Below are 45,655 nucleotides of genomic sequence, written 5' to 3'. Positions count from 1 at the left end.
CTGGTGTGTGGGGAGGGGGTGACGGTTCTCAGTCAGACGCCGTCGGCGTTCGCGCAGTTGGTGGCGGTGCGTGGGGTGAGGGCGTTGCCGCATGCGTTGCGGTATGTGGTGTTGGGGGGTGAGGCGCTGGAGCCTGGGGTGTTGCGGCCGTGGTTTGCGTGTGAGCCGGGTGTGACGGTGTTGAACATGTACGGGATCACGGAGGCGACGGTGCATGTGACGGTGCGGCGGGTCACTGAGGCGGATGTGGGTTTGCCGGTGAGTCCGATCGGGGTGCCGTTGGGGGATATGCGGGCGTATGTGCTGGACGGGCGGATGCGGCCGGTGCCGGTGGGTGTGGTGGGGGAGTTGTATGTGGGGGGTGCGGGGGTCGCGCGCGGGTATCTGGGGCGGCCTGAGCTGACCGCGGAGCGGTTCCTTGAGGATCCGTTCGTGCCGGGTGGTCGGGTGTATCGCACGGGGGATCTCGTGCGGTGTTCGGTGTCGGGTGAGCTGGAGTATGTGGGCCGTAATGACGCCCAGGTGAAGGTGCGTGGTTACCGGATCGAGCCGGGTGAGGTCGAGGCCGCGCTGCTGGAGTGCCCGGGCGTCCGCGAAGCCGCCGTCATCGCCCGGGACGACACACTGATCGCCTATCTCGTGGGCGAGGAGATTCACACCGAGGCCATACGGGCCGCCTTGATGTCACGACTGCCGTCGTATCTGGTGCCGTCGGCGTATGTGCGTCTGGACGCCTTCCCGCTGACGGTGAACGGCAAGCTCGACCGGGCCGCTCTGCCCGCCCCCGACGACACCTCCTACGCCCGCGGCGCCTACGAAGAGCCCCGGGACGGAATCGAGCGTGTGCTGGCGGAGATCTGGAGCGACCTGCTCGGTGTCGAACGCATCGGCCGGGGCGACAGCTTCTTCGACCTCGGCGGACACTCCCTCCTCGCGGTCGCCCTGCTGGAGCGGCTACGGCGCAGGGACCTCCGGGTCGACGTGAGGGCGGTCTTCCAGGCGCCCGTCCTGCGGGACTTCGCCGCGCGGGTGGAGTCGGGCGCCGGGCTGGCCGAGGTGCCGCCGAACCCGATCCAGCCCGGCTGCACGCGCATCACCCCGGACATGCTGCCCCTGGTCGAGCTGACCCAGGAGGAGATCGACGGCATCGTCGCCGGCGTCGACGGGGGCGCCGCGAACGTCCAGGACATCTACCCGCTCGCCCCGCTCCAGGAGGGCATTCTCTTCCACCACCTGATCAACACCGACCAGGACCCCTTCCTCCTGCACAGCGTGCTCACCATGGAGAGCCGCGCACACGTGGACCGGTACCTCGACGCGGTACGCGCCGTCACCGCGCGCCACGACCTGCTGCGCACGGCGTTCGTCTGGGAAGGACTCGACACGCCCGTGCAAGTGGTGTGGCGCACGGCGCCGATCCCCGTGGACGAGATCGAACTCGACCCGGTGGACGGGGACATCGCCGAGCAGATCCAGGAGCGCTACACCGCCGAGAACACCCGTATCGACGTCACCCGCGCGCCGTTGATGCGGTTCGTCGTCGCACCGGACCCGGTGAACGACCGCTGGGTGGTGGCGAGTTTCGCGCACCACCTCACCGACGACTACACGACGTACCGCCTGATGCTCTCCGAGATCGCCGCCCACATCATGGGCCGCGAGGACGAGCTGCCGCAGCCCCTGCCCTTCCGCAACTTCATCGCCCAGGCCCGCGGCGCGGTGTCCGCCGAGGAGCACGAGGCGTTCTTCCGCAGGATGCTCGGCGACGTGACCGAGCCCACCGTTCCCTTCGGGCTGCGCGAGGTGCGCGGACACGGCGGTGACACCGACGTGGCCCACCTTCCGGTGGACGAGGAACTGGCCCGGCGGCTGCGGGAGCGGGCACGACACTTCGGAGTCAACCCCGCCAGCCTCTTCCACCTGGCCTGGGCCCAGGTGCTCGCCAGGTTCGCCGGACAGGACGACGTGGTCTTCTGCACGATCCTCTTCGGCCGGATGGCCGGAGGAGCGGGCGCCGACCGGACCATGGGCGTGTTCATCAACACGCTGCCGGTCAGGATCGGTATCGACGAGCGCGGTGTCGCCGACAGCGTCCGGGACACGTACGGCCTGCTCACCGAACTCCTCGGACACGAGCACGCGCCGCTCGCACTGGCCCAGCGGTGCAGCCAGGTCCCGCCCGGCGAACCGCTGTTCTCCGCACTGCTCAACTACCGGTACAGCGTCAGCCTGCCCCGACAGCAGAGCACGCCGTACGCGCAGGCCGGCGACGGCATCGAGATGGTCCACGCCCGCGAACGCAGCAACTATCCGCTGATGCTCGCCGTCGACGATCGCGGCGACGGCTTCGAACTCACCGGCCACGTCCAGCGACCCATCGACCCCGAGCGGGTGGTCACCTTCATGCACCGGGCGCTGGAGGTGCTGGCGGACGCCCTCGAACAGACCCCCGACCGGCCCGTGCGCGACCTGGACGTGATGCCCGCCGCAGAACGGGAACGGCTGCTGGGCACCTGGGCCGGGCACGAGCAGCCGTACCCGCGGGACCGGTGCGTACACGAACTGTTCGAGGAGCAGACCCGGCTCACCCCCGACGCCCCCGCCCTGCGGCACCTCGACCGCGCATGGAGCTACGCCGAACTCGACGCCCGGGCCACCTCCTTGGCCGACCGGCTTCGACTGCGCCCCGAGGACCGGGTGGCCGTGTGCGCCGACCGCAGTCCCGAACAGGTCATCGCCCTGCTGGCGATCCTCAAGGCCGGAGGCGCGTACGTGCCCCTCGACCCCGCGCACCCCAGGGAACGGCTCGCGCTCATGCTGTCCGACAGCGCGCCGGTCATGGTGCTCGCCGACGAGCGGGGCCGAACCGCCCTCGCCCCCCTGACCCTGCCCTGCCACGACCTGGCCGAAGGCCCGGTCGCCGCCCCGACCACACCCGCCCCCATACCGGTCGCGGCCCTGGCGGCACCCGCCCCCGTACCGGCCGGCGCCCCGGCGACCACCGCCCCCGCCCCGGCCGCAGTTCCCCCGCACCCCGACCGGCTCGCCTACGTCGTCTACACCTCCGGCTCCACCGGCGTACCGAAGGGAGTCGCGGGGGAGCACCGGGCGCTGGTCAACCGACTGCACTGGGCCCGGACCGCGCTGCCCGCCTCGGCGGTGCACGCACAGAAGACATCGATCGGCTTCATCGACGCCCTCACCGAGACACTGACCCCCCTGGTCAGCGGAGCCGTGCTCGACATCGTGCCGCCCGAGGACGCGGTGGACCCCGCGCGCCTCGCCGCCCACCTGGCGGACCGCGGCATCGACCGGGTGACGCTCGTACCGTCCCTGCTGTCCGCACTCCTGGACACGACGGCCGACCCGCTCGGCGTCGAACTGGTCGTCTGCTCGGGAGAACCCCTGCCCCCGGCCCTGGTGGCCCGGCTGCGCGCGCACAGCCCGGCGGTGACCCTGGTCAACCAGTACGGGTCGTCGGAAGTGGCCGGAGACGTCACCTTCCGGGGCCACCCGGCCCAGGACACCCCCTCCGAAGCCCCACAGGCGGCTGACTCCGCCGCCTCCGTGGGCGTACCCATCGCCAACGCCCGCGTCTACGTCCTGGACGCCCGCGGTCGCCCCGCGCCCGCCCAGGTCACCGGCGAGGTCCACGTCGGCGGAACACCCGTGGCGCGCGGATATCTCGGCGCTGCGGACGACCGGTCCTTCACCGGCGACCCGTACGGGCAGGGCCGCCTCTACCGCACCGGTGACCTGGCCCATTGGACCGAGGACGGCACGCTCGTCCTGAGGGGCCGCGCCGACCGGCAGGTGAAGATCCGGGGCTTCCGCGTCGAACTCGGCGAGATCGAGACCAGGTTGCGGGAGCACGTCCGCGACGCCGTGGTCCTGGCCGACGGTGACCGGCTGGTGGCCTACTACACGGCCGAAGACCCCGCCCCTTCCGCACGGTTGAGGGCCCGCCTGGGCGCCGTACTGCCCGCGCACATGGTGCCCGCCGCCTTCGTGCACCTCAGCGCCTTCCCGCTGACCCCCAGTGGCAAGCTCGATCCGAAGGCGTTGCCCGCCCCCGACGCCACCTCGTTCTCGACCGGGACGTACGTCGCACCCGTGGGCGCCGTGGAGACGGTGATCGCCGGTGTGTGGGCCGACCTGCTCGGCCATGAACGGGTGGGCCGCAACGACCGGTTCCTCGATCTCGGCGGACACTCCCTGATGGCCGCCCGCGCGGGGCTCAGACTGCGCGCGGCCGGAGTGCACCTGACGGCCGCGGAGCTGTTCGGCAACCACAGCGTGGCCGCGCTCGCCGCCCGGCTGCTGGAGCGCGACCCCCGGCTCACCGGCCGTGACGCGCTGCCGCTGCGCCCGGGCAAGGGGACCGACACCCCGCTGTTCCTCGTCCACGACGGCGCCGCCAGCCTGCTGTACGCCCCCGCGCTCGCCGAGGAACTCGCGCCGGACCTGCCGGTGTACGGCCTTCCGCCCGCGCCGCTCGGGGACGCGCAGCCCGTCACCATCGAGGGCATGGCCTCGCGCATGGTCGGGATGATCCGCGCTGTGCAGCCGTCGGGTCCCTACCGGATCGCCGGGTGGTGCACCGGCGGCGCCCTGGCCTACGAGATCGCCGCCCAGCTCCTCGGCGCCGACGAGGAGGTGTCGTTCGTCGGCATGCTCAACACCACCTGGTCGCCGCCCGGACGGACCGTCGTGCCGGAACCCGATCCGCGCGCGGAGGTGCTCTCCTGGCTCGGCGCCGAGGACCGTGGCGAGCCGCTGGCCGAACTGGTGGCACGGGCCGTGGCCGCCGACGTACTCCCGACGGCGGTGGCCGACGTCCCCGAAGAGTTCATCGAGGCCGCCATCCTGCGCAAGCACACCGTGGAGGCCGCGGCCGCCGGCTACACCCCGGCTCCCGTGCCGGTGCCGGTGCACTACTTCAGCGCCGTCGAACACGACCCCTCCCAGCCGCTCGGCGGCTGGGACCGCGCCCTGCCGGACGTGGAGTTCCGACGCGTCCCGGTCCCCGGCACCCATCAGTCGATGCTGCGCCCACCGCACCTCGGCACGACCGCCGCGGCCCTGACCGGGGCACTCGCCGACGCCCGGCCCGTCTCGGTTCCCCCCTTCACCGCCCTGACCACCCTGCGCACCGGACGGCCCGGCGTCGCACCCCTGATCTGCCTGCCCGGCGCCGGAGCGACCGTGGTGAGCTTCCAGCCTCTGGTGGGTGTCCTCGGCGACGAGCGACCCGTGTACGGGCTTCAGCCGCGTGGACTCGACGGCGCGGACCTCGCCCACACCAGCGTGGAAGCCGCCGTCGCTGCCCACCTCGCGGAGCTGGACGCGCTCACCGGCACCGGGCCCGTGCACCTGCTCGGCCACTCCTTCGGCGCCTGGACCGCCTTCGAGACGGCCTGCGCGCTCACCGCGGGCGAAGGGCGGGGCGACCGGGTCGCCTCTCTGACCCTCCTGGACGGCGAGCCCCCCGCGCCCGTCGCCACCGTCCCCGAACTCGACGACGTGACCGCCCTCTTGCACCTGGTGGCCGTCTACGAGGATCTCGCGGGCGCACCCCTCGGGCTGACCGCCGACCAGTTGGCTCCCCTCGACGAGCCGGGCCGCCTGCGACTCCTGCACGAGCGGGCCGCCGCCCTCGGCCTCGTGCCGCGCGGCTCTGCCCCCGAGGTGCTGGCCGGCCCCGTCCGCACCTTCATCCGCTGCCTGCGCACCCCGTACACCCCGCGCCGCACCTACGACGGGCCCGTCACGCTGGTGCTGGCGGCCGGCCCGGACCGGGACGACACGGCCGCACGCGCCCACCGAGCCGATGTGCTGCACGCCTGGCGGCGGTACGCCCCGCGGGCGGTCCTGCGCGTCAGTCCCGGCACCCACATGACCATGCTCACCGAACCCCATGTCGCCGCCTTGACCGAGCACCTCGTACCCGCCCGGGAGGACCAGCGGTGACCACGCAGCCCCTGCCCGACGCCCCGGCTGCGCGCCTCCACGAGGCCGTCGCCGCCCGAGCCGCCCGCGAACCGGACCGCCCCGCCGTCGAGGACGGCGACACCCTCCTGACCTACCGCGACCTGGACACGCTGGCCCGGGCCTACGCGGGAACCCTGGACTGTCCGCCCGGATCGCTCGTCGCGGTCGCCATGCCCCGCGGCGCCGCGTACGTGGCGGCGGTGCTGGGCGTGCTGAAGGCCGGCTGCACATTCCTGCCGACCGACCTGTCCGTCCCCGCCGCCCGCCAGGAGACGATCCTGGCCGACGCCCGGCCCTCGGCCGTCCTGACCGGCCCGCCGGACGCCGACCCGGCCGCTCGCCCGCACCACCCCGCCCCCGACGCGGGCGACACCACGGACACCCCCGCCTACTGCATCTACACCTCCGGCTCCACCGGCACCCCCAAGGGCGCGCTGCTGACCCACGACGGCCTGCGTGTGGTCGCCGAGGCCCAGCGCACCGTCCTCGGCGCCGAACCCGGCGACCGTGTCGCCCAGTTCGCGTCACCCGGATTCGACGCCTTCGTCTTCGAACTGACGATGGCCCTGGCCCACGCCGGCACCCTCGTCCTCGTCCCCGACGTGATCCGTGCCGAACCGCAGGCCCTGGCCGGGTTCCTCCGCGCACGTGCCGTGACCTTCGCCGTCCTGCCCTCCCTCGTGACGGCCGGGCTGGGCGCCGCGGAGCCGGTACCCGGTCTGCGTGCCGTGGCCTCCGCCGGTGACGTCCTGCCCCCGCACGTCGTACGGAACTGGCCGCACCCCGGCCCGCTGTACAACCTCTACGGCCCCACCGAAGCCACCATCTGGTCCACGGTCCACCGCTGCGACCCGGCCGACCCGGCGCCCACCGTCCCCATCGGCACGCCGGTACCGGGAGTCGGCGTCCACCTGGTCGACGGCGAGATCCTGATCAGCGGCCCCACCCTCGCCCAGGGCTACCTCAACCGGCCCGAACTCACCGCCGAGCGCTTCCCCGTCGTCGACGGTGTCCGTATGTACCGCACCGGCGACCTCGGCCGGCTGCGGGCGGACGGCGCCATCGAGTTCCTCGGCCGACGCGACCACCAGGTCAAGGTGCGCGGCTTCCGCGTCGAACTGGGCGACGTCGAGGCCGCCCTGCGCACCCATCCCGAAGTCACCGACGCGGTGGTGCTGTCGAAGGACGACCACCTGGTCGCCTACACCGTGCCCGAGACCGGCGCCGACCTGCGGGCCCACCTCGCCGCCCGGCTGCCCGGCCACATGGTCCCGGCCCGCGTCCACACCCTGGCCGCCTTCCCGCTCAACTCCAGCGGCAAGGCCGACCGCGCCGCACTCGCCGCCCTCCGGCATACGCGGACGTCCCCTCTGCCCAGGACCGAGGCGGAGCGTGCGGTGGGCCGCGTGTGGTGCGAGACACTCGGGCTGACCGAGTGCGCGGTCCACGAGCACTTCCAGGACTGCGGCGGCCACTCCCTCTCCGCCGTCCGGCTCGCCAACCGGCTGAACCGCCGACTGGGCACGCGGCTCACCGCCCTGGACGTCCTGGAGGACGGCACCATCGCCCGCCTGGCCCGGCACGTCGACGACCTCGCACTCCAGCCGCCCGACCCCGTCCCGCAGGCCGCCCCCGCCCCCGCCCACGGCCCCCGTCCCGCCTCCGCCGCCCAGCAGCAGGTCGCCTACGCCATCGAGGCGGAGGGCGCAGCACGCGCCTACCTGGCCCGCTCCCGGCTCACCCTGCGCGGCCCGCTGGACGTCCCCGCCCTCGGCGCGGCCCTCCAGGAGATCACCCGGCGCCACGAGATCCTCCGCACCCGCTTCGTCCTCCAGGACGGAGCCCTCATCCAGCTCACCGAGGAATCCACCGAGGTGACCCTGGAGGTCCACGAGGGCCCCGAGGAACCCGTCTGGGACACGCTCGTCGAGGACGTCCTCGACCCCACCGTCCTGCCCCTGACCCGATGGGCACTGATCCGCCGTGCCCCCGACGAACACCTGCTGCTGCACGCCGAGCACCACTACGTGCACGACGGCTGGTCCCACCAGGTCTTCCTGGCGGAGCTGTCGGCCCTCTACTCGGGCCGGCGCCCGCACGACCCGGTCCAGTTCGCCGAGTTCACGCAGTGGCAGCAGGAATGGCTCGGCTCCCCGGAGGCCGCCGCCCAGGAGAAGCACTGGCAGCAGGTTCTGCGCGACGCCCCACCACCCCCGGCTCTCGCCTCCCTCGGCCCCGGCACGGGCACCGCGCGCGGCCGACTGCTGCGCCACCGCCTGCCCGCGACCCTCGTCCGCCATGTCGCCGGCCTCGCAACGGAGTTGCGACTCACCCCCTTCCAGGTGATGTTCGGCGCCTTCGCCCTGCTGCTGTCCCGACAGACCCGCACCACCGACCTGCTCCTGGGCACCACCGTCGCCAACCGTACCGACACCGCGTGGGAGCGGGTCATCGGAATGATCGTCAACACCGTCCCCGTACGCGTCCGCTCACCGCACGCCGAAACAGCCGGCGACTACCTCCGCGAGGCCCGCGACGGGCTCCTCGCCTCCCTGCGCGCCGCCGAACTCCCGCTCTCCCGTATCGTCGCCGCCACCCACACACCCCCGCCCACCGTCCTGTTCAGCCAGCACTCCGCCGCCGACGACGACACGCTCGACTTCCGGGATCTGACCGTCGAGGCGGAAGTGGCGCTCGCCAACGACACCGCGAAGTTCCCCCTCAGCGTGACCGTCGTCCCGCACGCCGGGGACGGTGCCGACGTCCTCTTCGAATACGCCCCCCACCGCTGGGACGACACGAAGACCGAACGACTCGCCGCCGCCTACATCGACCTGCTGACGTCCCTGAGCCCCGGACTGAGCCTCCAGGAGACCGACACCTTCCTCCCCGACCTCGGCCCCGGCGCACCGGGCAACACCTACGGAACCCCCTGGCACGGAGGCATCCCGGCCCGCTTCGCCGCCCACGCGGCCCGCCACCCCGACCGTACGGCGGTGGTCGGCGCAGACCACCGCTGGACCTACGCCGCCCTGCTGCGCCGCTCCGGCGACTACGCCGCCCACCTCACCGCCGCCGGAGTCGGCCCCGGCGACCTGGTCGGCATCCGGCTCGACCGCGGACCCGAACTGCCCGCGGCCATGCTGGGAGTACTGCGCACCGGCGCCGCCTACGTCCCCCTCGACCCGGACCAGCCCACCGCCCGCACCGACGCCCTCGCCGAACAGGCCCGCACGGCCTGCCTCATCGACACCCCGGTACCGGCCGGCACCCCGGGCCCGGACGAGCCCCTGACCCCCGAGACCCCCGTCTACTGCAGCTTCACCTCCGGCTCGACCGGCCGCCCCAAGGGCGTACTGGTCCCGCACGCCGCTCTGGAGAACGTCCTCGACTTCTTCCACGACCAGGCCCCGGACCGGTTCACCCGCGTGCTCGCCGTGACCCCGGCCGCGTTCGACATCGCCAACCTCGAACTGCTCCTGCCGCTGTGCCACGGCGGCACCGTGATCGTCGCCGACCGCGACCAGGCCCGCGACGGCGAGGCACTCCTCGCCCTGGCCTCCCGTGAACGCGTCACCGTCATCCAGGCCACGCCCTCCACCTGGCGCCTGCTCACCGCGGCCCCCTCCTGGGCCGCCGGCCCCGCCCGGCCGCTGCTCGCCCTCAGCGGCGGGGAGGCCCTGCCCAGCGCTCTCGCCGCGGCGATCCGAACGCGGGCGGACGAACTGTGGAACGTCTACGGCCCCACGGAGACCACCATCTGGTCGACCTGGCACCGCAGCACGGGCACCGCACCCGGCCCCCACGAGCCCATCGGCACCCCTGTCGCCCACACGGCCGTCCACCTGCTCGGCCCCGACGGGACGCCCGTGCGGGACGGCGAGATCGGCGAGATCCACATCGGCGGCGCGGGCGTCGCCCTCGGCTACCTCCACGAGCCCGAACTCACCGAACGGGCCTTCCTGCCCGACCCGTTCGCGCCCACACCCGCCCGCATGTACCGAACCGGCGACCTGGCCCGGCGGGGCCCGGACGGGCTGGAGTTCCTCGGCCGCACCGACGACCAGGTCAAGATCAACGGGCATCGGGTGGAACCCGGAGAGACCGAGTCCGCCCTGCGCGCCGAGCCCGGCATCCGCGACGCGGTGGTCGTCGCCCGCACCAACTCCCTCGGCGAATCCGACCTCCTCGCCGTCGTCACCACCCACGACCCTGACCTGGACACCACCGCCCTCCGGGCCCGGCTGGCCGACCGCCTGCCCGGATATCTCGTCCCGGCCACGATCCGCCGTGTCGACGCCTTCCCACTGACCCCCAACGGCAAGCTCGACCGCCGGGCCCTGCTGGCCGGAGCGGGACCCGAATCGGCAGACCGCCCGAAGACCGCTGCCGAAGCCCGGCTCACCCGCGTCATCCACCGGGTCGACCCCGCCTGCCCCGACGACCCGCAGGCCACCTTCACCGCACTGGGCCTGCACTCCCTCGCCCTGCTGCGGCTCACCGTGCTCTGCCGCGACGAGTACGGTGTCCCCCTCACCGTGAGCGAGGTCCGCGAACGCGCCACCCCGGCCGCCCTCGCCCGGCTGCTCGCCGACCGGTCGGCCACGACAGCCCCGTACGACGACCGCCGGACACCGGACGAAGACCTCCACCGGGCCGCTCCCGAGGCCGCACCCGCCCTCTCCCGCGCCCAGGAGGGCCTGTGGACCCTGTGCCAGGCCCCGGAGGCCGGCGCCGCCTATCACGTGCCCGTCGGGGTCCGCCTGAGCGGAGACCTCGACACCGACGCCCTGCGGGCCGCCCTGGAACGCGTCGTGGAGCGCCACGAGGTCCTGCGCACCACCTTCCGCGCCGGCCCGGACCTCCTCCCACAGTCCCACGTCGGCCCCGTCCGCCTCGGCCCCGACGACGGCACCCCCTTCGACCTGGCGAACGGCCCCCTCGTCCGGGCCTCCCTCACCCGTGAAGGGGACCGCACGCACCGGCTCACGCTCACCCTCCATCACCTTGTCGCCGACGCCTGGTCCCTGGAGATCCTCTGGCGCGAACTCGGTGTGCTGTACCAGACGTTCAGCCGGGGCGAACCCGACCCGCTGCCCGCCCTGCCCGTGCAGTACGCCGACTACGCGGTCTGGGAGCGCGGCAGATCCGCTCACCAGGACAAGCAGGAGCGGTTCTGGCTCGACACCCTGGCCGGCGCTCCGACCGTGCTCACCCTGCCCACGGACCGCACCCGGCCACCGCGCCAGGACCACCGCGGGGGGCTCGTCACACGCACCCTGGACCCGGACCTGACCCGTGCCCTCGCCCGATTCGGCGAACGCCATGACACCACCGCCTTTGAGACGCTCGCCGCGAGCTGGGCCGCCCTGCTCTCCCGGCTGTCGGACCAGACCGACCTCGTCGTCGGCACCCCCGTCACCCGCCGTGAACACACGGCCGTCCAGGACCTCATCGGCTACTTCGTCAACACCGTGGCCCTGCGCTTCGACACCTCCGGCAACCCGACCACCGCCGAGTTCGCCGCCCGGGTACGCGGGACCGTCCGGGCCGCTCTCGCCCATGCCGACGTGCCCTTCGACCGGGTGGTCGACCTGGTGGCCCCACCCCGCACCCCCGCCCACAGTCCGCTCTTCCAGTGCCTCCTCGCCTGGCAGGAGCGTTCGACCCCCCTCAGCCTGCCCGGCCTCACCACGGAACCCCTGCCCCGCGCGGGGCACACCACGGCCAAGTTCGACCTGGCCCTCCAGCTCACCGACCTCGAAGACCACATCGAGGCCGAACTGGAGTACGCGAGCGCCCTGTTCGACGAGGAGACCGCCACCCGCCACCTGGAGAGCTGGCTGGTCCTGCTGAAGGCCATGCTCGACGACGACCAGCAGCACCTGGACGACCTGCCCTTCCTCTCCCCGCAGGCGGCACACCACCAACTGCGCGCGTTCAACGGCCCCGTGACGGACATCCCCGCCCACTGCCTGCACACGCTCGTCGAGGAGCAGGCCGCCCGCGTGCCCCACCGCACCGCCGTACGCCACCAAACGGACACCCTCACCTACCGGCAGCTCGACCAGCGCGCCAACCGCCTCGCGCACCGCCTGAAAGACCTGGGCATCGGCCCCGGCGACCGGGTCGCGATCTGCCTCGACCGGGGCACCACCCTCGTCGTCGCCGTCCTCGCCGCCCTGAAGTCCGGCGCGGCGTACGTCCCCCTGGAACCGGACCGGACCACGGCCCGGACCCGGCTGATGCTCGCCGACTGCGCGCCCGCGGCCCTCATCGCCGACCCGGCCCACGCGGCCGCGCTCCTCACCGAAACCGACACTTCACCGAGCCCGCAAGCAGCGGACCACACCCCCGCCCGCCTGCCCGTGGTCGACCCCTGCGGCCCCCTCCCCGAAGCCACGGAACCCGTGCCGCCCTCGGCCACACCCGAAGACCTCGCGTACGTCATCTACACCTCGGGCTCCACCGGCGTACCGAAGGGCGTGCAGGTCGAACACCGCAATGTGGTCGCCCTGCTGACCCACTGGCGCGCCCAACTCCCGCAGCAGGACGGGTTCACCGCCTCGATGTGGAGCGGCGTCGGCTTCGACGTCAGCGTCCTGGAACTCTTCGCGGCCCTCACGACCGGCGCCACCCTGCACCTGATCCCCGAGACCGTCCGCCTCGACACCGACGCCGTGACCGCCTGGCTTGGCGAGCACGGCATCCAACACGCCTACCTGCCGCCCTTCCTGGTGCGCAGACTCCGCCCGGGTGACCTGACAGGCATGCAGACCCTCCTGGTCGGCGTGGAACCCCTCCACGAGGCCTCCCTGCATCAACTGGCCGCCACTACACCAGGCTTGCGGATCGTCAACGCGTACGGGCCCACCGAGGCGACCGTGCTGTGCACGACCTACCACACCCTCGGCGACCACGACCGGAACGCCCCCATCGGCCTGCCCGTCCCGAACACCCGCGCCTACGTCCTCGACCGCCACCTCAGACCCGTACCGCAGGGGATGCCCGGCGAACTGTGCGTCTCCGGCGCCCAGGTGGCACGCGGCTACCTGAACCACGACAGCCCCGCCTTCACCGACGACCCCTTCCACGGCGGCCGGATGTACCGCACGGGGGACCTGGTGCGCCGACTCGCCGACGGCACCCTGGAGTTCCTGGGCCGCCACGACGACCAGATCAAGATCCGCGGCTATCGGGTGGAACCGGGCGAGGTGGCCGCCACAGCCACCGCCCACGAGCAAGTGACCGAGGCGCGCGCCCTGTTCACCGACGGCACGCTCACGCTCTACTACGCGGGTACCGCCGAGCCCGCCGACCTGCGCGCCCATCTCCGTGCCCGGCTGCCCGGCCCCATGGTCCCCGCCCAGTGCGTACGGCTGCCCGCCCTGCCCCTGCTGCCCAGCGGCAAGCTCGACCGGACCGCACTCCCGGCACCCGACAAGAGCCGGCCGGTGAACAGCCCTGCGCAGGGGGAGACAGAGGTCGCCCTCGCCGGCCTCTGGACGGAACTCCTCGGCACCGCCGAGCCCTTCCGCGAGGACGACTTCTTCGCGCTCGGCGGCCACTCCCTTGCCGCGGTGCGCCTCACGGCGATGGTCAGGGTCCGGTTCGACGTGGACCTCACCCTCGCCGACGTGTTCGACCACCCGACCCTCGCCGCCATGGCCCTGCGCATCGTCGACCTGGGGCTGGCCGCATTCGACCCCGAGGACCTCGCCGTCCTCCTCGACGAACTCGGACAGGAGCCGTCATGAAGGAGACACTGACCATCGAGGGCGGGCCGCTCGTCCTCACCCCCTCCGACACCCGTGACCTGCCAAAGGCACTGACCGACCACCGCGAGGAGGTCGATACCCGGCTGACGGAACAGGGAGCGGTACTCTTCCGCGGCTTCGACATGACCACCCCGGAGGACTTCGCCCGTTTCGGACGCGCCGCCTCCGCGGCCCGCCTCGACTACACGTACCGCTCCACACCGCGCTCCACCGTCACCGACGGAGTCTTCACCACCACCGAATACCCCGCGGACCAGGAGATCGCCCCGCACTGCGAGAACGCCTACCAGCGCACCTGGCCGCTGAAGCTCGCCTTCTTCTGCCAGACCCCGGCCACCACCGGGGGCGAGACGCCACTCGCCGACCTGCGCGCCGTCACCGCCGCCCTCGACCCGGACCTGCTGGACCGCTTCGAGACACGCGGTGTGCGCTACGTACGCCACTACCGCCCGCACATCGACCTGCCCTGGCAGGTCGTCTTCCAGACCGACAGCCGCGAGGGCGTCGCCGCGTACTGCGCCGACCACGGCATCGACCACACCTGGCTCGACGACACCACGCTGCGCACCGCCCAGACCAGCCAGGGCGTCGCCTACCACCCCCGCACCGGCGAGCGGGTCGTCTTCAACCAGGCGCACCTCTTCCATGTCTCCAACCTGCCCCCGGAGACCGCCCGGGCCCTGACGTCCCTGTACGGCCCCGAAGGACTGCCCCGCAACGCCACCTACGGCGACGGCACGCCCCTCGCCCCCGAGGAACTGGCCGCAGTACGGGACGCCTTCGCCGCAGCCATGGTGACGTTCCCCTGGGAGGCCGGCGACGTACTCCTCGTGGACAACATGCGCATGGCCCACGCCCGCCGCCCCTATGAGGGCCCCCGCAAGGTCCTGGCCACCCTGATGGACTCCTACGCCCCCAGGGAGCGTGAGGGTTTGAAGGAGGGCCGGACCCGCTGAGGCGAACGAGCCGACAGCGTCCGCGCCTGATCAGGGTGCTTCCGGCCGACGCACGAGGTCGCTCGGATCGGTGTTGGCGCCGCACACGACGACGCAGACCTTCTCGCCGAGCTCGGGCCGGTAGACGCGCCCCGTGAGGGCGGCGAGAGCGGTGGCGGCGCCGTGCTCGACGGCGAGCCTGCGGTGGTCCCACAGGGCCTGCCGGGCGCTGATGATCTCGCTGTCCGGTACGAGCACGGAGCGTACGAGGTCGTGGCGGGCGGCGTGCAGAGCCATGGCGGACGTACGGGGCGCGCCGAGGGAGTCGGCGGCGACGGAATCGACAGCGACGTCGATGACGGCACCGGCTTCCATGGCGGCGTTGAGGGCGCGGCAGTTCTCCGGCTCGACGGCGACGGTACGGATGCCGTGGTGCTGCGCGGCGGTGGCCACCCCGGCGAACAGCCCGCCCCCACCGACGGCGACGATGACGGTGTCCAGGTCGGGAACGCGGTGGCGGATCTCCTCCAGCAGCGTGCCGGCGCCGGCCGCGATGAGCGGGTGGTCGTAGGCGTGGCTGGCCAGGGCGCCCGTGGTGCGCGTGAACTCCTCGCAGGCGGCGAGGGCTTCGGCGTACTCGGAGCCGACGAGGCGTACGTCGGCGCCGTAGCCGCGGAGCCTGGTCACCTTGACCTCGGGGGCGTTGGCAGGAAGGAAGACGGTGGCCCGTACCCCCTGCTGTCGCGCGGCCCACGCACAGGCCAGGCCGGCGTTGCCGCCGGAGGCGATGGTGACTCCGGCGTCGGGGAGAGTGCCCGCCTCGCGGTGGGCCTGGATGAAATTCTGCGCGCCGCGGGCCTTGAAGCTGCCAGTGTGCTGCATGAACTCCAGGGCGAGCCACACGGTGGAGGGCGCTGCGGACCGGTCGTCACCGGGGAACGCGTCCGCGTCGACGGGGGCGAGGGTGACAGGGCGGATCCGCCCGGTGATCCGGTCGGCGGCGGCCTTGATGTCGCCGTGGGTGAGGGGGCGCAAGGGAGGCTCCAGGCAGGTCGGAATGGCGTGTCGATACGCTGTACCGTACGCTGACTCGCATGCCCAGGCAATCCACATCCCTCACCCAGGCCACCCCTGAGCGCATCGCCGAGACCGCCCTGCGCATCGTGGACGAGGACGGACCGGCCGCCCTCAGCTTCCGTACCCTGGCCGCCGCGCTGGACATCTCCGTCGCCGCGCTCCAGCGCCGCTGTACCGACCTGGCGGGCCTGCTGGACCTGATCACGGACCACCTTGCCGCGCGCCTGCCGAGCATCCCGGCGGACACGGACTGGGCGGGCGCCACGGAACAGCGCTTCACGGCGCTGTACGAACTCCTCACGGCGCACCCAGGCCTGATCGCCCTGCGCGGCGCACGGCCCTGGCTCGGCCCACAGCTCCTCAAACGCCTGGCCGAGCCGCAGTTGGCCGACTTCATCAAGGCCGGGATGACCCCGCAGGAGGCGATCCGCACCTACCGCAGGCTGTACCTCCTCACCCTCGGCAGCGCGAGCTTCGTCGACCACCGGGACCCGAAGAGCACCGAGAGAACGACGCGCCAAGCACTGGCCGCCCTCGACCCGGAGGACTTCCCCCACCTGACAGGCAACCTGTCGACAATCGTGCGCGCCGTCGACCACGAGGTGTACTACGGCGCCCTGCGCCAGCTCATCGACGCGGCTGCAGCAGAGAGAACCCGACCTCAGTCACGCGATTGACGCCGACACCCAGTCGCTACGTGCTACTGAGGCTCTGGCGCTCTACCGGGCCGGACGGTGGTCGCCACGGGCCAAATCATGCTGTAGACAAGCACTTTGGTAAGCGGGTTGAGCCACACCATCAGCGGAGCGCCCTCGCCCGCGCCGCCGACCAACACCACCAAGCCGAAGATCAGGCCCGCGCTGATCGCATAGGCCAGCAGAAACCTGAACCAGGACTTCCAGGCATCCACGACAGCCGCGCGGCCGTAGAACACCGGACGCGGCGGGGCAGCGGCTCCGTCGAAGCGGCGGGCGAACCTGGCATCGGCCCAGCGGACGGTGCGGTGGCCGTAAAAGTCCGACGCCCGTGCCACGGAGCCCGAACCGCTCGCCGCAACCACCGAACTACCGCTCACCGCAGGAAGGTTGAGCGACCTGGACGACGACTCGATCATCGTCAAAGAGGAGTGGGAGAACCACACGGTGGGCGACCGCGTGAACGTATGGCTCGGCGACGGCACGCACACGTCCCTGAGGATCGCCGTCATGCCCACCGGCACCGGCGACAACGGCGTCTACATCACCCCGCGCAATGCCCCCACGGCCCCCGTCGGCCCGTTCGACGTACGCCTCGCGCCCGGCGCCGACGCGGGAACCGTGGCAGCCGGTCTGCGCCAGGCGCTACGGACGTAGGGCGGAAAGCTTCTCACCGACGACACGATGCACCCCGAGACCATCAGCCCCCGCACGACCCGTACGGGCATCTTCCTGGTCCTCGGGACAGCCCTCCTCCACACCGGCATCTCACTGGCCAACACGATGGTCATGGCGACCTCCGACCGCGTCCGCGAGCTGGCCGTGCTGCGTCTGGTGGGCGCCACCAAGTGGCAGGTGCTGCGTCTGGTGGGCGCCGAGGCGCTGCTGGTGGTCACGGTCGGCGGAGTGCTGGGCGCGCTGGTCGCGGCGCTCAACCTGGCGGGCATGTGGAGCGCGCTGCGTCTGCTCTCGGTACGGGCGTCCGTCGAGGTCCCCTGGGCGTCGCTCGCGGCGGCCCTGGGCGCCTGCGCGGTGCTCGCGGTGACATCCGCCCTCGCCGCGGCCGCCGTCTCGCTCCGCCGGAGGGCGGTAGAGGTGGCGGGCGTACGGGAGTGACCGGTGGCAGCCATCGCGAGCCCCCAGACATGTGACGATGATCACGAAGAACGCCTCCAGATCTTGGAATGCCAGCTTCCGCTCGACTGCTGCACTGTTACGGGTTTCCCATGCCCAGGGGGGCGCCGGGCAATGAGGCACGGCACGACAGTCCCCGAGTGCCCGCACCCACTCCCATCTCCCCGCTGCTCCCGCACCACCCGCTCTGAAAGGTTGTCCTGCGCCATGCCGCTGGCTCTCCTGGCCCTGGCTGTTGTCGCTTTCGGCATCGGCACGACCGAGTTCGCCACGATGGGGCTGCTGCCCCAGATCGCCGACGGGGTCGGGGTGTCCGTCCCCCAGGCGGGCAACGTTGTCTCCGCCTATGCCCTGGGAGTCGTCGTCGGCGCCCCGGTGCTGACCGGCATCTGCGCTCGCGTCCCCCACAAGCGGCTGCTGCTCCTGCTCTCCGGGCTGTTCGTCATCGGCAACGTCGCGTCCGCGCTCGCCCCCAACTTCGGCCTGCTCTTCGCCGCACGCTTCCTGGCCGGGCTGCCGCACGGAGCGCTCTTCGGCGTCGGCGCGGTCGTCGCCTCCCGTCTGGTCGCCCCCGACCGGGCCGCCCGCGCGGTGTCGCGGATGTTCCTCGGCCTGACCGTCGCCAACATCGTCGGCGTCCCGGCCGGTACGGCTCTTGGACAGCAGCTGGGCTGGCGCTCCGCCTACGTCGCGGTCGCCGTCATCGGCCTGGTCGCCCTCGCCGCCCTGGCCGTGTTCGTCCCGCACCAGCCGCGCGGGGAGCAGTCGGGCATCCGGCACGAACTGCGCGCCATGGGGAACCGGCAGGTGTTCATCGGCCTGGCCACCGCGGTCGTGGGCTTCGGCGGCTTCTTCGCCCTCTACAGCTACCTCGTCCCCATGCTGACGAACCTCACGGGCCTGTCCGACTCCTCGACCACGCTCGTCCTCGCCCTCTACGGCGTCGGCATGACACTCGGCACCCTGGCCGCGGGCCCGCTCACGGACCGCGCCCTGCGTCCCACCCTGTACGCGGGGCTCGCGCTGCTGTCCTCGGCCCTGGTGGTGTTCTACTTCGCCGCGCACAGCACGGTGCCCGCCCTGATCACGATCACCTTCGTCGGCGCGATGGGCGCCCTGATCACCACCCCCGTCCAGATGCTGCTGATGGCCAAGGCGAAGAACGCCCCGACCATGGCGGCGGCCTCCAACCACTCCGCGTTCAACCTGGCCAACGCGGGCGGCGCCTGGCTCGGCGGCCTGGCCATCTCCGCGGGCTGGGGCTGGGCCTCACCGGCTCTGGTCGGCGCGGCCCTGGGCGTGGCGGGCCTGGGCCTGGCGTTCATGGGCGGCCGGATGGACCGCGGCGACAGGCACTCGGAGATCATCGCGTCGTCGGGAGCGCAGGCTGAAGAGGTCGCTGCCGCCGGGCCGCACCGAAGCTAGTACAGGTGCACGGCCGTCAGCCGTACCGCATGCGTATTCCGCCCACCCGATGACCCGCCTCTCGGAGGCGAGGGGCGGCGCCGCGCGCCCTAGGCTCGATGAAGACGGCCGTCGGCACTTCAGGGGGGCGAGGGAGGCAACCGGCATGGCGGAGACGGTGGACGCACGTGAGGCGGACCGTGCGCTGAAGGCGAAGCACCGGACGATGTGGGCACTGGGTGACTACCCGGCGGTGGCCAGGCTGGTCGTCGCGGGACTGGGTCCAGTCCTGGTGGAGGCCTGTGCGGTCAAAGGCGGCGACCGGGTGCTGGACGTCGCCGCCGGATCCGGGAACGCCGCGATCCCGGCCGCACTGGCAGGCGGGGACGTGGTCGCCTCCGACCTCACGCCCGAGCTGCTGGCGGCGGGGCAGAAGGAGGCCGAGGCGCGGGGCGCCACACTGACCTGGCAGGAGGCGGACGCCGAGGCGCTGACCTTCGAGGACGGCGCCTTCGACGCGGTCATGTCCTGCGTCGGTGTCATGTTCGCCCCGCACCACCAGGCCGCCGCCGACGAACTCGTACGGGTCTGCCGCCCCGGCGGCACCATCGGGCTGCTCAACTGGACCCCCGAGGGGTTCATCGGGCAGATGTTCGCCACCATGAAGCCGTACGCCCCACCGCCTCCTCCCGGCGCCCAGCCGCCCCCGCTGTGGGGGAAGGAGGAGCACGTGCGCGCACTGCTCGGCGACCGGGTCTCCGACGTCGAGGGGTGGCGCCGGACCATCCGCGTGGACCTGTTCCAGGAGCCGGAAGAGTTCCGCGACTTCTTCAAGAAGGCCTACGGGCCCACCATCGCGGTCTACCGCAACATCGCCGACGACCCCGAGCGGACCGCCGCCCTGGACGCCGCCCTCGTGGACCTGGCGCAAGGCGCGATGCGGGACGGCGCCATGGAGTGGGAGTACCTGCTGCTCACCGCCCGCAAGGGCTGAGCTGACCCCAGGACTCAGTCCGCGCGCAGCGCCTGGAGCATGCGCTGCAGCGCCGCCACGGTGTCGGTGAGGTCCTCGGGGCGCGAGGACGAGGCCAGCCACAGCGCCGCCTCGTTCATCGCCCCCGACAGCAGATGCACCAGCGGCTGCACGGGCTGTGCGGCGATGATCCCCGCCTCCACGAGCGAGGTCAGCGCCTCGGTCAGGTGCCGGGCCGAAGCGGCCTCGTCCATCGCCCGCCACTCGCTCCAGCCCAGCACGGCAGGACCGTCCACCAGCACGATCCGCTGGATCTCCGGCGCCGTGGCCGCGACGAGGAAATCACGGCACCCGGCCGTCAGCTGCGCCCACGGATCGTCCTCGGCGTCGGCCGCGGCGGCGACCCGTCGGCCGATCTCCTCCTGCGCCTCCGCCAGCACGGCCCGGAAGAGGTCCGTCTTGCCACCGGGGAAGTGGTGGTAGAGCGCGCCCTTGGTCACCCCGGCCGCCTCAACCAGCTCCGCTAGCCCCACCGCGGCATACCCCCGCTCGGAGAACAGCCGCCTGCTCTGCCGGACCAGCGCAAGCCTGGTCTGCTCCCGCTGCCGCGCCCGCACACCCTGCTGTGCCACCGCACGAACTCCCCTCATTGACATACCGACGGTACGCGAAATAGTCTCTTCGCATACCGATGGTACGCGAAACGAACAGGGGGACCTGATGAAGCTGACCAGCTTCTACCCGGTGATCTGCACGACCCGGCTGGCCGAATCCCGCGACTTCTATACCGGCCTGCTGGGCTTCGACATGACCTTCGAGGCGGACTGGTACGTCAGCCTGTGCCACCCGGGCGAGACGGGCTTCGAACTCGCCCTCCTCGACCACACGCACCCCACCCTCCCGGAGGGCTACCGCACACCCGCCGAGGGCCTGCTGCTCAACTTCGAGGTCGAGGACGTCGACGCGGAATGGGAGCGCCTCGTCCTCCAGGAGAAGCTGGAGCCCGTCCTGGGCCTGCGCAGCGAGGACTTCGGCCAGCGCCACTTCATCGTCGCCGACCCCAACGGCGTCCTCATCGACGTCATCACACCCATCCCGCCGAGCGCCGAGTACGTGGAGCAGTACTTCCCGGAGTGACCCGGTGCCGCCTCGGCGGCCCACCTGGCCCTGCGCGAGGCGTCTGGCCTTTCACCAGATCAGGCACCAGTAGATGCCCGCGTTGCCGATACCGATCCGGTCCACGGCGGGCACGAGGCCGGGGTCGGGCCGGCCCGTCGAGGACAGGGAGCACGCGGGGTCACCGACGGTCTGGGCCTGCGCCATGCGCTGTGCGGCGGCGACAGCGGTGGGGGAGGTGTACCACGTGGTGGTCGCCGCCCCACTGCCCTCGGGCTGCGGCGTCGATGTCGTCGGGCTGGGGACCGGGGCCGAGGTGGTCGCCGCGGGCCGCGTGGTGGTCTCGGAAGGCCGCGTCTCAGGCTGCGGGCGGGTCGGCGCGGGCGTCACGGACGTGTGCGGCGCAGGCGGCGGCTTGGTCGTATGCGGCGGAACCGACGTCGGGAGAACCGTCGGGCGGTTGGTGGACGGCGGCGTCGACGTGGGGGAGCGGGAGGTCTTGGACGCGGTCGGTTCAGGCGTCTTTGACGGTGTCGAAGGCGTCGAGGTGGGGGTGGGTGACTCGGGCGTCCCGGCGGTCTCCGACGGCTCCGTCACCGACGGTGACGCGCTCGCGGTCGCCGCCGAGTCGGGTGATTTCCCGTCCGAGTCCAGCAGCAGCCATGTTCCGGTGCCGCCGAGGACGAGAACGGCGGCGCCGCCCGCGATCCACGGGGCCCGCCGCGACGGGCGTCGGTGCCGGTTCATGGTTTCACTGTCGCATTGCCCCGGTGATCCCGCAGTGGTAGCGGTTCGTACTCTTCGCGCGGGCCGAGGATGATCATGCCTGGCGCGCCCCGTGCCCCCTTCGGACGGCACCTCTGTGCCCCGCACGCGATCCCACCGTAGGCCGTTGTGCGTACATGCGCCGAAAGGCGGGACGGAGCCCCCGAGGGACGGGAAACGTCACTGCGTCCCTCGACCGGCAATCTGGCCGCCACAGCGGCGATGGAGGCTCCCACGTGACGATGAATCGCCTGGAAGAGTTCGAACTCGACTGCGTCAGCGAAGTCGACCCGTCCTTCGAAGTCCCGGCGCGTGCTTTCCTGCGCCGGATCGGCCGGTCGCGGCTCTTCGACGAACTGATCCGCCCGGCCCTGGACGAGGGGTCCGCACTCGTTGCCGTGGCTCAGCGGACCCGCCCCTGGCCGCCCTGGGGCATCGGCGCCCGCACCATCTCCGCAATGGAGATCGCGGTACCCCGGGCCGAGGGAACAGCCGGCCTCACCAGCGTCCTGGCGGTCCCGGAGGAAGGCACCGAGATCGGCCTCCTGGCCGCCGTGCACGCGACCCTGCTCGACGGCCTGGCCGAGCGAGGCGTCGAGCGCGTCCATCTGACCGTCAGGGAGGGGGCCGCGTTCGGAGAATGGCTGGCCGCCCGCGCGGGATTCGAGCGGAGCGACAGCCTGGTGCTCACCGAGCACTCCCGGTACTGGCTGCACGATGCCCCGATCGACGAGCACCGACGGGCCATCGGCATCGAGGGCGCCGACGTCGACGACCTGGTGACCGGCGGCGCCCTGAAGGACGACGCCTACGCCTCCACCGCTATGTATCTGCTCGGAGTCACCCAGGCACTCGGCCCCTCCTGGGACGAGCAGTTCGTCTCCGGCGAGATCATCGCCAACACAGGCCCCGGCATGGTCGCCGCATGCCTGCCTCCGGGCGGACCACCCGCCCTGGAGCAGTAGCGCCCCATGGGCAGCGTCGACATCGTGATCCGCAGCCACGCAAAGGACTTCGCCTGGCTGCGGCACTGCCTGGCCGGTGTACGGCGCTGGTGCACCGGCTTCCGCCAGGTGGTCGTGGTGGTCCCGGGCAAGTGCGAGCGCAGGCTGGCCCGCTACGGCATCGAGGCCGACCGCATCGTCCTGTGTCCGGACTACGCCGACGACTACCTGGGCCAGCAAGTGACCAAGACACTGGCCGACACCTTCACGGACGCGGACCACATCGCTCACCTCGACTCCGACAGCGTCGTACGCCGCCCCCTCACCCCCGCCGACCTGATGGACGACGCGGGCCGCCCCCACCTGCTCTACACCCCCGGCACCTACTTCCGCCGCGGCGCCCCCTGGCAAGCGGCCACCGAACGCTTCCTGGCCCGACCGGTCACCTGCGACTACATGCGCCGCCAGCCCCTGGTGTACCCCCGTTGGATCTACCCGGAACTGCGCGAGCACGCCGTACGCCAACACGGCATGCAGCTGGCGGAGTACATCGTGGCCCAACCACCCCTGGGATTCTCCGAGTTCAACGCACTGGGCGCCTACGCGCACGAACACCACCACGATGCCTTCTCCTGGCACCTGCACCCGAGCCCGGCCTACGACGAGACATGGACGCGGGTTTTCTGGAGCTGGGCCGGCATCACCCCGGCCGTCGCACGCGAACTACGAGTACTCGGCCTCCCATCGGCCGCAACTGAGGAGAAGGATGCTTTCACCGCCGACCCATGACGTCGTGGTCTGGGAGTCCGTACTGGCCCCGGCACTCCTGGATGCCCTGACCCGCACCATGCAGGCCGCCGAAGGGCGCCCGGCCGACGTCTGCGCGCCCACGGGCCGCCTGGTCGACCAACACATCAGACGAACCAGCCGAGTTGAGGTGCCGCAGTCACTGTCCGACAAGACCCGCCTGTGCTTCGAAGGCCTGCACGACAGGCTGGAGGAGCACTTCGGTGTGCGGCTGGGCGGCTGCGAGCCACCGCAGTTCCTCCGGTACGAGCGTGGCGACCGTTTCGTGCCGCACTCCGACGTCGCCGCGGGGCGAAGGGTGACAGCGGTCCTGCACCTCGCACAGGCGGGCGCGGCCCGGGGCAGTCTGACATTCTTCGCTCCGTCACCGACCGCCACCTGGCAGACCTGCCGCAAGAAGATCTCGTTCCCTCCGGGCTCCGTGATCGCCTTCCCCGCCGACCTCGTCCACGAAGTGCCACCGGTACGGGTCGGCCCCCGCCTGACGGTGGTCACCTGGTTCTGGAACGGCTGACGGGGCGCGCTCAGGGCAGCGATCGGCGAATTGAGGCCCAGATCTGGACCTGTTCGCGGGTGTGCCCCGGCGGCAAGTGGTCGAGCAGGCACTTCAGATGGGCCGTCAGGTTCTTGTGCCACCGCAGCCGGCGGATCTCGTCGAGGGGCAGGTCGCGCCACCCGTCGGACAGCGCGACGGCCTGCGCGGGCGTGAGCCGTAGCGCGCGCAGCGTGTCGGCCGCCAGCGCCTCGGGGCACCAGTCGAGGTCGGTGTCGTCGGGCCCGAGGCTGTCGATCACCCACATCCGGAGCATGAACTCCTGCTGGTTGACCCGGGTCAGAGGCCCTTCGCCCTCGGCGTCGACGAGCCGGTTGGCGAGCAACGACAGCTTCGCCCACTGGCGCCGGGACTCGTCCGGCAGGTTCGGGTCGTAGGCATGTGTCTGTGCCGCGACGCGCGCTGTCTCAAGCTCCGCACCACGGGTGCGCTCGACGAACGCCCGCAGTTCGTCCATGTCCCAGCCGCCCGGATCGGGCCCGAGGCCCTCCCGGTCTGTATCGCCGCTCATGATCCGTGCTCCTGGTTCACCTGTCGGCGGCGCTGCGCACCGCATCATGCACGGCCCGGGCGAGGCGGGCGCCCCACAGCGAGCGTGGGCCCGCGAAGGCGTGGACCTCCTCGTCGGCACGTGGGGAAGGGGCGGCGACGCAGACGGCGTCCGTAGGGGTGCCGGAGCAGTCGAGCCCCGCGTCGAGCAGTGCCTGGACCTTGGCCTCCGTGGCGGTGGCCACGGCGTTGACGAGGGCCGCGTCGGTCAGGGGTACGGGGATCGCGGCGACGATGTTGATCGTGCCCGCGCGCGGTGCCGTGACCGTGCTCTCGGCCGGGGAGGCGGCCCATCCGCGTACCCCGAGCCCAGCGGTGGCCACGGCTTCCACTCCGCCGTCGTGGGCGGACCCGTACGCGCGTACGTCGGCGGCGGTCATCAGCCCCACACCCGGACCGTCGACACCGGCGAGGCGTGCCAGGTCGGCGAGGTGGCGGTCCGGATCGACGCGCCGGTAGCCATGGCCGACCTGGGCGTTCAGGATCCAGCGGCGTTCGCCGATCCCGCCACCGAGTACCGCGCTGCTGATCATCCGCCAGCCGTCGCCCACCTTCCACAACAGGCTGTGCAGCAGCTCGCCGTCCTCGACGCGGGTGAGGAGACGCAGGCCGGGCAGGGCGACGTGCCGGCGGGCGATGGGATCGAGGGCGGTCACCGGGCGGACTCCTGTTGATGGCCGGGCGGGGAACCGGGTGATCGTACGCCGCACTGTGCGGATGTACGACGCCGGGCTCGTGACGTACGCGCAGGCCGGCGCCCTCGATGGCCCTGGAGGTCACGCCGCCGCGCTGCGGAACTTGCTCGGGCTCTGTCCCTTGTGGCGTTTGAAGGCGGCGCTGAAGCCGAAGGCGTCGGCGTAGCCGACGGACTTGGCGATCTGGGCGATGCTCAGGTCCGTGTCGGCCAGGAGCGCCTCGGCCTCGCCCATGCGGCACTCGGTGAGATAGGCGAGCGGTGGACGGCCCATCAGTTCGGTGAAGCGTCTGGCGAACAGGGCCCGGGAGACGCCTGCTTGCGCGGCCAGCGAGGCGACGGTCCAGGCTTCGGCGGGCCGGTCGTGGAAAGCGCGCAGGGCGGGGCCGAGCACCGGGTCGGCAAGGCCGCGGTACCAACTCGGGGCGTCGGTACCGGCCCGCTCGAACCAGGTGCGCAGCGTACACACCAGCGCCCAGTCCAGCAGCCGGTCCATCAGCGCCTGTGAACCGGAGGAGTGGCGGGCGGCGTCGGCGGCGGAACTCTCCAGCCAGGCGCAGACATCGGCGTCTTCGGAGACGACCAGGACGGGCGGCAGCGCCCGTAGGAGTCGTTCATGGCGGTGACCGGTGGCACGGTAGGCACCCACGATGAGCGCCGTGGCGCCCTCCGGGTCGGTGCCCCAGTGGATTCCCGCGAGTTCCTCGTCCGAGCACGGGTCTCCAGGAGCGAAGCAGTGGATCTCGTACTCCGTGTGCGGGCGTTGCACGGTGGCGGGCCGGTCCACGAGGCGGAACGGCACCGGGCCGCGTACGACCGCCGTGTCGCCCGCGGTGACCACCCGCTCCGTACCATCGGCCAACAGCAGGGTGCCGCCCCCGCGCAGCACGGTGACCATGGTCAGCGGTGCGTCGTCACTGAAACGGATGGCCCACGGCGCACCGAGAACAGCGTGGGTGACGACCGAGCCCTCGGCCCGGATACCGCCCAGCAGGGAACTCAACGGATCCATCCGCCAACTGTAGACGATCTCCTATGAGTTGAAGACTTCCTCCCATGGATCATCTACACGGCTGCGGTTGTACTGGAGTCACCGAAGCCAACCAGCCCTGTCGGGAGACACCGTGCCGCAGCACAGCACCAAGACAGCCCTCGTGGTCGTCGCGCACCACCGCAGCGACTCCCTCACCGCCCACACGGCGCGCCGTGCCGCCGCCCGGCTCCGGTCCGCCGGATACCGCATCGACCTGCTCGACCTGCACGCCGAGGGATTCGACCCCCGCATGACCGTCGAGGACCAGCCCGACTGGGGCAACCGGGACAAGACGTACTCGAAGGAAGTGCACGCTCATATGCAGCGCATCCTCGACGCGGATGTCGTGGTCGCCGTCTTCCCCGTGTACTGGCAGAGCGTGCCCGCCATCCTCAAGGGATGGATCGACCGCGTGTGGAACTACGGGTTCGCCTACGGCCGCAGCAAGCCGCGCCTGGCCGGCAAGCGCATGCTCTGGCTCGGCCTGGCCGGTGCCACCGCCGACGACCCCGTCGCACAGGGCATGCGGTCCGTCCTTGAGGCCGGCCTCAGCGACGGCATCGCCGCCTACTGCGGCTTCTCCCACTCCACTGTGGGCCTGCTCCTCGACGCGGAGGAACGCCCGCAGCGCGTCGACGCCGAGGGCAACCTGCTCATCGGGGACGCCGCCGTCGGCGCCGAACGGGAAGCGAAGTACGCCGACTTCGACCGTCGGGCACTGCGCTGCGTGGACGACTTCCTCGCGGCGGAACCGGTCGCGGTCTGAAGCCGCACGGCTAGGGTCTTTCGTTCGGATCAGCCCGGCTGCGGCTGACGGTGCAGGGTGGCTTGCCCGAGCGGGGGCGATGGGGGTGCCCCCGCGCGAGGTTGTTCGAGCGTGGGGGAGCGTGCAACTGCAAGGCGGAGGAGGGAGTCGGCGAGTGACGACAACGCGGCTGGGGGTGCCCCCTCTGGGGGAGCGCGTGCCAGGGCCCACGACGCCGGGATGATCCAAACGAAAGGCCGTGGCTCGGCGACCGGGCGGGTGCGGGTGGTTCATTCCTCGGCGACGCGGATGACCGTCTTGCCGCCCACTGGCTTGCGCGCGAACGTGGCAGCCGCTTCGGCAAGAGGCACCACGTCTCCGACGAGGGGCTTGAGCCGCCCTTCCCGCACGCGCCGGGCGAGGTCGCTGAGGCGGGCGCGGTCGGGTTCGACGACGAAGAAGACGGCGCGTGCCTCGCGGGGATGGACCGTGACGGGCTCGGCGATGGTGACGAGGGTGCCGCCGGGGCGGACCAGGGAGGCGGAGCGTTCGAGGATCTCGCCGCCGATCACGTCGAGCACCACGTCGACGTCACCGATGTCCTCCAGCTTCTGGGCTTCGAGGTTGACGTAGGAGTGCGCGCCCAGCCCGAGCACGGTGTCGCGGTGCCCGGCACGTCCGGTGCCGATGACGTGGGCCCCTGCCTGACGGGCGAGCTGCACGGCGATCGAGCCGACAGCGCCCGCTGCACCGTGGATGACGACGCTCTGCCCGGTTCGGAGCTGGGCGTGGTCGAACAGGGCCTGCCAGGCGGTGAGCCCGGAGATGGGCAGCGCGGCGGCCGTGACGTGGTCGATGTCGGCGGGGAGCGGGGCGAGATTGCGGGCTTCGACGGCGGTGTACTGGGCCAGGGTGCCGTTGCGCGCCCAGTCCGTCAGGCCGTACACGCGCTGCCCGACGCTCAGGCCGGTCGTGCCGTATCCGAGCTCGGCGACGACACCGGACAGCTCGTGCCCGGGCACGCTCGGGGTCCGGTCGTGCCCGGCCCGGTCGGTCCAGGTGCCGGGCCAGTCCAGTTCGCCCGGGGTGAATCCGGCGGCGTGGACCTTCACGATGACGTCGTTCTCCGCGGCGTGTGGATGGGGCAGCTCGGAGAGGGTCAGGCCGTCGGCGCCGGCGGTGCGGTCCTGGGCGATGATGGCGAGCATGGGGGGTTCCTCCGGGGTGCGGGGAGACGGGCGCCGACGTGTGGTGCTGTGGTCACCCTCGACCCTAGGATTCGGGTAGCCCAAGCATGTGGGCCATTCCTTCCCTCGTTGAGTGGGCCATTTGGCTCACCGGGGACGGGACCGAGACGGCTTGCCTGCTTCGCACGGGGGCACGGAGCAGGCAAGCGCGAACGCACAGCATGGAGCCCGCCTTCGGCGCGGAGGAGTGCCCTTGCGCCGTCCGGCCGGGCGTCCGGTCAGCCCCTGCCGAGCCAGCCCCAGCGGGCGGACCTGCGGCCGGTGTCCGACTGCCCCGGCTGCGGCGCGATGAACGGAGCGAACGTCTGGGCCGCCGCATCGTCGTCGGGCACATCGTCCTCCGTCTGCCCGATGCCCTTGAGCCTGGCCCGCCACGGCCCGTCCGCCGTGGACACCTCGACGATCACCGGACCCTCGGGCAACGGGTGAGTCTCCCGGCGGGCGCCGATCTCGTTGATGAAGTTGTCGTCGTTGGGGAGCGCCGTGGGCTCGGTGTGGGTCGGCTGAGAAGAGCCACACCTCGGCGATCTTGTCGCCCGAGACCCGGAGAACGTCGATGCCGTCCCACCGCGCGTGGACCCGATGACGAGTACCCGCTCGGCATCCGCCTCTGTCTCACCGAGTCCCGCCTCCAGCCAAGCGGTGCCCGCCGCGCCACCCGCCAGGCGTACCGCGCTGGACGGATGCGCCGGCGCCCCGTCGGTCACCACGTCGTGGACCCCCCGGACCCGCCCGTCTGCCGCCAACAGCAGTGCGGTGGCCCGCAGTTCACGACATGCCGCGATGCGCGACGGCACAGTCGGAACGAATGTATTGGCCCCTTGACCAGATCGCTCACGACAATCCCCCTCCGTCATCACCGTCGTCCCTGGCGGCGGTGTCACTGCTGTCGCATTCAGCCCGGAGTGATCAAGATGATCTTGGTCGGAGCGCCCCAAACACGGCGAAGTGCTCCACTGCACTCAGCCGTTCCGGATGTGGTGCGGTCAGTGGTCGCTCGGGTCGTCCGCTGTCCGCGGCGGACGCGCGGTGTGGTCGGAGTGGCCTCGCGTACGGCGGCTCTCCTTCATCTCCGCCTCGTACAAGTGGTCACGGCCCTGGGCGAGTTCCTGCACCGCACTGTGCTCAAGCTGCCGGAACGGCTCGTAGTACGTGGTGTTGTACGCCTCGACGATCTGGAACGTCCAGTGCCCGGGAATGACGTTGCGCCCGACGATCTCGGAGCGGACCTTCTCCGCCCATTCGGAGTGTCCTGATTCCTCCAGCAACCGTACGGCGCGGTCCAGTTGGAGGTCGGCTGTCCCGGTCAGCTGATGGAAGTCGTACAACCGGCCTCTGGCGCGCTCGGTCGTCTCCAGTGCCTTGGACAGCGCTCCGAGGGCTTCGACGGTCCTGTCGTCGACGTGGGCGGGGCGACGGTGTTCACGGTCGGGGCCGCTGGGGGAGTCGGTCACGGCTTCTCCTTGCGAAAGGGGCGCGGGGTCAGGGCGGAGGGAGGGTGCGCGAGGTCAGGCCGAAGGGGGGCACGGTGTGTCAGGCGCTGCCCGCGCCGTCCGCGCTCGGTACCGCGGACAGGCTCCGGGCTGTGGGGCGGGACTCCGCCTCGACCAGTCGGGCGAGGCGGGCCAGCATCGCGCGGTGGCGCAGCTGGATAAGTGCCTCGAAGCCGACGTTGTGCAGCATGCCGCCCGCTCCGCGCAGGGGGTGCTCGTCGACGATCACGAGGCAGTGCTCGCCCCAGGGGCGCAGCTCGATCGCGATGCGCGCCGTGCCGAGCACACCGGCGTGGGCCTCCAGCTCCAGACCGACGCCTTCCTCGCAGCGACGGACGACCGTCTCGTTGGACAGTCGGACGGGGCCGAGCGGGACCTCGAACCCGATGGCAGCGCCGGTCTTCGGCCACTGTCCGTTGATCGGGTGTGACTCCGAGGTGCCGACGACCCACTCCGCGTACCGGTTCCCGTCGGCGAGGACGTCCCACACCTCGTCGGGGCTCACTCGGATCAGACGATGACGAACGGCCATGGGTGCCTCCAGGCGTCAGCGGTTTCTCGGCAGCCACTCCCGAGTGCCCCGCTGACGCCGAGGCATCACGTGCAATTCATGGTGATGAGGCAGGGGCGATTGCGTCACGAGCATGACAAGAGTCGGCGCATGCAACGCAATCACGCCATCACAACGCTCCTGACCAGCAGAAATGTTGATGTCAGCGTGAAGTGTGCGGCCCGAGGGGGCGCCGGCCCCCAGGATCAGAGCTGGAACTCCGCAGGATTCAGCCCCAGGGTCCCGCACGCCTCCCGGAGAACCATCTGCTCGGCCTGCGAGAAATGCCCGTCCGCGCCGGCGATGACCATGCCGGTCTGGATGACAGCACGGGCCTCGGTCGGCTTCTTGGCGGCCTTGGCGATGTCCTGCAGCGCCTCGCTCTTGCCCAGCGAGAAGTCCCGGGTGAGCTGGCTGACGTGCTTGTGGAAGCGCTGGCGCAGCTGCTCCGGCGGGAAGTTCTGGAGCACCTCATTGCTGAGGATCATGGACTCCATCTGCTGGATCTCGCTGGTGTCCACGTGCCCGTCGGCGGCCGCGACCAGTGCGCACATCGCCATGCTCGCGTCCCGGTAGGCACCACTCTTCAGCTCCGCCTTGAGTGAGCCGAGCTGGGTCTTCAGCAGCCCTACCAGCGGCGCGCGGGAGCCACCGCGCGAGCTGCTGTGCCCGCTGCCGTGGGAGCCGCTGTGCGCGGCACCGCCATGCCCGCCCTGCACCTGCTGCTGCAGGGTTCTGGCCTGGTCCTTGAGCCGGTCGAACAGTGCCATCGATGCCACCTCGGTGCTCGAACTGTGTGATCTCTCTCAATGAACGCGTCGCCGCCGGGATTGGTTCCACCGCACCACGGGCCACGCCTCCGCTCCGCGGGTTGCGCCCATCATGGTCGTCACGGACCGGCGAGTGCAGGACCGCCGCGCTCTGCTGTCGGCAGACCCGCCGATGGGCCGCGATTTCGTGACGGTCTCCGAATGGCGTCCGAGAGCGCCGGGGGAGCAGAGGAACCCGAAGGCCCCGGCACACCCACCGCCGTGACCAACGACAGGCACATCCCGACGGAGTACAACGCGGCAGGGATGGCTCGGACCCGCTGGGGAGGGTGTGGCCGCTGGGACACAGGCATTAGTGTCGGAGCGGTGGAATCGCAACGCATCCAAGGGTGACGAAGGCGAAGCCGGTGGCTCGTACGGCGGTTGAGGCCCCACACGCGGGCGCGAAGCAAGATGGTCCCAGTCCCGCGACCGCGGCCGCACGCCATGCCCGCCCCCGCAAGCCTGCCCGCCCACTCGGGGCGCTCCCGCCCCACTCGCGGAAGTCGAAGAGCATTGGACGAACAGGACACAGCGCAGAAACTCCGGGCGATAACGAGCGAGCTGTCGTCCCGCTTCTACGAGCGGCACGACGTCGTACGCACCCTGGTCGTGACCCTGCTGGCAGGCCGGCACTCCCTGCTCCTCGGCCCGCCCGGAACGGCCAAGTCGGAGCTGGCCCGGGAACTCACCGCAAGGATCGACGGCGCGTCCTACTGGGAGATCCTGCTGTCGAAGTTCACCGCTCCGACCAGAATGTTCGGACCCATCGACGTGGCCGCGCTGGCCCGGGGTGAGTTCCGTCAGGTGTACGACGGCCGCGCCACCACCGCCCACATCGCGTTTATCGACGAGATCTTCAAGTGCTCCACGGCCGCACTGAACGAAACCCTGGGCTTCCTCAACGAGCGGATCTACCACCCCGAGAACGGCGGCGAGCCGATCCGCTGCCCCCTGATCGGAGCCGTGACGGCGAGCAACGAACTGCCCACCGGCGAGGACTCGGCCGCGATCTACGACCGCCTGCTCGTACGGATCGAGGTCGAATACCTCTCGGACCCGTCGAACTTCGCCGCACTGATCCGCTCCGCGGTCAACCACCCCTCGCAGCAGCCACCGGCACCGACCACGATCACTCTGTCCGACCTCCAGGACGCCGTGACCAAGGGCGTCCCGGCGACAGAGGTCCCCGACCCGGTTATCGACGCGATCTGCACCCTGCGTGCCGCCCTGCGCCGCAAGGAACTCATCGCCTCCGACCGCCGTTGGCGTCAGGCGGTCGGCCTGCTGCAGGCCTCCGCCTACCTCGACGGCCGCCCCGCAGTCGCCGAGACCGACCTGTCGCTCCTCACCCACGTGCTGTGGAACTCACCCGCCGAACGCCCAATGGTCGAACGCGAGGTACTGCACCTGGTCAACCCCGATGCGAAGGAAGCCCTCGAACTGTCCGACATGCTCGACGAGCTGGAGAACCAGCTCGACGCGATGGCGGGCCAGTCCCGCGAGGCGCTCAGCGACTGGGTCATCAAGTACGCCCACGGCAAACTCGCCATGGCGGGTCGACGGCTCACCGCCCTGCGCGCGGAGGCCGCGACCGCCGGCCGCTCCACGGCCACCATCGATCGCATCACCGGCCGCCAGCGCGCGGTCCGCGCCCGGGTACTCACCGAGGCCCTCGGCATGGACGCCAGCATGGTGCAGGCCCAGCTCTGACCTCCGGGAGCAGCACCATGGCTCAGCCACCGAGCAAACCGGACGACCTCGCCGCCCGTTCCGGGCCCTGGCCGGCCCGCTCCGCCATCCCCTCCGTACGGCACACCGGGGCCGTTGCCGCGGACCGCTTCGACATCCTCACCTGGCGCGACACCTACGAACAGTCCGCCGCCCTGCGCGACCTCGCCGCCGAGTTCACCGCACGCCACGCCAGCGCAGCCGACCTGCTCACCGACGCCTTCCTCGCCGCGTACCAAGCCCGCCCGCATCTGCGCGCCAGCGCGGCCATGGCTCCCTCCCGACTGCTCAACCACCACATCATCACTGCACTGCTGGACTCCGCGGAGTTCACCGAACTGCGCCGCACCACGGCAGGCGACCCGTACGCCGCCGCCATGGCCGTACTCTCCCAGGCCTCCACGCTGCGCCGGATCCTGGAGCAGACCCGGCAGGCCCAGGAACCGGCCGAGCACGCGGACAAAACGCTCCAGGAGACCGAGCGCACAGCAGCCGCAGTCGGCGATGCACTCGAACAGGCCGCGGAAGAGACCGACGAGGACGGCACCGTGCCCAATGCCGCCGCCGAGTCCGTCCACCGGGCCATCGAGGCGGCGCGAAGAGCCGACGCCGCCGCCCAACAGGCAGCCCGCACAGCCACCCGCTCCCTCACCGCCCTGGTCCCGGGAATCCGCGCCGCCGCCCAGTCAGCCGCGGCACGGGCCGCGTCAGCCGCACGCAAGGAAGCCGCGCTGATGCGCACATGGGGAGTCGGCCCCGGACAGCTGCAACGCATGCCGTTCGACCACCGCAAACACCTCGCCGAACGACTGGCGGGCAGCCGCCTGTCCCAATGGGCCGACCTCATCGGCCGTTTCCGCCAGATGGCCAGCGGCGAGCGGGCCCGCAAGGTGCAGAGCTCCACCGGCGAACTGGTCGGCGTCACCCTCGGCGACGACCTCTCCCGAGTCGTCCCCTCCGAACTGGCGAACCTGGGCCTGCCCGAACTACGAGCCGTGTTCGCAGCCCGCTACGCCGCCGCCGAACTGATGCTCTACGACACCCAGGGCGACCAGACCACCGGCCGGGCGCGATCATCGCCTGCGTCGACACCTCGCACTCCATGTACGAGGAGGGCCCCAACGGCATCACCCGCGAGGCCTGGGCCAAGGCATGCGCCCTGGCCCTCCTGGACCAGGCCCGCCACGCCCACCGCGACTTCGTCGGCATCCTCTTCTCCGCCGCCGACAAACTCCAGGTGTTCCGCTTCCCGGCCGACGAACCCCCCGACATCACCCGGGTCCTGGAATTCGCCGAGACCTTCCTCGGCGGCGGCACCAGCTACCAGCGCCCCCTCAGCGCAGCAGCCGAGGTCCTGCAACAGGAGTTCAACGACACCGCCCGCTCACGCGGCGACATCGTCATGATCACCGACGACGACTGCGGCGTCACCGAGCAGTGGATGCGCCACTGGAAAGCCACGAAACACCAACTGGGCTTCCGTGTCTTCGGAGTAGCAGTCGGCGCCCCACGCGTCGCCGAGGCGGACTCAGTACTGGACGCCCTGTGCGACAACCTCCGCTCCATCGAGGACCTCACCGACATCCACACGGCCGCAGACCTCTTCCGCCTCGTCTGACCCGCCGTCGGCCCTGGGCCCACTCTCGAACGTCACCGAACCCCCCTCACTGACCGACGTGGCCGCAGTGGGAGTCGTCGAGAAAGAGTTCACCGGCACTCCTCCTCCGCCGCCGCCCGGCTTCCTGCGCTGCGCAAGACGAGAGGCGTGACACCTTCGGGGATGGAACGGGTGCTTCGCCAACTCGGCGGACCGGGGCCATACGTCGACGTTCCCCGTGGTGTAGCCACCCGGCAATGCCTGGACACTCTGCACGGCGGCCAGCGCCGGCCAACTGCTCCCCGCTGACCGCGTTGTTCGGCTCACGGGTGCTGGGTATCGGGTATGCGGCGGTGGTGACACGGGTCGCGCGGAGGGTGCGGTGGCTGTGACACTGGTACTTGGCCTTGGGCTCCGGTCATGTGGTGCAGACCTCGGCGTCAGCCGCCAGTCGCAGCCCGGCCATGGCGAGGAAGTCGGCGAGGTCGATCCAGCCGCCGTTGGTTCCGTCGTCCCAGATGGTCCAGAGTCTCGATTCCTCGCCGTCCCATGTGTCCGTGTCTTGGCTCGGATGCTGCTCGACGATCCCCTCGCCGCGCCGGTACCGCAGGTACAGATACTGCCCCTTGGACGTCCACGCATCCCACTGGGAGGGACAAGCGCCACAGGTCTGCACCACCCGCGCAAGGGACACGTCCTCGTACAGGAACGCCTCGACAGCTCCCAGGTGCTGATCGTGCGCGATGACCAGGTCGTCGTCGAAACCGAGCAGCCGAACGCTTCCGCCGGGGAATTGGAGCGTGAGGCCGGCAGTGAAGTCGACACGGCCGTCGTTGTAGCTGATCTCCCGAACCGAGCGGACCTGTTGTCCGACGAACCGGGTCAGCGGAAAGCCCGGTGAATCGTCGACCACCGAGACGTTGCCGTGCTGCGCCATCTCATACGGTCCGTGCGGCCGGTCGACTCGGAGCGTCAGCCCCGTCCCGGGAGTGTGGATCAGAACCGGGCCCAGTTCCTCCAGGTGCAGCCACAGATGAAGGAGAGACGGTTCGTGGTCGGAGTAGTGGTGCCAAGCCGTGGTCACCTGCACCAGCCGCTTCCCGACAAGGGCGGCGGGAGGCAGCTCTTCATGGTCGATCACCAGCCGATGCTCGCACGGCCGTGCCAACGGCACACTCGAATTCTCGCGTCCACAGCTGAGGGGCTCCAGGACCTGCAATTGATTGGCAAGACCGACCCCATGATCGTTAGCCTGCGGAGCTATGAAACGGCGGCAGCAGAAAAGGCTCTCCCAGCGGCTCTTCGAGGCAGTCCTGGCCGGAGACGCAACAACCGTGAAGACACTGCTGCGCAGCGGAGCCAGCCCGCAGGGAAGGGACAACGAGGGCACCACCCCTCTGTACCTGGCTTCGGTACAGGGAGAGGCGGAAGTGGCCCGCTTGCTCCTGGAAGCCGGTGCCTGCCCCGATGAGGAGAGCCGCGGCCCTGGCTCCGAGGGCACACCGCTGTGCGCAGCCGCTTGCTGGGGGCACACGGCGACGGTCCGGGAGCTGTTGGCGCATGGCGCCGATCCCAACCTCCGAGAAGACCAGGGCACGGGCTGGTCCCCGCTGGACTGGGCGCAGCACGGCCGTCACACCGACAGTGCCGAAGTCCTCGTAGCGGCCGGAGCGCAACCGCGCACGGACGGAGTTATCGATCTCGACGCGGCGGCTGCCGCGCTGCTGGAACGAGCCGTGGAATGGCGGTCAGCCGGTCTTGCCGTGGGAACGATGACCTGGCGGGATCAACAGGCAGCGTGGCCACAGCCGTTGGAGACCGACAGGGCGCGGGTGAAGGACCCCGAGTCGCTGGGCTTGGTCATCTCCGGTCCGGCAGACGCAACGCTGTCGGTGGTCCTGTTCCGTGGCGGCTGGGCCGACGTGCACTTCTTCGACGGACGCGACGGACGCGACGGACGCGACGACGCCGGAGCCCTCCCTGCCTCCGACATCGCATCGGTAGCAGACTTCACAGCCGGGCTGGACGGTTGGATGGAGCGTGCCTTCGGTGAACCGGGCGGCGTGAGATGAGAGTTGGCTCGTCACAGTCCCGCTCTTGAGCAGCTGAGTGACCGCAGCCCTGACGCGCCGCTCTCCAGGGTTCTCAGGGATGTGGACTGAGCCTCGGCTGCACGGTGTTCAGCGGGTCTGGCGGGGGTATCTGCTGCGGCCCGCCCACGTTTCCGCCCGTGTGGGCGCGCAACTTCAGCGTTGCCTAGGGCAGTGGCTGGTCCAGGAGCGCGTCGGCCACGGCCAGGGGCACAGGTTCGAGCCTTATGTCGTCCTGAGCGAGATACTCGTTCAGCCTGGGCGGGCCTTCGGGCGGCCGGTAGGACGCGTTCTGGTCGTATCGGTCCTTGGCTGTTTGTGACACGTACTCCCACCCGTCAAGGACGCCTTGGTCGTTCACGGACTGCCCGATGGGCCGGTGATGCCGGGGAGCCAGTCGGTAAAAGCCCCTGCGTGAATTGTGCTTCGGCCCCATGCTGTCGGGCTTGGGCGGCACCTGGAAGATGCTGCTCTCCGGGGGCGTCTCAGGAGACTCGGCCTCCCTGGGACCGAACTCCAGCCCGTATCTGCTGGCTTGTTGGATCATCCACAGCAGGGCAATATCGGGCAGCCCCCTCTCGGGGTAGCCGCCGCCGACGTCTTTGTGTACTCCAGCGAACCACACCTGCTTGAGTTCCTGGCCCTTCATGGCGGCGTCGGGCTGCTGATGCCACAGCGTAGGACGGAACACACTCCGCTGCTCGTCGATCGCCAGCGCCTGGAACGCTCCCTTCACCCAGCTGCTCAGCTCGGTGTCGTGGAAGGCTCCCCGGCGCGGTAGCCACTTGGGTCCGGGGATTCCGAGGGAACCGACCGTGTCCCATACCCCGATGAAATGAATCCCCGTCTCGTGTGCGTATGTCCGGCGGAACAGAGCGGAGGCGGCGCTGTTCGGCTTCAATTTCTCGCTTCGGCTGCGGTACATGGCCCAGGCCTTCTGAGTCATGTCGATGTGCTCCGGGCGCAGGATGCCGCAATTGCGCACCAGGCCGGCCAGGCTGCGGACAGTGAACGCGCCCCGGCTGAAGCCGAAGAAATAAAGAGTGTCACCGGGTTTGTAGGTGCGGACCAGGAAGCGGTACGCGTCCAGGACATTGGCGGACAGTCCCTTGCCGAAGGCGCCACCCCTCAGGCGCATCCATCGGTCCGTGCCGACACCGGCGTGGTAGTAGACGATCTGGTCGGCCTGCTCTCTGATGGACACGGCAACCCTGGTGACGTTCGTCGCGCTGGACTGGTCGGCGGTGTTCCAGGTGCCGTCACAGCAGACGACTAGGCGCTTCCCATCGCTCATGACATGCCTCCGGAAGGGTGCGGGGCCAGGACGGTACCCGCAGTACGTGGTCCGGCCGCACATGCACGTATTCCATGGGAACAGAGAGCGTGTGCGCGCGCATCCGCAGACTCCGCACAGCTACGTCATTGGGTCGGCGGAGGCTGATGGGCGGGATCCGATAGCGGGTGCGGACGGTGCTCCCCAGCGGGATCTGTCGTCGGAACAACGGGTCGTGGCAGAGCGTTTACAGACTCCTGCGCCGCTGCAAACGCGAGGGCACCTGGCCCGACTTGCAAGACCCGGCTGCAGGCCTCGGCGGACACGGAGTTCCGCCGGTCCACCCCAGACAGCGGTATCGCCGGCGCGGCGCGCTGGTGCCGGTCGGGGTGGCCGTTACCGACCGGTGCAGGGTGGCGCGGGCGGGCGCCCGCCAGCTGTGGCGGGTGGGACCGACGCCCCGGCGGCGGCTCACCACCGCCGGGGCGGTCTTCGAGGGCCGGGCCAGGGGCGCGCCTGTTGCGCCCCGACCGCTCACCCTGCTCCGTCGACTTACCGTGCCGGGGCCGCACCCCCCGTCGCCAGGGCCCGCAGACGGTCGGCCGTGCCGTCGCGGCGGGCGCGGCGCAGGCCGTGCTTGGCCATCAGGCCGTTGCCGAGGGCGATCAGTGTCTTGTTTGCCGGTGCGGCCAGCGCCTTGGCCGTGTGGGGTGCGTAGAGGGCGCGCTCGCCGGTGACCGTCAGCCATCCGGTGAAGGTCCGCATGCCGAGGCCGGCGCACTGCGCGTTGAAGGCGTGCGCGAGGAGTCCAGCGCGTCGGCCGCCCGGTGGCAACAGCCCAGGGGCGGCCTCAAGTTGCAGTCCGGTTTCGTCGTGCCCGGTCACCCGCACGGGGATGACCACGGGGAAGCCGTCCGCTCCCTGGTACCCCAGCAGACGGTGCGGCATGTCAGCGATCTTGCGCAGCTGCGTGCCGACCGGGACGCGCGGCGCTGTGCCGTTCTTCGGCGGCCGCTGCGGGTCCGGCGCGGGCGGAAGCGCCGGGCCGGTCACGTCCGGGCTGCCGTGGGTCGTCAGGTCGGGCCACACGGCGATCCGCTCCACCGTGACGTCGACGAACACCCGCTCCTGGAGGTACTCGCGCAGCACCCAGTCCCATACCCGGCCTTGCTTGACCGGCCCCAGGAACCGTTCGGCGGCGGCCGCGAGGGCGGCCAGCCGTTCCGGTGACGGCTGCATGTCCAGCGTGGCGCGGCCCTGGGCGAGGACGTACGGCGGATGGTCGGCGTACCCGTGCAGGCGTGTGTGGTAGGCGAGCGAGACGCGTGGGTCCCGCAGGATGCGTTCGAGTTTCCTGGGAAAGCCCAGCGAGGTGGTGAAGCCGACCACTCCTGCCTCGCGGTCGGCCAGGCCCACGGGTGACACGCTGGCGACGACGGTGCCGCCCGCCGGGGTGTTGTAGGCGACGGCCACGGTCAGGTCGCCGCGGATGATGTCGTCCACCTCGTCCGGCCAGGTGAGGGGTTCGTTGGTCATGCGGCGCTGCCCCGCAGGACGCGCAGTTCCTCGTGCGCCTGCTGCCGCATCGCGGGCACGAGCGGCTGCGCGGGCTCGGGCAGTCCTCCGAGCAGCAGCTCGACCTCCTCGGGGGTGCCTGCCTCGTCGAGGAAGCCGATCATCAGGTGAAGGGCGACGGGCGGGGTGCTGGCGATCACCTGCCGAGCGAAGTCGTCCCACGCGGCCGGGCTCATGTGGTCGCGCAAGGCGGGGAGAAGGATGGGTTCCTCGTGCTCCAAGTGCCCGAGCACGCTGTCGCGTACGGCCACGGCCGCCTCGTGGAGCGCATGGCGTGCGTCCTCGTCGTCGACGGCCACGGCGGCCAGGCGGTCCAGTGCGGTGTCCAGTCGTTCGTGCTCGTCGGTCAGTTCCTCAAGGGCTCGTGCGGCGGCCGGCGCCGCCTCGGCGAGCCGCGGCCACAGCAGGTTGTCCTCGGTCTCGTGGTGGTGGCGGATGGCGGCGACCAGGAAGTCGCGCAGCTGCGCGAGGGCCGCCAGGGGTACGGAGGGCCGCGGCGCCGCCTCGGCGAGCAGGGCGGTCATCAGGCGGTGGGTCTGGTGGGTGAGCCGGGTCTCCATGAGGGCCTTGGGCTCTGCGGTGGTGTTGCGTTCCATAGGGCATCATTTTCATTAGAGAGCCCTATTGTCAATATAGGCCCCTACGAGCGCGCATATCATGGTGCGGTGAACAGCCGGAAGTACCACTCGCCCAGCCGCCTCGACTCGGCCGCCCGGACCCGGGAAACGATCCTGGGCAGCGCCTACGCGCTGTTCCTCGACCGCGGATACAGCGGCGTGACCATCGGCGACATCGCCAAAGCGGCGAACGTGGCCGTGCCGACCGTCTACAGCAGCGCGGGAAGCAAGTCGGGCATCCTGCTGACCCTGCTGGAACCGGCGCTCACCGACCCCGCCGTGGCCGAGTGCCTGGCCGCGGTTGAGGCCAGCGGGGACCCGTACGAGGTGGTCCGGCTCACCGCGGACGGCACTCGGCGCACCCACGAGCGCCACTGGGACCTGGTCTACGGGATCTTCTACCGCGACCCTCCCGGGGAGGCCACGGTGAAGGCGGTGCTCGACCGGGGCAAGGACGACTTCGTCCAGGCACTGACACGTGTGGCCGAACGCCTGGTGACGCTGGGCTCCCTGCGCCCCGAAGTGGACATGGCGTACGCGCTGGATGTCCTCTGGTTCTACTTCGGACCGCACGCCTGGACGACCCTGGTCGGGCAGCGCGGCTGGACCTTCGACCGGGCCGAGACCTGGGCAACCCGCGCCGCGGAGCACGCGCTCTTGCTGCCTCGGACAGCGGACCCCGCTCAGCCGGATGCCGACGGCGCCGATCCGTCGTAGCCGACCGGGGCGACCAGGACAGCATCGACGAGGTCCCACGTCCGCCCGTCCTCGACTCATCACGGCGTCGACGGGGACGTAGCCAACCTGGGCGACGGGGCGACCGTGATGCTTTCCGATGCACCGTCTGCGGTGCCCACCGCGCCTACGCTGACGCCTCCTGACTGGGTGCTCGATGCGGAGGCCCGCCCTGACTCCTGTCGGCAGCAGACAGCCGGGAGGCATACGGGACAGCAGGATGCCGTGCAGTAAACGCAGTGCGGCGCGAGTGTGCGTGCCGCAGACTTTCCGGGTGATTGTTCTGCAGCCCGTCCTGGAGATCCATGCCCGTGACGGCTTCGCTCTGTGGCCTGTTGCGGAGTCTATGCCGTACGGCTTCCTGCCGTTGAGCGGCGCGCTCGATCCTGTCGAGGTCGGGACAGCCGTGATGCGCATTGCCGACTGCAACGACATCGACCCTGAGCAGGACGGCCGTCCGCCGCGGCCCGCCGATCCAATGGGGAGCCTTCTGCACGGACTGGTCACCATGGACGACCTCTTCGCACCCTGCGGCCTGCGGATCACCGACACCGCTACTGGCACTGTGTTCCTGCCGGGTTGCTGCAGTGGGCTGGACGAGAGGCGCGACTGGCTTGAGGTCGTAGACGGCAGCGGCCGGGCCTTCTTCGGCCACGACCCCTCCCCGCTTGCTGAACGCGACGGCGAAGTCGTCCGACTGACCGTCGACGCCGAGCACGACAACAGCCCCATGATCGAGCTGCCCGTCACGGACCTGCGTCACCTGCTCGCCGACGCAGAGCGCGACTTGGCCGACTTCCTCCAACTGGTTGCCGCTTGGGGCACCTTGCACCTACGTGACTACGCCACCCCCGTCACCGCTGCCCTCGGCCGCGCTCTGGACCTCACTGCCCCGGTCACACTGCCGAACCCGTAGACACGACGCCTCCACCTCGCGGACGCGGGCCATGTGTACCGGCAGTGACCGCATCCATGACCAGCAACCGCCGCGTCGAGGCAGCACGGTGCGCCGCGGACGCGGCCGACACTCCACCTCAGCCGGTCTCGAATGACCTCGCGCAGGAGAGTGCCCCCGATCTGGTGTGACGTTCCTGCGGCAGCCGCCACACCAAGCAACACCAAGCCGCCGATGTGCGGTGGGCCAGCCGGGCTGTTACTCACTTTCGGGTGACGGGCGGTCCGCGAGTGTTGACGTGCGGCGGTGATCGAGGGGGAGTGGCCCTGTTCCGGTCAGGGGCGCATCGTCCATGGACAGTCGACCTGTTCCCATATCGGGCATACGTGGGCATTGCATTCGAGAGTCACGGAAATGTGGGTAACAGGTAACAGGGCGGGTGTTGCGTCCCGGCGTGGCGGGTGTGGCGGCGAGGGTCTGTGCAGCGACGGACCGACCCGGCCGTTGCCACACACCACGCACCACCACCCGGAGCCCCGGCCCGCGAGGGCCGGCCCTCTCCGGGAGGGGTGCCCGCACCATGCAGGTGGGTTCATGTCTGCTTCTTCTTCCCTCGTCTCCCGTCGTCTGCTCGCCGCCACGCTCGCGGCCGGAGCCGTCATCGGGGCGGCGGCGCTGCCGGCGTCCGCTGCCGGTGCTGACCGCGGCCACCGCGGTCCGAAGGTGGAGATCACGGCCGTGCAGTACGACGCCCCGGGACGCGACGACCGGTCGAACCGCTCGCTGAACAGGGAGTGGGTGGAGCTGACCAACAACGCCCGCCACGCCGTGAACCTGGACGGGTGGAGGCTGCAGGACACCCACGGCCGCGGCTACACCTTCGACCACTACCGCCTGGCGGGCCGGGCCACGGTCCGCATCCACACCGGCGTGGGACGCGACACCCGCACCGACCTGTACCAGGACCGCCGCAACCACCTGTGGGACAACCGCTACGGCACCCTCACCCTGCGCAACGACCGCGGCCGCTTCATCGACGACGAATCCTGGGGCGGCCGCCACAGCCACCACGGCGGCAAGCACCACAACAACCACCACCAGGGCGGCAAGCACCACCACGGCGACCGCAACCACCACACCAGCCGCCACTGACCACCCGCACCCCGCGCAGGTGACAGCCGAACACCCCACCCGCGCGAACCCGTAACCAGCAGCGTGCCCGGCCACCAACGGTGACCGGGCACGCTGCTGCCTCGTCCGGCCATCAGCCTTGCGTCCCTGCTCATCGCGGGTTGGGAATGGTTTGGGATTTCGCGTAAGAGGGCCATACGCGGCGGCTTGCCGGTGCCGGTCGGAGAGCCCTTGGCCCACCGCCTAGGCGGACGAACCGACCCCGCCGGAGCGGCCAGGCAGCTACTGATGAGGATCTGGCCATGCTGGCCGAGCAGTCCATGCAGGGCGGGACGGGCCGTGGATTTCAGATTTGAGGGGAGCGCCTGTGAGGGAGGCGGCTCACAGCAGGCCAACACAGTGCACATAGGCGCACTGGCAGAATGACAGCATGGTGACGACCAAGCCATGGACGGGGCTTCACAGCGACCTGTTGGCAGCGAAGGCGTTGATCTGGGACCCGGGTGGCTTCGCCTGCTCGTATCCGATGACCGAGCCGGAGAGCGCTGAGTATGCGGCGTGCGCGTTCACGATCGATGACCGATCGGTTCGGTTCCGGGTGGCCAAGACCACGCCGACCAAGGTGGGCCAGTTCGTCACCGTGTGGCAGCGATCTGACGAGGGACCGATCCGGCCCTTCGACGCCGACGACGGAGTGAACCTCTTCGTGATCAGCAGCCGCGACGACGAAGGCTTCGGGCAGTTCGTGTTCCCGAGCGAAGTGTTGTGCGAGCGCGACATCGTCTCCCGTAACGGCTCGGGCGGAAAGCGCGGATTCCGCGTTTACCCACCGTGGGTCACCACGACCAGCCGACAGGCCCGCAGCACTCAACAGTGGCAAGCGGAGTACTTCTTCAGCCTTGACCCCGACCGGCCGGCCGACCTGAAGCGCGCCCGCACCCTTTATCGCTCATAGATGGCGATCGGCCACTTCCTCTGTACGGCGTGCACGGGGCGACCGGTAGTCACCGAACAGGCTCGATCGATGACGCGTCCCTCCCCATCCCCGTTTCACGCCGACGGGCCCCCTACGGCACGCTGGCACTCCTGTGCCGCTCGAAAGTCATCGACGCAGGTGGGAGTGATGCAGTTCGGACCTGAGATTATGTCCGAGTGATCATGTCCGCGCAGGGTGGCCCGGAGGCTGTTGTCCGTCCCGTCGGTGCTGGTGCTGGTGCTGCGCCATGCCGCTGCGAATGGAGCCGAGTTGCACGTGCTGGGGCATGAGAACGCAGTCCTGCGCTGGCAGATACCGGACCGGTTCCGCTACGAGTCGGCCTCAACGCGCACCCGCACGCCACCGGTCCTTTCGGACCGCCTCCCATTGCCCTTTCCGCAGCTCAAGTGGCCCACGTATCGGAACTGGTCTGTGAATTCGACTTTCTGGCAGTCCTTGCTGGCCTGCCGACCGAGGACACCGAAACCGCTTCCGTCGCGCCTTGAGAGCGGCAACCTGCCAAAGCGGGCCGAGGCGGCCGCGTGAAGGACATGCTCGCTGCACTTGAAGCGCTGACCGACCGCGATCCGAACCGGCGGGACGTCGCCGCGGAGGTCCTCGGCGATTTCCTGCGCGGCACCGCACTCAACGCGGAGTCCGCTCGCCTGGTCGTCGGACGCCTGGTCAGCGTAGCTCTTAACGAACCGGTGACCAGGGTTCGTGAGGCCGCCCTGAACTCGATCAGCGAGGCGTTCAATCGGCACAGCCTGCCGTTGAGCCTCGTCCAACAGCTGGCGGTCGCCATGCAGACCATGGAACCCGAGGCCCTCACCCATACGATCTACATCCTCGGCGCAACGCAAGACCCGCAGGCTCGCCCACTGATCGAGCCTTTCCGCAACCACCCCGACGCGGATGTGCGCGAGGAAGTCGAGCGCGCAGCAGCCGAGATCACCGCGTCCACCGCAGAAGGCCGAAGCCGCCACTCTTGACTATTGCTCGATGTGGAAGGGCGGACACGCAGTGCGCGAGAAAGGCGGCCGTAGTCGTGAGGTGATCGCGTCTGCGCAAGCAGCCTGGATGACCTGGGGTTTTCGAGCAATCGATCGGCGAGGTGACAGGACGCTCATGGCGCAGCTTGTCCGGCAGCAGCGCGTGGCCGTACACGTGGCGTTCCACGCTTTCGGACTGCAGGAGTCCGATGCCGCCGAGCTGCCGGTGCCTTTCCCGGACGACTTTGACCCCAACGTGTCGTGCGGCGGTCGCTGTCGAGGTGTGGGACGGGCCGCCGGCCCAGCAGGATCCGGCTGGTTGGGATGAACAGGCCGAGGCGGACTTCGAGTCAGTCAGCGGTGAGGTTGCTGTGTCGACACGGGCGAGCGGCGAGGAAGGGTCTGTCCCTGCGAGAGAGGCTGCGGTCATGGACTCCGTGCTGACCAGCCTGGTGGTCATTTTCGGCACGCTCGCCGGATCTACACTCACGTTCGTGTTCCAGCGACGCATCGCCCGGCAAAGTGAACGCTTCAGTCAGAGCCGCCAGTTATGGAACGAGCGGACCGCCGCCTACAGCGAACTGGCAGCCAGTCTCACAGAATTCCGCCGAAGCCAGAATGACCGCTGGCACCTTGAGCAAGAAGACCCAACCAGCAGCGAGTTCATCAAGGCACGCGAAGAGTCCTACCAGCGCCGGGCGGAGGCCACCGCGGCACTGTGCCGGGTACGGCTCCTCTGCGGCAGCTCGGA

Annotated in this window: 36 protein-coding genes and 2 pseudogenes; 22 read left to right on the top strand and 16 right to left on the bottom strand. The window is 70.8% G+C overall.

Annotated features, from left to right (window positions below; translation table 11 throughout):
* Positions 1-3: 3 nt before the first annotated feature.
* From GA0115233_RS28705 to GA0115233_RS28695, 3 genes are read left to right on the top strand one after another with little or no spacing between them, the layout of a single operon-like run.
* Positions 4-5,970: a non-ribosomal peptide synthetase gene (locus tag GA0115233_RS28705; RefSeq protein WP_093723221.1), complete on the top strand. Its 5,967-nt coding sequence runs from the start codon at positions 4-6 to the stop codon at positions 5,968-5,970.
* The gene (locus GA0115233_RS28700; protein ID WP_176711971.1) at positions 5,967-13,748 is read left to right on the top strand and encodes a non-ribosomal peptide synthetase; all 7,782 of its coding nucleotides are present in this window, start codon (positions 5,967-5,969) and stop codon (positions 13,746-13,748) included. Before GA0115233_RS28705 ends, GA0115233_RS28700 begins: the two co-directional genes overlap by 4 nt.
* A complete protein-coding gene (locus tag GA0115233_RS28695) occupies positions 13,745-14,725 on the top strand; it encodes a TauD/TfdA family dioxygenase (RefSeq protein ID WP_093723219.1) in 981 nt (326 codons plus the stop codon). The genes GA0115233_RS28700 and GA0115233_RS28695 overlap by 4 nt, the downstream gene beginning before the upstream one ends.
* A 30-nt stretch (positions 14,726-14,755) precedes the next feature.
* Here GA0115233_RS28695 and GA0115233_RS28690 read toward each other — a convergent pair whose 3' ends face one another.
* The gene (locus GA0115233_RS28690) at positions 14,756-15,739 is read right to left on the bottom strand and encodes a threonine/serine dehydratase (protein ID WP_093723218.1); all 984 of its coding nucleotides are present in this window, start codon (positions 15,737-15,739) and stop codon (positions 14,756-14,758) included.
* A 59-nt stretch (positions 15,740-15,798) separates the two neighbouring features.
* On the opposite strand from GA0115233_RS28690, the gene GA0115233_RS28685 reads away from it, so the two are divergent.
* Complete coding sequence (locus GA0115233_RS28685; RefSeq protein ID WP_093723217.1) at positions 15,799-16,458, top strand: TetR/AcrR family transcriptional regulator; 660 nt, start codon at positions 15,799-15,801, stop codon at positions 16,456-16,458.
* A 23-nt stretch (positions 16,459-16,481) separates the two neighbouring features.
* Here the strand turns inward: GA0115233_RS28685 and GA0115233_RS28680 are convergent, their stop codons facing one another.
* Positions 16,482-16,856: a hypothetical protein gene (locus GA0115233_RS28680; protein WP_141689580.1), complete on the bottom strand. Its 375-nt coding sequence runs from the start codon at positions 16,854-16,856 to the stop codon at positions 16,482-16,484.
* A 10-nt stretch (positions 16,857-16,866) separates the two neighbouring features.
* Here GA0115233_RS28680 and GA0115233_RS42440 point away from each other — a divergent pair, with 10 nt between their 5' ends.
* The 4 genes from GA0115233_RS42440 to GA0115233_RS28665 all read left to right on the top strand — a co-directional run bounded on the left by GA0115233_RS42440 (position 16,867) and on the right by GA0115233_RS28665 (position 20,008).
* Positions 16,867-17,133 carry a hypothetical protein gene (locus tag GA0115233_RS42440; RefSeq protein WP_369691384.1) on the top strand — a complete coding sequence of 89 codons (267 nt, stop codon included), beginning with the start codon at positions 16,867-16,869 and terminating at the stop codon, positions 17,131-17,133.
* A gap of 27 nt (positions 17,134-17,160) precedes the next feature.
* On the top strand, positions 17,161-17,592 hold the full coding sequence (locus GA0115233_RS42435) for an FtsX-like permease family protein (protein ID WP_369691383.1): 432 nt from the start codon (positions 17,161-17,163) through the stop codon (positions 17,590-17,592).
* 225 nt (positions 17,593-17,817) lie between these two features.
* Positions 17,818-19,035, top strand: coding sequence for an MFS transporter (locus tag GA0115233_RS28670; RefSeq protein WP_093723215.1), 1,218 nt, complete (start codon positions 17,818-17,820; stop codon positions 19,033-19,035).
* Positions 19,036-19,180: 145 nt separating this feature from the next.
* Positions 19,181-20,008 carry a class I SAM-dependent methyltransferase gene (locus GA0115233_RS28665; protein ID WP_093723214.1) on the top strand — a complete coding sequence of 276 codons (828 nt, stop codon included), beginning with the start codon at positions 19,181-19,183 and terminating at the stop codon, positions 20,006-20,008.
* A 14-nt stretch (positions 20,009-20,022) separates the two neighbouring features.
* Here the strand turns inward: GA0115233_RS28665 and GA0115233_RS28660 are convergent, their stop codons facing one another.
* Positions 20,023-20,637, bottom strand: coding sequence for a TetR/AcrR family transcriptional regulator (locus GA0115233_RS28660; RefSeq protein ID WP_093723226.1), 615 nt, complete (start codon positions 20,635-20,637; stop codon positions 20,023-20,025).
* Positions 20,638-20,707: 70 nt separating this feature from the next.
* Between GA0115233_RS28660 and GA0115233_RS28655 the strand changes: the two genes are divergently transcribed.
* Positions 20,708-21,124 (top strand): VOC family protein, encoded by a 417-nt coding sequence (locus GA0115233_RS28655; RefSeq protein ID WP_093723213.1) that lies wholly within the window; start codon positions 20,708-20,710, stop codon positions 21,122-21,124.
* 51 nt (positions 21,125-21,175) lie between these two features.
* Here GA0115233_RS28655 and GA0115233_RS40715 read toward each other — a convergent pair whose 3' ends face one another.
* Positions 21,176-21,850, bottom strand: a complete 675-nt coding sequence (locus GA0115233_RS40715) for a hypothetical protein (RefSeq protein ID WP_141689579.1) — start codon at positions 21,848-21,850, stop codon at positions 21,176-21,178.
* Between the two features lie 254 nt (positions 21,851-22,104).
* Here GA0115233_RS40715 and GA0115233_RS28645 point away from each other — a divergent pair, with 254 nt between their 5' ends.
* From GA0115233_RS28645 to GA0115233_RS28640, 3 genes are read left to right on the top strand one after another with little or no spacing between them, the layout of a single operon-like run.
* Complete coding sequence (locus GA0115233_RS28645) at positions 22,105-22,833, top strand: hypothetical protein (RefSeq protein ID WP_093723211.1); 729 nt, start codon at positions 22,105-22,107, stop codon at positions 22,831-22,833.
* A 6-nt stretch (positions 22,834-22,839) separates the two neighbouring features.
* The gene (locus tag GA0115233_RS41225) at positions 22,840-23,601 is read left to right on the top strand and encodes a hypothetical protein (protein WP_176711970.1); all 762 of its coding nucleotides are present in this window, start codon (positions 22,840-22,842) and stop codon (positions 23,599-23,601) included.
* Positions 23,579-24,133: a 2OG-Fe(II) oxygenase gene (locus GA0115233_RS28640; RefSeq protein WP_176711969.1), complete on the top strand. Its 555-nt coding sequence runs from the start codon at positions 23,579-23,581 to the stop codon at positions 24,131-24,133. The genes GA0115233_RS41225 and GA0115233_RS28640 overlap by 23 nt, the downstream gene beginning before the upstream one ends.
* Before the next feature lie 10 nt (positions 24,134-24,143).
* Here GA0115233_RS28640 and GA0115233_RS28635 read toward each other — a convergent pair whose 3' ends face one another.
* The 3 genes from GA0115233_RS28635 to GA0115233_RS28625 form a co-directional block, all read right to left on the bottom strand.
* Complete coding sequence (locus GA0115233_RS28635) at positions 24,144-24,683, bottom strand: hypothetical protein (protein WP_141689578.1); 540 nt, start codon at positions 24,681-24,683, stop codon at positions 24,144-24,146.
* 16 nt (positions 24,684-24,699) lie between these two features.
* Positions 24,700-25,377 carry an adenosylcobinamide amidohydrolase gene (locus GA0115233_RS28630; RefSeq protein WP_255310385.1) on the bottom strand — a complete coding sequence of 226 codons (678 nt, stop codon included), beginning with the start codon at positions 25,375-25,377 and terminating at the stop codon, positions 24,700-24,702.
* A gap of 120 nt (positions 25,378-25,497) precedes the next feature.
* Complete coding sequence (locus tag GA0115233_RS28625) at positions 25,498-26,427, bottom strand: AraC family transcriptional regulator (RefSeq protein ID WP_093723208.1); 930 nt, start codon at positions 26,425-26,427, stop codon at positions 25,498-25,500.
* A gap of 112 nt (positions 26,428-26,539) precedes the next feature.
* Between GA0115233_RS28625 and GA0115233_RS28620 the strand changes: the two genes are divergently transcribed.
* The gene (locus GA0115233_RS28620) at positions 26,540-27,214 is read left to right on the top strand and encodes an NAD(P)H oxidoreductase (RefSeq protein ID WP_176711968.1); all 675 of its coding nucleotides are present in this window, start codon (positions 26,540-26,542) and stop codon (positions 27,212-27,214) included.
* Between the two features lie 269 nt (positions 27,215-27,483).
* On the opposite strand, the gene GA0115233_RS28615 is transcribed toward GA0115233_RS28620, so the two are convergent.
* The 5 genes from GA0115233_RS28615 to GA0115233_RS28595 form a co-directional block, all read right to left on the bottom strand.
* A complete protein-coding gene (locus GA0115233_RS28615) occupies positions 27,484-28,401 on the bottom strand; it encodes an NADP-dependent oxidoreductase (protein WP_093723207.1) in 918 nt (305 codons plus the stop codon).
* A 257-nt stretch (positions 28,402-28,658) separates the two neighbouring features.
* A complete protein-coding gene (locus GA0115233_RS28610) occupies positions 28,659-29,237 on the bottom strand; it encodes a hypothetical protein (protein ID WP_141689577.1) in 579 nt (192 codons plus the stop codon).
* 189 nt (positions 29,238-29,426) lie between these two features.
* Positions 29,427-29,894 carry a hypothetical protein gene (locus GA0115233_RS28605; protein ID WP_093723205.1) on the bottom strand — a complete coding sequence of 156 codons (468 nt, stop codon included), beginning with the start codon at positions 29,892-29,894 and terminating at the stop codon, positions 29,427-29,429.
* 79 nt (positions 29,895-29,973) lie between these two features.
* Positions 29,974-30,465: an SRPBCC family protein gene (locus GA0115233_RS28600; protein ID WP_093723204.1), complete on the bottom strand. Its 492-nt coding sequence runs from the start codon at positions 30,463-30,465 to the stop codon at positions 29,974-29,976.
* Between the two features lie 224 nt (positions 30,466-30,689).
* Positions 30,690-31,253, bottom strand: coding sequence for a tellurite resistance TerB family protein (locus GA0115233_RS28595; protein ID WP_093723203.1), 564 nt, complete (start codon positions 31,251-31,253; stop codon positions 30,690-30,692).
* Positions 31,254-31,808: 555 nt separating this feature from the next.
* On the opposite strand from GA0115233_RS28595, the gene GA0115233_RS28590 reads away from it, so the two are divergent.
* Both GA0115233_RS28590 and GA0115233_RS28585 read left to right on the top strand, forming a co-directional pair.
* Positions 31,809-33,005 (top strand): AAA family ATPase, encoded by a 1,197-nt coding sequence (locus tag GA0115233_RS28590; protein ID WP_255310384.1) that lies wholly within the window; start codon positions 31,809-31,811, stop codon positions 33,003-33,005.
* Between the two features lie 17 nt (positions 33,006-33,022).
* Positions 33,023-34,641 (top strand): annotated as a pseudogene (locus GA0115233_RS28585) (VWA domain-containing protein).
* A gap of 397 nt (positions 34,642-35,038) precedes the next feature.
* Here GA0115233_RS28585 and GA0115233_RS41960 read toward each other — a convergent pair.
* Positions 35,039-35,761 (bottom strand): hypothetical protein, encoded by a 723-nt coding sequence (locus tag GA0115233_RS41960; RefSeq protein ID WP_255310383.1) that lies wholly within the window; start codon positions 35,759-35,761, stop codon positions 35,039-35,041.
* A 121-nt stretch (positions 35,762-35,882) separates the two neighbouring features.
* Between GA0115233_RS41960 and GA0115233_RS28575 the strand changes: the two are divergent.
* Positions 35,883-36,302 (top strand): annotated as a pseudogene (locus GA0115233_RS28575) (ankyrin repeat domain-containing protein); the annotation flags it as partial.
* 574 nt (positions 36,303-36,876) lie between these two features.
* Here GA0115233_RS28575 and GA0115233_RS28565 read toward each other — a convergent pair.
* The 3 genes from GA0115233_RS28565 to GA0115233_RS28555 all read right to left on the bottom strand — a co-directional run bounded on the left by GA0115233_RS28565 (position 36,877) and on the right by GA0115233_RS28555 (position 40,154).
* Complete coding sequence (locus tag GA0115233_RS28565) at positions 36,877-38,004, bottom strand: DUF2235 domain-containing protein (RefSeq protein WP_093723201.1); 1,128 nt, start codon at positions 38,002-38,004, stop codon at positions 36,877-36,879.
* Between the two features lie 531 nt (positions 38,005-38,535).
* Positions 38,536-39,519: a hypothetical protein gene (locus GA0115233_RS28560; RefSeq protein ID WP_093723200.1), complete on the bottom strand. Its 984-nt coding sequence runs from the start codon at positions 39,517-39,519 to the stop codon at positions 38,536-38,538.
* Positions 39,516-40,154: a hemerythrin domain-containing protein gene (locus GA0115233_RS28555; protein ID WP_093723199.1), complete on the bottom strand. Its 639-nt coding sequence runs from the start codon at positions 40,152-40,154 to the stop codon at positions 39,516-39,518. The genes GA0115233_RS28560 and GA0115233_RS28555 overlap by 4 nt, the downstream gene beginning before the upstream one ends.
* A gap of 69 nt (positions 40,155-40,223) precedes the next feature.
* On the opposite strand from GA0115233_RS28555, the gene GA0115233_RS28550 reads away from it, so the two are divergent.
* The 6 genes from GA0115233_RS28550 to GA0115233_RS28525 all read left to right on the top strand — a co-directional run.
* The gene (locus GA0115233_RS28550; protein WP_093723198.1) at positions 40,224-40,892 is read left to right on the top strand and encodes a TetR/AcrR family transcriptional regulator; all 669 of its coding nucleotides are present in this window, start codon (positions 40,224-40,226) and stop codon (positions 40,890-40,892) included.
* A 292-nt stretch (positions 40,893-41,184) separates the two neighbouring features.
* Positions 41,185-41,826, top strand: a complete 642-nt coding sequence (locus tag GA0115233_RS28545) for a hypothetical protein (RefSeq protein WP_093723222.1) — start codon at positions 41,185-41,187, stop codon at positions 41,824-41,826.
* Positions 41,827-42,399: 573 nt separating this feature from the next.
* Complete coding sequence (locus GA0115233_RS28540) at positions 42,400-42,957, top strand: lamin tail domain-containing protein (RefSeq protein WP_093723197.1); 558 nt, start codon at positions 42,400-42,402, stop codon at positions 42,955-42,957.
* Between the two features lie 409 nt (positions 42,958-43,366).
* Positions 43,367-43,891, top strand: a complete 525-nt coding sequence (locus tag GA0115233_RS28535) for a MepB family protein (RefSeq protein ID WP_093723196.1) — start codon at positions 43,367-43,369, stop codon at positions 43,889-43,891.
* Positions 43,892-44,463: 572 nt separating this feature from the next.
* Complete coding sequence (locus GA0115233_RS28530) at positions 44,464-44,904, top strand: HEAT repeat domain-containing protein (protein ID WP_255310386.1); 441 nt, start codon at positions 44,464-44,466, stop codon at positions 44,902-44,904.
* Between the two features lie 428 nt (positions 44,905-45,332).
* On the top strand, positions 45,333-45,655 hold a 323-nt coding region (locus GA0115233_RS28525; protein WP_093723194.1), incomplete at its 3' end, for a hypothetical protein.

Source organism: Streptomyces sp. DI166, from assembly GCF_900091315.1.
Taxonomy (GTDB): domain Bacteria; phylum Actinomycetota; class Actinomycetes; order Streptomycetales; family Streptomycetaceae; genus Streptomyces; species Streptomyces fuscus.
The sequence above is the reverse complement of the archived record's forward strand: the minus strand, read 5'-3'. Positions and strand labels throughout refer to the sequence as shown.

Coding starts and splice junctions, on each gene's coding strand:
- GA0115233_RS28555 (WP_093723199.1), bottom strand. CDS start 40,154: ATGGAACGCAACACCACCGCAGAGCCCAAGGCCCTCATGGAGACCCGG.
- GA0115233_RS40715 (WP_141689579.1), bottom strand. CDS start 21,850: ATGAACCGGCACCGACGCCCGTCGCGGCGGGCCCCGTGGATCGCGGGC.
- GA0115233_RS28535 (WP_093723196.1), top strand. CDS start 43,367: ATGGTGACGACCAAGCCATGGACGGGGCTTCACAGCGACCTGTTGGCA.
- GA0115233_RS28540 (WP_093723197.1), top strand. CDS start 42,400: ATGTCTGCTTCTTCTTCCCTCGTCTCCCGTCGTCTGCTCGCCGCCACG.
- GA0115233_RS42435 (WP_369691383.1), top strand. CDS start 17,161: ATGCACCCCGAGACCATCAGCCCCCGCACGACCCGTACGGGCATCTTC.
- GA0115233_RS28695 (WP_093723219.1), top strand. CDS start 13,745: ATGAAGGAGACACTGACCATCGAGGGCGGGCCGCTCGTCCTCACCCCC.
- GA0115233_RS28655 (WP_093723213.1), top strand. CDS start 20,708: ATGAAGCTGACCAGCTTCTACCCGGTGATCTGCACGACCCGGCTGGCC.
- GA0115233_RS28595 (WP_093723203.1), bottom strand. CDS start 31,253: ATGGCACTGTTCGACCGGCTCAAGGACCAGGCCAGAACCCTGCAGCAG.
- GA0115233_RS28665 (WP_093723214.1), top strand. CDS start 19,181: ATGGCGGAGACGGTGGACGCACGTGAGGCGGACCGTGCGCTGAAGGCG.
- GA0115233_RS28625 (WP_093723208.1), bottom strand. CDS start 26,427: ATGGATCCGTTGAGTTCCCTGCTGGGCGGTATCCGGGCCGAGGGCTCG.
- GA0115233_RS28530 (WP_255310386.1), top strand. CDS start 44,464: ATGCTCGCTGCACTTGAAGCGCTGACCGACCGCGATCCGAACCGGCGG.
- GA0115233_RS28565 (WP_093723201.1), bottom strand. CDS start 38,004: ATGAGCGATGGGAAGCGCCTAGTCGTCTGCTGTGACGGCACCTGGAAC.
- GA0115233_RS28560 (WP_093723200.1), bottom strand. CDS start 39,519: ATGACCAACGAACCCCTCACCTGGCCGGACGAGGTGGACGACATCATC.
- GA0115233_RS28600 (WP_093723204.1), bottom strand. CDS start 30,465: ATGGCCGTTCGTCATCGTCTGATCCGAGTGAGCCCCGACGAGGTGTGG.
- GA0115233_RS28670 (WP_093723215.1), top strand. CDS start 17,818: ATGCCGCTGGCTCTCCTGGCCCTGGCTGTTGTCGCTTTCGGCATCGGC.
- GA0115233_RS28685 (WP_093723217.1), top strand. CDS start 15,799: ATGCCCAGGCAATCCACATCCCTCACCCAGGCCACCCCTGAGCGCATC.
- GA0115233_RS41225 (WP_176711970.1), top strand. CDS start 22,840: ATGGGCAGCGTCGACATCGTGATCCGCAGCCACGCAAAGGACTTCGCC.
- GA0115233_RS28635 (WP_141689578.1), bottom strand. CDS start 24,683: ATGAGCGGCGATACAGACCGGGAGGGCCTCGGGCCCGATCCGGGCGGC.
- GA0115233_RS28660 (WP_093723226.1), bottom strand. CDS start 20,637: ATGAGGGGAGTTCGTGCGGTGGCACAGCAGGGTGTGCGGGCGCGGCAG.
- GA0115233_RS28615 (WP_093723207.1), bottom strand. CDS start 28,401: ATGCTCGCCATCATCGCCCAGGACCGCACCGCCGGCGCCGACGGCCTG.
- GA0115233_RS28640 (WP_176711969.1), top strand. CDS start 23,579: ATGCTTTCACCGCCGACCCATGACGTCGTGGTCTGGGAGTCCGTACTG.